Source organism: Pseudomonas sp. KU26590, assembly GCF_026153515.1.
GTDB lineage: Bacteria > Pseudomonadota > Gammaproteobacteria > Pseudomonadales > Pseudomonadaceae > Aquipseudomonas.
The window spans coordinates 4358348-4414577 of the sequence record NZ_CP110644.1 but is presented as its reverse complement, the minus strand read 5'-3'; the positions used below and the strand labels follow the sequence as shown (position 1 = coordinate 4414577).

The 56230-nt window shown below is 62.4% G+C and carries 56 protein-coding genes and 1 pseudogene (2 of these 57 cut by a window edge); 35 read left to right on the top strand and 22 right to left on the bottom strand.

Going from position 1 to position 56230, the window contains the following annotated elements; all coding sequences use genetic code 11:
• The 3 genes in view from OKW98_RS19665 to OKW98_RS19655 are tightly spaced (at most 15 nt apart) and all read right to left on the bottom strand, a layout consistent with a single transcriptional unit that may run on beyond the window.
• A protein-coding gene (locus OKW98_RS19665; protein WP_265386267.1) for a substrate-binding periplasmic protein crosses the window boundary here: on the bottom strand, positions 1 to 333 show its start. Its footprint begins 408 nt before the window's first position; only the first 333 of its 741 coding nucleotides appear in the window; its start codon is at positions 331 to 333; its stop codon lies off the left edge, out of view.
• Between the two features lie 15 nt (positions 334 to 348).
• The gene (locus tag OKW98_RS19660; protein ID WP_265386266.1) at positions 349 to 1707 is read right to left on the bottom strand and encodes a sensor domain-containing diguanylate cyclase; all 1359 of its coding nucleotides are present in this window, start codon (positions 1705 to 1707) and stop codon (positions 349 to 351) included.
• A 2-nt stretch (positions 1708 to 1709) separates the two neighbouring features.
• Positions 1710 to 2507: a substrate-binding periplasmic protein gene (locus OKW98_RS19655; RefSeq protein WP_265386265.1), complete on the bottom strand. Its 798-nt coding sequence runs from the start codon at positions 2505 to 2507 to the stop codon at positions 1710 to 1712.
• A 972-nt stretch (positions 2508 to 3479) separates the two neighbouring features.
• Between OKW98_RS19655 and cydP the strand changes: the two genes are divergently transcribed.
• From cydP to OKW98_RS19620, 7 genes and pseudogenes are all read left to right on the top strand, one after another.
• Positions 3480 to 3677 carry a cytochrome oxidase putative small subunit CydP gene (cydP, locus tag OKW98_RS19650; RefSeq protein ID WP_265386264.1) on the top strand — a complete coding sequence of 66 codons (198 nt, stop codon included), beginning with the start codon at positions 3480 to 3482 and terminating at the stop codon, positions 3675 to 3677.
• Positions 3674 to 5266: a cytochrome ubiquinol oxidase subunit I gene (locus OKW98_RS19645; RefSeq protein ID WP_265386263.1), complete on the top strand. Its 1593-nt coding sequence runs from the start codon at positions 3674 to 3676 to the stop codon at positions 5264 to 5266. The genes cydP and OKW98_RS19645 overlap by 4 nt, the downstream gene beginning before the upstream one ends.
• A 10-nt stretch (positions 5267 to 5276) precedes the next feature.
• Positions 5277 to 6419, top strand: a complete 1143-nt coding sequence (cydB, locus tag OKW98_RS19640; RefSeq protein WP_265386262.1) for a cytochrome d ubiquinol oxidase subunit II — start codon at positions 5277 to 5279, stop codon at positions 6417 to 6419.
• 25 nt (positions 6420 to 6444) lie between these two features.
• Positions 6445 to 6561, top strand: a complete 117-nt coding sequence (gene cydX / locus OKW98_RS19635) for a cytochrome bd-I oxidase subunit CydX (RefSeq protein WP_265386261.1) — start codon at positions 6445 to 6447, stop codon at positions 6559 to 6561.
• A gap of 52 nt (positions 6562 to 6613) precedes the next feature.
• Complete coding sequence (locus tag OKW98_RS19630) at positions 6614 to 6853, top strand: cyd operon YbgE family protein (RefSeq protein ID WP_265389786.1); 240 nt, start codon at positions 6614 to 6616, stop codon at positions 6851 to 6853.
• 306 nt (positions 6854 to 7159) lie between these two features.
• Positions 7160 to 7783, top strand: coding sequence for a glutathione S-transferase family protein (locus OKW98_RS19625; RefSeq protein ID WP_265386260.1), 624 nt, complete (start codon positions 7160 to 7162; stop codon positions 7781 to 7783).
• Positions 7784 to 7811: 28 nt separating this feature from the next.
• A pseudogene (locus OKW98_RS19620) lies at positions 7812 to 9419 on the top strand (pyridoxamine 5'-phosphate oxidase family protein); the annotation flags it as partial.
• Here the strand turns inward: OKW98_RS19620 and OKW98_RS27640 are convergent.
• On the bottom strand, positions 9321 to 9527 hold the full coding sequence (locus OKW98_RS27640; protein ID WP_416148522.1) for a ketosteroid isomerase family protein: 207 nt from the start codon (positions 9525 to 9527) through the stop codon (positions 9321 to 9323). The pseudogene OKW98_RS19620 and the gene OKW98_RS27640 overlap by 99 nt on opposite strands.
• On the opposite strand from OKW98_RS27640, the gene OKW98_RS27635 reads away from it, so the two are divergent.
• From OKW98_RS27635 to pstB, 7 genes are all read left to right on the top strand, one after another.
• Positions 9450 to 9869, top strand: a complete 420-nt coding sequence (locus tag OKW98_RS27635; RefSeq protein ID WP_416148520.1) for a flavin reductase family protein — start codon at positions 9450 to 9452, stop codon at positions 9867 to 9869. The two genes, OKW98_RS27640 and OKW98_RS27635, sit on opposite strands and share 78 nt — an antisense overlap.
• A 29-nt stretch (positions 9870 to 9898) precedes the next feature.
• Positions 9899 to 10102, top strand: coding sequence for a hypothetical protein (locus tag OKW98_RS19615; protein WP_265386258.1), 204 nt, complete (start codon positions 9899 to 9901; stop codon positions 10100 to 10102).
• A gap of 182 nt (positions 10103 to 10284) precedes the next feature.
• Positions 10285 to 11175: a class A beta-lactamase gene (bla, locus tag OKW98_RS19610; RefSeq protein ID WP_265386257.1), complete on the top strand. Its 891-nt coding sequence runs from the start codon at positions 10285 to 10287 to the stop codon at positions 11173 to 11175.
• Between the two features lie 416 nt (positions 11176 to 11591).
• A complete protein-coding gene (gene pstS / locus OKW98_RS19605; protein ID WP_265386256.1) occupies positions 11592 to 12611 on the top strand; it encodes a phosphate ABC transporter substrate-binding protein PstS in 1020 nt (339 codons plus the stop codon).
• A 70-nt stretch (positions 12612 to 12681) separates the two neighbouring features.
• Positions 12682 to 13677 carry a phosphate ABC transporter permease subunit PstC gene (gene pstC / locus OKW98_RS19600; protein ID WP_265386255.1) on the top strand — a complete coding sequence of 332 codons (996 nt, stop codon included), beginning with the start codon at positions 12682 to 12684 and terminating at the stop codon, positions 13675 to 13677.
• Entirely contained in the window at positions 13674 to 14552 is an 879-nt protein-coding gene (gene pstA / locus OKW98_RS19595; protein WP_265386254.1) for a phosphate ABC transporter permease PstA, read from the top strand. The genes pstC and pstA overlap by 4 nt, the downstream gene beginning before the upstream one ends.
• Positions 14552 to 15331, top strand: a complete 780-nt coding sequence (pstB, locus tag OKW98_RS19590; protein WP_133770749.1) for a phosphate ABC transporter ATP-binding protein PstB — start codon at positions 14552 to 14554, stop codon at positions 15329 to 15331. The genes pstA and pstB overlap by 1 nt, the downstream gene beginning before the upstream one ends.
• 175 nt (positions 15332 to 15506) lie before the next feature.
• Here the strand turns inward: pstB and OKW98_RS19585 are convergent, their stop codons facing one another.
• Complete coding sequence (locus tag OKW98_RS19585) at positions 15507 to 16430, bottom strand: LysR family transcriptional regulator (RefSeq protein ID WP_265386253.1); 924 nt, start codon at positions 16428 to 16430, stop codon at positions 15507 to 15509.
• Between the two features lie 458 nt (positions 16431 to 16888).
• On the opposite strand from OKW98_RS19585, the gene OKW98_RS19580 reads away from it, so the two are divergent.
• The 3 genes from OKW98_RS19580 to OKW98_RS19570 are packed head-to-tail and all read left to right on the top strand — an operon-like array spanning position 16889 to position 19767.
• A complete protein-coding gene (locus OKW98_RS19580; RefSeq protein WP_265386252.1) occupies positions 16889 to 17689 on the top strand; it encodes a glucose 1-dehydrogenase in 801 nt (266 codons plus the stop codon).
• Positions 17682 to 19532, top strand: coding sequence for a glycoside hydrolase family 15 protein (locus OKW98_RS19575; RefSeq protein WP_265386251.1), 1851 nt, complete (start codon positions 17682 to 17684; stop codon positions 19530 to 19532). Before OKW98_RS19580 ends, OKW98_RS19575 begins: the two co-directional genes overlap by 8 nt.
• 25 nt (positions 19533 to 19557) lie before the next feature.
• Entirely contained in the window at positions 19558 to 19767 is a 210-nt protein-coding gene (locus tag OKW98_RS19570; RefSeq protein WP_265386250.1) for a DUF2945 domain-containing protein, read from the top strand.
• A gap of 94 nt (positions 19768 to 19861) precedes the next feature.
• Here the strand turns inward: OKW98_RS19570 and OKW98_RS19565 are convergent, their stop codons facing one another.
• From OKW98_RS19565 to OKW98_RS19555, 3 genes are all read right to left on the bottom strand, one after another.
• Positions 19862 to 20923: an SDR family oxidoreductase gene (locus OKW98_RS19565; protein WP_265386249.1), complete on the bottom strand. Its 1062-nt coding sequence runs from the start codon at positions 20921 to 20923 to the stop codon at positions 19862 to 19864.
• 123 nt (positions 20924 to 21046) lie between these two features.
• Positions 21047 to 21529, bottom strand: a complete 483-nt coding sequence (locus OKW98_RS19560; protein WP_265386248.1) for a DUF2938 family protein — start codon at positions 21527 to 21529, stop codon at positions 21047 to 21049.
• 509 nt (positions 21530 to 22038) lie between these two features.
• The gene (locus tag OKW98_RS19555; protein WP_265386247.1) at positions 22039 to 22404 is read right to left on the bottom strand and encodes a hypothetical protein; all 366 of its coding nucleotides are present in this window, start codon (positions 22402 to 22404) and stop codon (positions 22039 to 22041) included.
• A gap of 278 nt (positions 22405 to 22682) precedes the next feature.
• Between OKW98_RS19555 and OKW98_RS19550 the strand changes: the two genes are divergently transcribed.
• A complete protein-coding gene (locus OKW98_RS19550; RefSeq protein ID WP_133770732.1) occupies positions 22683 to 22889 on the top strand; it encodes a hypothetical protein in 207 nt (68 codons plus the stop codon).
• A 13-nt stretch (positions 22890 to 22902) separates the two neighbouring features.
• Here OKW98_RS19550 and OKW98_RS19545 read toward each other — a convergent pair whose 3' ends face one another.
• Complete coding sequence (locus tag OKW98_RS19545; RefSeq protein ID WP_265386246.1) at positions 22903 to 23421, bottom strand: GNAT family N-acetyltransferase; 519 nt, start codon at positions 23419 to 23421, stop codon at positions 22903 to 22905.
• Positions 23422 to 23667: 246 nt separating this feature from the next.
• On the opposite strand from OKW98_RS19545, the gene OKW98_RS19540 reads away from it, so the two are divergent.
• Together OKW98_RS19540 and greB are read left to right on the top strand one after the other, a co-directional pair.
• Positions 23668 to 24651 carry a GlxA family transcriptional regulator gene (locus OKW98_RS19540; RefSeq protein WP_265389785.1) on the top strand — a complete coding sequence of 328 codons (984 nt, stop codon included), beginning with the start codon at positions 23668 to 23670 and terminating at the stop codon, positions 24649 to 24651.
• Between the two features lie 110 nt (positions 24652 to 24761).
• Complete coding sequence (greB, locus tag OKW98_RS19535; RefSeq protein ID WP_265389784.1) at positions 24762 to 25235, top strand: transcription elongation factor GreB; 474 nt, start codon at positions 24762 to 24764, stop codon at positions 25233 to 25235.
• A 79-nt stretch (positions 25236 to 25314) separates the two neighbouring features.
• On the opposite strand, the gene OKW98_RS19530 is transcribed toward greB, so the two are convergent.
• The gene (locus tag OKW98_RS19530; RefSeq protein ID WP_265386245.1) at positions 25315 to 27828 is read right to left on the bottom strand and encodes an ABC transporter permease; all 2514 of its coding nucleotides are present in this window, start codon (positions 27826 to 27828) and stop codon (positions 25315 to 25317) included.
• Positions 27828 to 28511: an ABC transporter ATP-binding protein gene (locus OKW98_RS19525; protein WP_265386244.1), complete on the bottom strand. Its 684-nt coding sequence runs from the start codon at positions 28509 to 28511 to the stop codon at positions 27828 to 27830. Before OKW98_RS19525 ends, OKW98_RS19530 begins: the two co-directional genes overlap by 1 nt.
• Before the next feature lie 10 nt (positions 28512 to 28521).
• Between OKW98_RS19525 and OKW98_RS19520 the strand changes: the two genes are divergently transcribed.
• The 4 genes from OKW98_RS19520 to OKW98_RS19505 all read left to right on the top strand — a co-directional run bounded on the left by OKW98_RS19520 (position 28522) and on the right by OKW98_RS19505 (position 31123).
• Positions 28522 to 29127 carry an arylesterase gene (locus OKW98_RS19520; protein ID WP_265386243.1) on the top strand — a complete coding sequence of 202 codons (606 nt, stop codon included), beginning with the start codon at positions 28522 to 28524 and terminating at the stop codon, positions 29125 to 29127.
• Between the two features lie 120 nt (positions 29128 to 29247).
• Positions 29248 to 29706 carry a thiol-disulfide oxidoreductase DCC family protein gene (locus OKW98_RS19515; protein ID WP_265386242.1) on the top strand — a complete coding sequence of 153 codons (459 nt, stop codon included), beginning with the start codon at positions 29248 to 29250 and terminating at the stop codon, positions 29704 to 29706.
• A gap of 71 nt (positions 29707 to 29777) precedes the next feature.
• On the top strand, positions 29778 to 30074 hold the full coding sequence (locus tag OKW98_RS19510; protein WP_122534553.1) for a hypothetical protein: 297 nt from the start codon (positions 29778 to 29780) through the stop codon (positions 30072 to 30074).
• A gap of 80 nt (positions 30075 to 30154) precedes the next feature.
• A complete protein-coding gene (locus OKW98_RS19505; RefSeq protein ID WP_265386241.1) occupies positions 30155 to 31123 on the top strand; it encodes a L,D-transpeptidase family protein in 969 nt (322 codons plus the stop codon).
• A gap of 175 nt (positions 31124 to 31298) precedes the next feature.
• Here OKW98_RS19505 and OKW98_RS19500 read toward each other — a convergent pair whose 3' ends face one another.
• Complete coding sequence (locus tag OKW98_RS19500) at positions 31299 to 31550, bottom strand: Lpp/OprI family alanine-zipper lipoprotein (RefSeq protein WP_003347084.1); 252 nt, start codon at positions 31548 to 31550, stop codon at positions 31299 to 31301.
• A gap of 630 nt (positions 31551 to 32180) precedes the next feature.
• On the opposite strand from OKW98_RS19500, the gene OKW98_RS19495 reads away from it, so the two are divergent.
• Positions 32181 to 32462, top strand: coding sequence for a GNAT family N-acetyltransferase (locus OKW98_RS19495; RefSeq protein ID WP_265386240.1), 282 nt, complete (start codon positions 32181 to 32183; stop codon positions 32460 to 32462).
• Positions 32463 to 32527: 65 nt separating this feature from the next.
• Here OKW98_RS19495 and OKW98_RS19490 read toward each other — a convergent pair whose 3' ends face one another.
• Entirely contained in the window at positions 32528 to 33604 is a 1077-nt protein-coding gene (locus tag OKW98_RS19490; protein ID WP_265386239.1) for a 3-deoxy-7-phosphoheptulonate synthase, read from the bottom strand.
• Positions 33605 to 33908: 304 nt separating this feature from the next.
• Here OKW98_RS19490 and OKW98_RS19485 point away from each other — a divergent pair, with 304 nt between their 5' ends.
• The 5 genes from OKW98_RS19485 to cysB all read left to right on the top strand — a co-directional run bounded on the left by OKW98_RS19485 (position 33909) and on the right by cysB (position 37908).
• Entirely contained in the window at positions 33909 to 34244 is a 336-nt protein-coding gene (locus OKW98_RS19485) for a thioredoxin (protein WP_265386238.1), read from the top strand.
• A 12-nt stretch (positions 34245 to 34256) separates the two neighbouring features.
• Positions 34257 to 35225 (top strand): putative 2-dehydropantoate 2-reductase, encoded by a 969-nt coding sequence (locus OKW98_RS19480; RefSeq protein ID WP_265386237.1) that lies wholly within the window; start codon positions 34257 to 34259, stop codon positions 35223 to 35225.
• Between the two features lie 46 nt (positions 35226 to 35271).
• Positions 35272 to 36192, top strand: coding sequence for a 5'-nucleotidase (locus tag OKW98_RS19475; protein WP_065988518.1), 921 nt, complete (start codon positions 35272 to 35274; stop codon positions 36190 to 36192).
• A 95-nt stretch (positions 36193 to 36287) separates the two neighbouring features.
• Complete coding sequence (locus OKW98_RS19470) at positions 36288 to 36782, top strand: universal stress protein (protein WP_265386236.1); 495 nt, start codon at positions 36288 to 36290, stop codon at positions 36780 to 36782.
• 151 nt (positions 36783 to 36933) lie between these two features.
• Positions 36934 to 37908, top strand: coding sequence for an HTH-type transcriptional regulator CysB (gene cysB / locus OKW98_RS19465; protein ID WP_265386235.1), 975 nt, complete (start codon positions 36934 to 36936; stop codon positions 37906 to 37908).
• Positions 37909 to 38032: 124 nt separating this feature from the next.
• Here the strand turns inward: cysB and OKW98_RS19460 are convergent, their stop codons facing one another.
• The 9 genes from OKW98_RS19460 to OKW98_RS19420 form a co-directional block, all read right to left on the bottom strand.
• A complete protein-coding gene (locus OKW98_RS19460) occupies positions 38033 to 38767 on the bottom strand; it encodes a phosphoadenylyl-sulfate reductase (protein WP_265386234.1) in 735 nt (244 codons plus the stop codon).
• Positions 38768 to 39239: 472 nt separating this feature from the next.
• Positions 39240 to 40583, bottom strand: coding sequence for an aminodeoxychorismate synthase component I (gene pabB / locus OKW98_RS19455; protein WP_265386233.1), 1344 nt, complete (start codon positions 40581 to 40583; stop codon positions 39240 to 39242).
• Positions 40584 to 40644: 61 nt separating this feature from the next.
• A complete protein-coding gene (locus OKW98_RS19450; RefSeq protein WP_265386232.1) occupies positions 40645 to 41706 on the bottom strand; it encodes an ABC transporter substrate-binding protein in 1062 nt (353 codons plus the stop codon).
• 17 nt (positions 41707 to 41723) lie between these two features.
• The gene (locus tag OKW98_RS19445; protein WP_265386231.1) at positions 41724 to 43835 is read right to left on the bottom strand and encodes a TonB-dependent receptor; all 2112 of its coding nucleotides are present in this window, start codon (positions 43833 to 43835) and stop codon (positions 41724 to 41726) included.
• Between the two features lie 8 nt (positions 43836 to 43843).
• The gene (locus tag OKW98_RS19440) at positions 43844 to 44608 is read right to left on the bottom strand and encodes an ABC transporter ATP-binding protein (protein WP_265386230.1); all 765 of its coding nucleotides are present in this window, start codon (positions 44606 to 44608) and stop codon (positions 43844 to 43846) included.
• Positions 44605 to 45624: a FecCD family ABC transporter permease gene (locus OKW98_RS19435; RefSeq protein ID WP_265386229.1), complete on the bottom strand. Its 1020-nt coding sequence runs from the start codon at positions 45622 to 45624 to the stop codon at positions 44605 to 44607. The genes OKW98_RS19440 and OKW98_RS19435 overlap by 4 nt, the downstream gene beginning before the upstream one ends.
• Before the next feature lie 963 nt (positions 45625 to 46587).
• Positions 46588 to 47556, bottom strand: coding sequence for an alpha-L-glutamate ligase-like protein (locus tag OKW98_RS19430; protein WP_265389783.1), 969 nt, complete (start codon positions 47554 to 47556; stop codon positions 46588 to 46590).
• The gene (locus OKW98_RS19425) at positions 47556 to 49106 is read right to left on the bottom strand and encodes an inactive transglutaminase family protein (protein ID WP_265386228.1); all 1551 of its coding nucleotides are present in this window, start codon (positions 49104 to 49106) and stop codon (positions 47556 to 47558) included. The genes OKW98_RS19430 and OKW98_RS19425 overlap by 1 nt, the downstream gene beginning before the upstream one ends.
• 4 nt (positions 49107 to 49110) lie before the next feature.
• The gene (locus OKW98_RS19420; protein WP_265389782.1) at positions 49111 to 49674 is read right to left on the bottom strand and encodes an ATP-dependent zinc protease; all 564 of its coding nucleotides are present in this window, start codon (positions 49672 to 49674) and stop codon (positions 49111 to 49113) included.
• A gap of 297 nt (positions 49675 to 49971) precedes the next feature.
• Here OKW98_RS19420 and OKW98_RS19415 point away from each other — a divergent pair, with 297 nt between their 5' ends.
• From OKW98_RS19415 to prpF, 5 genes are all read left to right on the top strand, one after another.
• Positions 49972 to 50679, top strand: coding sequence for a GntR family transcriptional regulator (locus OKW98_RS19415; RefSeq protein WP_265386227.1), 708 nt, complete (start codon positions 49972 to 49974; stop codon positions 50677 to 50679).
• Entirely contained in the window at positions 50676 to 51566 is an 891-nt protein-coding gene (gene prpB / locus OKW98_RS19410; RefSeq protein WP_265386226.1) for a methylisocitrate lyase, read from the top strand. The genes OKW98_RS19415 and prpB overlap by 4 nt, the downstream gene beginning before the upstream one ends.
• Before the next feature lie 166 nt (positions 51567 to 51732).
• Positions 51733 to 52860: a 2-methylcitrate synthase gene (gene prpC, locus OKW98_RS19405; protein WP_265386225.1), complete on the top strand. Its 1128-nt coding sequence runs from the start codon at positions 51733 to 51735 to the stop codon at positions 52858 to 52860.
• Positions 52861 to 52922: 62 nt separating this feature from the next.
• Positions 52923 to 55517, top strand: coding sequence for a Fe/S-dependent 2-methylisocitrate dehydratase AcnD (acnD, locus tag OKW98_RS19400; RefSeq protein ID WP_265386224.1), 2595 nt, complete (start codon positions 52923 to 52925; stop codon positions 55515 to 55517).
• A 51-nt stretch (positions 55518 to 55568) separates the two neighbouring features.
• Positions 55569 to 56230, top strand: the 5' portion of a protein-coding gene (gene prpF / locus OKW98_RS19395) for a 2-methylaconitate cis-trans isomerase PrpF (protein ID WP_265386223.1). Its footprint extends 520 nt past the window's final position; only the first 662 of its 1182 coding nucleotides appear in the window; it begins with the start codon at positions 55569 to 55571; its stop codon lies off the right edge, out of view.

Sequence of the window (56230 nt, the reverse complement as noted above, 5' to 3'; positions counted from 1 at the left end):
CGGCGTCACCTGTTCCAGCTCGCCGACCCATTTGAACAGCGCCTCGCGCGCGCTGCTGCGAATGATCGGGTAGATGAGCACGTTCGCTTCGAGCCGCGCGATGTCGTAGGCCCGCGCCCACGGGTAGAGCGCCATGTGGTAGTCGGTGATGCCGGCGTCGGCGAGGGTCATCTCGACGACTTCACTGGCGACCCCGACCACCTTGTCGCCCTCAAGCGCGCTGTAGGAGGAGTCTTCGGTCACCACTTGCAGCGTCGTGGCGTCTGCGCTCAGGCACACGAACAGCATCAGGAAAGTGACCAGAACACTGCGCTGACGGTGAATTTTTCCCATGGCATGCCTCTCGGTTCAGATTACACAGCGGTCCCGGCCCTGGCTTTTCGCCCGGTACAGCGCCCGGTCGGCACTCTGCAGCAGTTGATCGAAGTGCTCCATGTTCGCCGGGTCGAGCTCGGCCACGCCGATGCTCAAGGTCACGAAAGGCGAGACCGGTGAAGCGCTGTGTACCAGTTGTTGCCGGGCCAGCAGGCCGCGCAGGCGATCGGCCGAGGCCAGCGCCTGGTCCTCGTCCTGCCCTGGCAGCAGCACGGCGAACTCTTCGCCGCCGAGCCGCGCCACCAGTTCGCCGGAGCGCGAGAACAGGGCGCTCATGGCCAGCGCCACGTCGCGCAGGCATTGATCACCCCTGGCATGGCCGTAGGTGTCGTTGTAAAGCTTGAAAAAATCGATGTCGCACATCAGCACCGACAGCGGCTGGCGATGACGCAAGGCGCGGTTGAATTCCAGCTCCTTTAGCTCGTCGAAATGCCGGCGGTTGGCCAGGCCCGTGAGGGGATCGAAGCGGGTCAGGGCTTCCAGGCGCGTGTTGGCAGCCTTGAGCTGTGCAGTGCGCTGCTCGACCAGTTCGGCCAGTTGGTCGCGGCTGGCGGCCAGGGCGATTTCGTCGCGGGCCTGACGCTCAAGGTGCGCGGCCAGTTTGTCCTGCAGGTCATTGACGCCCGCTTCGAGCAGGTCGAGTTCGTCGCCGGCCTTGCCGCGCCGCTCCAGAGTCAGATGCGTCTTGAGGTTGAGCGGCGTCAGGTGTTCGAGGTGCCGGGCAATGCGCCGCACGTGCAGCGTTACCGAGCGGTTGAACATGCCCATGATCAGCCCGGCGAGCGCCAGGGACTGGATGATCTGGGTGAGCATGATGACCGCGACTTCTTTCCACAGGCGTTTCCACAGCAGGCTTTCGTCGCCTTCGATGGTCAGCTCGCCGACCACTTCGCTGGCGCCGGGGTAGGGCGCGATGGTCAGTTGCCGATGCAGCGCCGGGGCGCGGATCGAGCCGATGTGGCCGGGGTGCTGGCGTTCGAGGATTTCCGGGGCGCGACCGGGCCGCAGGATCTTCAGCTGGACCCGGCCCACCGGCGCCGCCGTGGCCACGCTGTCGATCTGCGTCTGCAGCGCCTGATCATCCATTTCCCACACGGCTTTGGACAGCGTGCCCTGGAACACCTGATCAATCAGCGTCAGCTCGGCGTTCATGTTCGCCAGATTGGTGTTCCAGGCGAACCAGGTGCGCACCAGCACCGTCGCCGCCGTGAACAGCACACAGAACGCCAGCGTCGCCAGCACCAGACGCCGCGCCAGCGAACCGGTGCGCTGTCCTGTGCGCGGGATCGGGCGGTTGTCGCCGGGCGGGTCGGAAGGCGTTTCGATCTGCATGCTCATTGCCACTTGCGCGCGATGGCGTCGTAGGTGCCGTTGGCGCGAAGGGTTTGCAGGCCTTTCTGAAACAGCTGAACCGTCGCGTCTGGCGTGCCGACGCTGAACGCCATGTTGAAGCCGCCGGCTTCTTCCAGCTCTTTGATGCGCAGGGATTGCACCAGTGTCCGGGTCGGGTCATCGCCGACCTGCCGGGCGAGGTAGTAAGCGTTGAGCTCGTCGGAAATCCACAAGTCGACGTGGCCGGTCTGCAGTTTCTGGTAATTGAATTCGTAGCGATTACTCGATTGCAGCTGATGGCCGATCACGAACTTGCGCGCCATCAGGTACTGCTCGCCGACGTCTTCATTGACCGTCGCGGTCTGCCAGTCCCGGGCATCGTCCAGATTCAGGAGGGAGACGGGATGGCTGGCGGACGAATACAGAAACCAGCGCGACGAGGCGATGGTGCCGACCCACTTGAACAGCCGCTCGCGCTCGGCGGTGCGTGTGATGGAGTAGATCAACACGTTGGGGGTGTGCAGCGCCAGGTCATAAGCCCTCGCCCAGGGCATGGACTGAATGGAGGCCTGCACATTGACCTCCTTCAACACCGCCTGAACCACCTCGGTGCTCATGCCGGTGAGCACGCCGTTGCGGGTCATGTTGTAGGGCGGGAGTTCCTCAGTGACAACATGGATCTCGACACGAGTTGCATCCGAGTTAATCGATTCAGCTCCCGATGCGCCCGAGCCCACGCACAGCAACAGCGCCGCACAGAGTGCACTGCCCAGTGGGTGAATGAGCGACTGGAGTTTCATCGATAACTACCTCATGGGTGCAAAAGCGACAGATTTGGGGCCGTGAACACTCCGGCGCAACCGTAACCGACTGCCTTGCACACCGGGATATCGGCTGAATAATCCGTCACTTGAGACGGCATGCTGACGAGCATCCTAACAGCATGGACAGACGATTCCGGGTTCGCCGGCGGCGGTGCACCACCTCTCGCAAACTCGCCGTCTTCCAGACTAAGCACATCGCGGGCCAACCCCCGATTTCCAGTGCCGGACTGGCCTCTTCCCGGCTAAAGCCGGTCCCACTAAAAAGCCGCGTGCAGCCAGTGGGACCGGCTTCAGCCGGGAATGGACGCGGAGCGTCCCCGGGATGCATACCCACGCAGAGCGTGGGTACGATCATGCAAAAAGCCGTGTGCAGTCAGTGGGACCGGCTTTAGCCGGGAATGGACGCGGAGCGTCCCGGGATGCATACCCACGCAGAGCGTGGGTACGATCATATTTGGTGGTGGCCAAACTGGCCTCTTCCCGGCTAAAGCCGGTCCTACCAGGGAAGCCTTTGATCTGCTTTTGATCTTCGTACACATAAGGTCCAGACACCGCCAGACGCGACTTGGGTGCAGGCCGAACGCAGACTACGCGTAGTGGGCCGAGCCGCATGGATGCGGCGAGAGCGCCGTCAGGACATGGATGTCCGTTCGGCGCGGGCCCACGGAGCGTCGTCGGAGTGAGGGAACCCTGACGAAGGAAGGGCCCAACCAGGAGCAAGCACCCTTGGTTACTTGGGGTGCTTTTCCAAGTAACTCGCCGAAGGCGAAACAGTCTGCCGTTAGGCAGACCCTCCCAGCCGCACCGCGAATCTCGCCGCTCTTTAAACGCCATAACTCAACACTGTGGCGTTCTGCCACATCCGACTAAGCGCGTTTAATTGACCTGGATCAAAGGTGCACGAAGGGCCTGTAGGAAAAATACCCCGCACCCCGACGAGTCTTCAACATGCCCGGTCCTTTCGATTTCCTCAAACACCCCCTGGCCAAAGACATCAGTCTGATCCTCCTGATCAAACTCATCCTGCTCATGGGCATCCGCAGCGTCTGGTTCGACGCCCCGGTCGAGGTCAAGGACGACGGAGTGCAAGCCGGCCTGCATGTACTGGGCGCCCCACCCGCATCCTCTGAGAAAAACCCAAAATGATATCGGAATCAGTCGTCGACCTCTCCCGGCTGCAGTTCGCGATGACCGCGCTGTACCACTTCCTGTTCGTCCCGCTGACCCTCGGCATGACCTTCCTGCTCGCCATCATGGAATCGGTCTACGTCATGACCGGCAAGCAAGTCTACAAAGACATGACACAGTTCTGGGGCAAGCTGTTCGGCATCAACTTCGCCCTCGGCGTCACCACCGGCCTGACCATGGAATTCCAGTTCGGCACCAACTGGGCGTACTACAGCCACTACGTCGGCGACATCTTCGGCGCGCCACTGGCCATCGAAGGCATGATGGCGTTCTTCCTCGAATCGACCTTCATCGGCCTGTTCTTCTTCGGCTGGGACCGCCTGACCCGCGTCCAGCACCTGGCGGTCACCTGGCTGGTGGCGATTGGCTCGAACCTGTCAGCGCTGTGGATCCTCATCGCCAACGGCTGGATGCAAAACCCGGTCGGCGCCGAGTTCAACTTCAACACCATGCGCATGGAACTCACCAGCTTCAGCGACCTGCTGTTCAACCCCGTCGCCCAGGTCAAGTTCGTCCACACCGTGGCGTCCGGCTACGTCACCGGCGCGATCTTCGTCCTGGCGATTTCCAGCTGGTATCTGCTCAAGGGCCGCGACATCGCCTTCGCCCGGCGTTCGTTCGCTATCGCCTCAGCATTCGGCATGGCCTCGATTCTGTCGGTGATCGTGCTGGGTGACGAATCCGGCTACGAGATCGGCGACGTGCAGAAAACCAAGCTCGCCGCCATCGAAGCCGAATGGGAAACCGAACCGGCACCGGCGGCGTTCACCTTGTTCGGTCTGCCCAACCAGGCCGAGCAGCGCACCGATTATGCCGTCAAGATTCCCTACGTGATGGGCCTCATCGCCACCCGCTCGGTGGATAAACAGGTCACCGGGATCAAGGACCTGGTCCGTGAACACGAAGGCCGCATCCGCAACGGCATGACCGCCTACGACTTGCTCGGCCAACTGCGTAGCGGCGACAAGAGCCCACAGACCCTCGACGCCTTTAATGCGGTGAAGAAAGACCTCGGCTACGGCCTCTTGCTGAAGAAGTACACCGACAAGGTCGTCGACGCCAACGAGCAGCAGATCAAACAGGCTGCGCTGGATTCGATCCCGCAGGTGGCGTCGATCTTCTGGACCTTCCGCGTAATGGTGCTCAGCGGGATGCTCATGCTGCTGTTGTTCGCCTGTGCCTTCTGGGCGTCGGCACGCAAGAACGAAACCCGCAAGCGCTGGCTGCTCAAGTGGGCGCTGTTCAGCCTGCCGCTGCCGTGGATCGCCACCCAAACCGGCTGGTGGGTCGCCGAGCACGGCCGTCAGCCCTGGTCCATCGGTGAAGTGCTGCCTGTGCACCTGTCGGCCTCGACCCTGTCGGCGGGAGATGTGCTCGGTTCGATTGTGGCGCTGGTCGGCTTCTACACCGTCCTGCTGATCATCGAGATGTACCTGATGATCAAGTTCGCCCGACTCGGCCCCAGCAGCCTGCACACCGGTCGCTATCACTTCGAGCAAGGCGCCCACGGCGACGCTGCCCACGCCAAACAACCGGCCCTGGCCTGAGGAATTCACGATGTTCGATTACGAGACACTGAAAATGATCTGGTGGGTGCTGGTCGGCGTGCTGCTGATCGGCTTCGCCCTCACCGATGGCTTCGACCTGGGCGCGGCAATGCTGATGCCCTACGTCGGGCGCAGCGACAGCGAGCGCCGCGTGGTCATCAACACCATCGCCCCGCACTGGGACGGCAATCAGGTCTGGCTGATCACGGCGGGCGGCGCGCTGTTCGCGGCGTGGCCGCTGGTGTATGCCGCTGCGTTTTCGGGTTTGTATTGGGCGCTGCTGCTGGTGCTGTTTGCCCTGTTCGTGCGGCCGGTGGGTTTCGACTACCGCAGCAAACTGGAAAACACCCGCTGGCGGCAGAGCTGGGACTGGGGCCTGTTCGTCGGTGGCGTGGTGCCGTCGCTGGTCTTCGGCGTGGCGTTCGGCAACCTGTTGCTGGGCGTGCCGTTTCAGTTCGACGACACCCTGCGCTCCAGCTATCACGGCAACTTCTGGCAGCTGTTGAGCCCGTTCGGCCTGCTGGCCGGCGTGGTCAGCCTGAGCATGCTCGGACTGCACGGCGGCAGCTGGCTGATGATGCGCACCGAAGGCGCCATTGCCCGACGCTCCCGCCGTGCGGCCCAGTGGCTGTCGCTGGTGTTTCTGCTGTCGTTCATCGGCGCCGGTGTGTGGCTGGTGTTCGGCGGCATTCAGGGCCTGGCGATCACCTCGGCGTTCGATGCCGGGGCTGCGCTCAACCCGCTGGCTAAAACCGTGACGGCCAGCAACCCCGGCTGGCTGGCCAATTATCAGCAGCACCCGCTGACCGTCATTGCGCCGCTGCTGGGGATTTTTGGTGGCTTGATGGCATTGCTCGGCGCCAGTGCGGGGCAGGGCAGAACGGCGTTCCTGGGCAGCAGCCTGGCCATCGTCGGCGCGTTGTGCACGGCAGGTTTTGCGCTGTTCCCGTTCGTCATGCCGTCGAGCCTGGACCTGGCGTCGAGCCTGACCCTGTGGGACGCCGTCTCCAGCCATAAAACCCTGATGATCATGCTGATTGCCGCGTCCATCTTCGTGCCGTTGATCCTCTGCTACACGCTTTGGTGCTACGCCAAGATGCGGGGCAAGGTCACCACCGCGCACATCGACCACAACCCTCACGGCCTTTACTGAGCCGTGCTCTAAAGGAGAAACGATCATGTGGTATTTCGCCTGGATTCTCGGCGTGTTGCTGGCCTGCAGCTTCGGCATCATCAACGCGCTGTGGCTGGAGGCCTCCGACGCCGCGGCGCTGGAGAGCGGCCGTGGCCGCTGAAGCGCTCAACGCACCGTTCAGGCACGCCATTGGCCGGGTGCTGTCCCTGCTGATGGCCGTGCCGCTGAGCCTGGTGCTGCTGATTCACCCGGCGTCGATGCTCGACGCCAACGGCCATTATTCCCACAGCCTGCTGATGCTGATCATGTGGGGCGTGGCCGGAGGATTCGTCCATGGTGTCGGTTTCGAGCTGCGGGCGAAGGCCTGGCGGGTGATGTTTCACCCGCTGCTGGCCTGGGCGCTAATGGCCTTGGGTTATGGAATGTGGCTGACGGCGCGTCAGTGGCTTTGAGCCCTTTGTGAGGTAGAGGCAACCTTGGCCGTCTCCCCTGGCCTGCTGTGCCCGATCAACGCGGCAATCGCGCGCAGCAGGCCGGGGGATATTTCTGAAGGTGCCTATAGCTGGTTCTCAGCGCAGCGCGCCGGCAATGCAACACGATTTCGCCCTCAGCATTTCATCCTCTGAAACAGTGGATTGCCGATTCTGGTCATTTCCCAATCCGGCGGTCAGGCCCACTATCGGTTTCACCAGCGCGGCCCTCCATTGCGGCACCGCCGCCCCACGCTGAGTTGATCCACCTGCCCAGGAGCCCACCCCATGACCGCCATCACGCTCTATCACTTTCCGCTGTCCGGCCACTCTCACCGCGCCGAGCTGATGTTGTCGCTGCTGGGCATCGACCCGAAGATCCAGTTTGTTGATCTGGCCAAGGGCGAGCAGAAGAAGCCGGAATTTCTGGCCATCAACGCCTTTGGCCAGGTGCCAGTGATTGATGACAACGGGGTCATCGTCGCTGATTCAACGGCGATCCTCGTGTACCTGGCGAAGAAGTACGACCCGTCGGGCCGCTGGTTGCCGAATGATCCCGAGGGCGCGGCGCAAGTACAGCGCTGGTTGTCTGCCGCGTCCGGCGCGATTTATCTGGGCCCGGCGCGGGCGCGTCTGATCACCGTGTTCGGCGCGGCCTTCGATCCGAAAGACACGATCCAGCGGGCCCACGACGCGCTGGGTGTCATTGATCAGCACCTGAGCGGCCGCGACTTTCTTGCCACCGATCACCCCACCATCGCCGATGTCGCCGCCTACAGCTATATCGCCCACGCGCCTGAAGGCAACGTCTCGCTGGACGAATACGTCAACGTGCAGGCATGGCTTTCGCGCATCGAGAACCTGCCGGGCTTCACGCCAATGCCGCGCACGGCAGCAGGTCTGGTCAAGTAATCATCCGGGATTCCAGGGAGTTCGCGCCATGAACGAGATTCGCACTGAAATACCCTCGCCATGGCATTCCGGCGAGCGCGCTCTGCAGGCCAACGTCGGCGTCGCAGAGCGCATGGAAACCTTGGGCAAGCGCGTCATTCGCGACTTCATGCCCGATCAGCACCGTGAGTTCTACGAGCATCTGCCGTACCTGATCATCGGCGCCGTGGACACCGAAGGCTGGCCTTGGGCGAGCCTGCTGGACGCCCAGTCGGGGTTTATCCATTCCCCCGATGCCTGGCGTCTGGACATCGCCCGACGCCCGGATGCCGAGGACCCGGCCGACGCAGGATTTGCGCCGGGCGCGGCGGTGGGCATGCTCGGCATCGACTTGCACACCCGCCGTCGCAACCGCCTCAACGGGCACATCAGCGACGTGCGGGACAACGGTTTTTCCGTGAGCGTCGAGCACTCGTACGGCAATTGCCCGCAGTACATTCAGCTGCGGGCGCTCAAGCAGGTGCCGCTTGCGTCGGCGGCGGAGCGTCCGGCAGCGCAGCCTCTGATCTCACTGGATCACGCCGCGATCGCCACCATTCGTGGCGCCGATACCTTCTTCGTCGCCAGCTATGTCGACCTTGAGGGTGCGCAGCCCCATCGTTCGGTGGACGTTTCCCACCGGGGCGGCCAGGCCGGCTTCGTGCGGGTGGACGGCGACGTGCTGACCATCCCGGATTTCGCCGGCAACCTGTTTTTCAACACGCTGGGTAACTTCCAGCTCAATCCCAAGGCGGGCCTGCTGTTCGTTGATTTCCAGACCGGCGAGCTGTTGCAGATGGCGGGCACGGTGACGCTGATCCTCGACGGGCCGGAAATCGCGGCGTTCCAGGGCGCCGAGCGACTCTGGCAGGTGCGGGTGGAGCAGGTGGTGCGTCGGCCGGCGGCGTTGCGCTCGCGATGGGAATTCCAGGGGTGGTCGCCGAACAGCCTGATGACCGGCGACTGGCAGCAGACCGCCGCCCGTTTACAGGCCGATGCCCTGCGCGATCAATGGCGGCCCATGCGGGTGACGCGGATCGAGGACGAAAGTGAAGGCATTCGTTCGTTCTATTTCGAGCCTGCCGACGGCGGCGGTTTGCCCGCGTTCAAGGCCGGTCAGCATTTGCCGCTGCGCCTGGCGCCTGAAGGCCGTACGCCGCCGCTGATTCGTACCTACAGCCTGTCCAGCGCGCCGTCCGACGGATTCTTGCGCATCAGCGTCAAGCGCGACGGACTGGCCTCGGCGTATTTGCATGATCAGGTGAAGGTCGGCGATCTGCTCCAGGCGCGGGCGCCCCAAGGCAGTTTCGTGGTGGACCCGCAGGAGCGCCGGCCGCTGGTGCTGCTGGGGGCGGGCATCGGCGTCACGCCCATGCTGTCGATGCTGCGAGAAGTGATCTACGAAGGCAAACGCGTGCGCGGAGGGCGGGCGACCTGGTTCATCCAGAGTGCACGTCGTCTGGCCGACCTGGCGTTTCGCGAAGAAGTGGACACACTCATTGCAAAGGCTGGCGATCAGTTAACCGCGATCCGCGTGCTGAGCCAGCCGGAAGCGTCGGCGCGTGTGGGTGAAGACTTTCACCTGACCGGTCGCATTGACCTGGATCTGCTCAAGGCGCTGCTGCCGTTCAACGACTACGATTTCTATGTGTGCGGCCCGGCCGCGTTTACCCAGGAAATCTACGATGGCCTGCGCGCCCTGCAGGTTCGCGATGAGCGCATTCATGCCGAAACGTTCGGCCCGTCCAGCCTCAAGCGCAGCGGTGATTCAACGGTGGTTGCCTTTGAGCAACCGCCCGCCGCCACTGAAGCGGTGCCGGTGCTGTTCGAACGCTCCGCCAAGCAAGCGCGCTGGCAACCCGCCGGTGGCAGTCTGCTGGAACTGGCCGAGAGCCGCGGACTGAACCCCGAATTCAGCTGTCGCGGCGGATCCTGTGGCACCTGCAAGACCCGGCTCATCAGTGGCCAGGTGCATTACCCGGTCCCGCCCGCTGAAATGCCGGCGCCGGACCACGTGCTGATCTGCTGCGCAGTCCCGGCTTCAGGGCCGTTGGTGCTCGATCTGTAACCATCCATGCGTGTGCGGGAGAGACGGCGATGAACCCATGGCCAGCGTTGGAGAAAGATGAAACCCCGATGCCCTATCAGGCAACCGAGCAGGAGATCTCCTGGTTATTGCCGCAGTCGCTGGCGTCCCTGGCCGGCGAGTTGGCGGCAAGCCATGAGCCCATCGACAATCCGGCGACCCTGCGGCTGTTCATGTGGGTGCGTTCGGTGTCGGGATTTGAGCGGCCGCGATAACCGCAACGGCAGGGCGAGCAGGAAGTTCGCCCTGGCAATGGTTGAAATGAGGCAGCGTCTGGTCGGATGATATGCGCCGGTTTACCCACCGTTCGCAGTGGCTCACCGGTGTCTCATCTCCCCCCGGGGTGAGTTGCCAGTCGCCGTGCGGCGCTCGTTGCCCCTTCACAAGGACGTTCATCTTGATCACCCGCAGAACCCTCCTCGGCGCATCGTTGCTGGCTGTGCCCTCATTATTGAGCCTTCCCTCACTGGCCGCCGAGCGTCGCTCCGGGGCGTCTTCCGACCCAGTCATTGAGCAGCAACTGGCCGACCTCGAACGTCGTCACGGCGGCCGGCTGGGGGTTGCCATTCTGGACACGGCCAGCCAGCGTCTGATCAGCCATCGCGGCGATGAGCGCTTTGCCCTGTGCAGCACCTTCAAATGCCTGGCTGCCGCCCATGTGTTGACGCGGGTCGATCAAAAGCAGGAAGACCTGTCGCGGCGTATCGTCTATTCCGCCGAGCAACTGGTAGCGTATTCACCCACCACCGAGCTGCACGTCGGCGGGCAAGGCCTGAGCGTCGGTTCGCTGTGCGAGGCGGCGATGACGCTGAGCGACAACACTGCGGCGAATTTGCTACTCGACAGCATGGGCGGTCCGAACGGTCTGACCGCCTGGTTGCGTTCGATGGGTGACACGCAAACCCGCCTCGACCGACGCGAGCCCGACCTGAATGAGAACCGGCCAGGGGACCCGCGCGACACCACCACGCCCGTCGCCATGCTGCAAACGCTGAACACCCTGGTGCTGGGCGACGAACTGACGCTGCCGTCCCGCGATCAGCTGACGGCGTGGCTGGTGAACAACCAGACCGGCGACAAGAAACTGCGCGCGGGTCTCCCCGGCAGCTGGCGCGTCGGCGATAAAACCGGTTCGGGGGCCAACAACGCCAGTCACGATGTGGCCGTTATCTGGCCCGGCGACCGGCCGCCCATTCTGCTCACGGCTTATTACACCGGCTCAAAAGCCAGCGGTGATCAGATCAATGCGCTGATGGCGGACATCGGGCGTTTGGCTGCAGCGATTTAGCCCGACATCAGCCATCGCGTCCCAGAGCAAGCGTGCTCGGTGGTAAAGACCCCAACCGCAAAGTCTCGACACACATTCCTTCGGAACGCATGCCTTGGGCGATGGCATTCAGGAGCTCCACACGCCTGCACGCCTCTAGGGCAGCGCCTGTGCCGTCAAAGAATTGCCACAAATGACGCCAGCCGGGGAGATATGTGGCGCATTGCTATTAAATTCCCTCCGCCTAGACAACTTCGGCCTCAGCCAATGAAACCGGGGGTTTCATTTTTACGCAATGTAGGAAAAGGCTGACAGACGCCTCCGTTTTTGCGCGCGGTCTCAAGACTGTCATCAAACAGAAATGTTTCCGGTTTTAAATCTGCCTCGGGTCGTCAACTGTGACCACACACACAAAATTCTCTTGTTGAGGTATTGCCGTGATTCTGCTGACTAAAAAACGCCTGTCGCTTCTGATGGCTTCGATGTGCCTGTCGGGTATGGCACACGCCGTTGATGTGACGGGCGCTGGTTCGAGTTTCGTATTCCCGGTTATCTCTCAGTGGTCGCAGGAATACAGCAAAACCGCTGACAACCGTATCAACTACCAGTCGATCGGTTCGGGCGGCGGTATCGCTCAGATCAAGGCGGCAACCGTAGATTTCGGCGCGTCCGACGCCCCGATGTCGGCTGATGACCTCAAGGCCGCTGGCCTGGGTCAGTTCCCAAGCGTGATCGGCGGTATCGTGCCGATCGTCAACCTGGAAGGGATCGAAGCCAACGGCGTGAAGCTGAGCGGCCAGGTTCTCGCCGACATCTTCCAGGGCAAAATCACCAAGTGGAACGATCCTGCGATCGTCGCACTGAACTCGGGCGTAAAACTGCCAGAAACCGCCATCACCGTGGTTCACCGTTCGGACGGCTCGGGCACTTCCTTCAACTTCACCAGCTACCTGACCAAAGTCAGCGACGCATGGAAATCGGGTCCAGGTACCGGCTCGGCCGTTCAATGGCCAGTGGGCGTGGGCGGCAAGGGTAACGAAGGTGTGTCTGCCTACGTAAAACAGATCAAGGGTTCGATCGGTTACGTCGAGTACTCCTACGCTACCCAGAACAAAATTGCTTACACCCAACTGCAGAACGCTGCGGGCGAGTTCATCAAGCCTGACGCCAAAGCCTTCGCCGCTGCTGCTGACACCGCTGATTGGGCCAACGCCAAAGACTTTAACCTGATCATGACCAACGCGCCGGGCAAGACGGCATGGCCGATCACCGCGACCACCTGGATCATCATGTACAAGGAACCGAAAAACGCCGAGAAGAGCAAGGCGGCTTTCGACTTCTTCAAATGGTCCCTGGAAAAAGGCCAGAGCTCCGCTGAAAAACTGGAATACGTACCTCTGCCTGCCTCGCTGGTCAGCAAGATCGAAGACTACTGGAAAACCGAGTTCAAAAAGTAACTCGACGTTATCCGGCTAACCCCTGTCACCGAGCGCTCGTTGACAGGGTTTCCTTGCGAGTGGACCTACCATGACTGAGAACACCCAATACATGTCCGCTGTGATTCCGGATGCAATATCCGAGAGCGATAAACGCGCGGCCCGCGATCACCGACACGACGCCTGGTTTCGGCGCACGATGCTGGGAGCGGCTCTGTTGGTGCTGCTGTTGCTGGCGAGTATCGCCGGCTCGACACTCTGGGGCGGTGCCCTGGCGTTCAAGACCTTTGGCTTCGAATTTCTGACCAGTACCGAATGGGACGTGGTCAACGGCAAGTTCGGCGCACTGGTGCCGATCTACGGCACTCTGGTGACCTCCTTTCTCGCGCTGCTGATCGCCGTTCCGGTGAGCTTCGGCATCGCGGTTTTTCTGACTGAAGTCGCACCGCCCTGGTTGCGCATGCCCATCGCTTCGGCGGTGGAACTGCTGGCGGGCATTCCTTCGATCATCTATGGCATGTGGGGCCTGTTCGTGTTCGGCCCGTTCATGGCGCAGTACATGGCCCCGTGGATCAACGACAACCTGGGTGCGCTGCCATTGATCGGCCCCGTGTTTCAGGGCCCGCCGCTGGGCATCGGCATGCTCACCGCCGGCATCGTGCTGGCGATCATGATTATCCCGTTCATCACCTCGGTCATGACCGAAGTGTTCCGCAGCGTACCCATTGCCCTTAAAGAGTCAGCGTACGCACTGGGCGGCACGACCTGGGAAGTGGTCTGGGACATCGTCCTGCCTTACACCCGCTCTGCGGTGGTCGGCGGTGTGTTCCTGGGGCTGGGCCGTGCGCTCGGTGAAACCATGGCGGTGACCTTCGTGTTGGGCAACGCCCACCAGTTCTCGGCATCGCTGATGATGCCGAGCAGCTCGATCGCCTCGGTGATCGCCAACGAGTTCAGCGAGGCCTACACCGACCTGCACCGTTCTGCGCTGATTGCCCTGGGCTTTCTGCTGTTCGTCGTTACCTTCATCGTGCTGGCGATCGCCCGTCTGATGCTCTCTCGTCTGTCGCGCAAGGAGGGTCTATGAGTAAGGCCGATAACGAAAACCTGTACCGCTCCCGCGCGATCAAGAACAAGATTGCGATGGTCCTCAGTTGCGCCGCAACGGCCTTTGGCCTGTTGTGGCTGGTGTGGATTCTGCTGACCACGATCGTCAACGGGTTCGAAGCGCTGAACCTGCGTCTGTTCACTGAAATGACCCCGCCACCGGGCTCATCGGGCGGTCTGGCGAACGCCTTTTACGGCAGCATCCTGATGTCCGGTATCGGCCTGCTGATCGGCACGCCGATTGGTTTGATGGCCGGTATCTGGCTGGCAGAGTTTGCCCGCAACACCAAGCTGGGCAACGCGGTGCGCTTCATCAACGACATTCTGCTGTCGGCGCCGTCGATCGTGCTCGGTCTGTTCGTGTACACCGCGGTGATCCTTCCCCTCAGCGCCGTGACTAACCACCAGGTCGGTTTTTCCGCCTTCGCCGGTGCCCTGGCACTCGCCCTGCTGGTGATCCCGGTGGTGGTGCGAACCACCGACGAAATGCTTCAGCTGCAACCCTCGACCATGCGCGAAGCCGCATTGGCGCTGGGTGTACCGCAATGGAAACTGACCTTGCAGATTGTCCTGCGTGCGGCCAAGGCCGGCGTAGTGACGGGCATCCTGTTGGCGCTGGCGCGCATCACCGGCGAAACCGCGCCGTTGCTGTTCACCGCCTTCGGCAACCAGTTCTGGAGCAGTGACCTCCTCAAACCGATCGCAAGCGTGCCTGTGGTGATTTTCCAGTACGCGATGAGTCCGTTCGATGACTGGCACTCCCTGGCCTGGGCCGGCGCCTTGATTATGACCATGTTTGTACTGGTTCTGAGCCTCAGTTCCCGTCTTCTCCTTTTGCGCAATAGGGCGTCCTGATGAACAACCTTTCCCTCGCCGACGAAAAAACCAAAATCCAGGTACGCGGTCTCGATTTCTTCTACGGCACTCAGCGCTCGCTGAAGTCGGTCGACATGATCATCCCCGAGAAGCGCATCACCGCGATCATCGGGCCGTCCGGCTGCGGCAAGTCAACGCTGCTGCGCGTGTTCAACCGCATTTACTCGATGTACCCGAAACAGGAAGCCAAAGGCGAAGTGATGCTCAACGGGGAGAACATTCTCGCCCCGGGCTACTCGATGAACCGCCTGCGCAGCAACGTCGGCATGGTGTTCCAGAAGCCGGTGCCGTTCCCGATGTCGATCTACGACAACATCGCCTACGCCGTGCGTCACCACGAGAAGCTCTCCCGTCGCGAGATGGAAGAGCGCGTCGAGCAGGCCCTGCGCGGCGCGGCGTTGTGGGATGAAGTCAAAGACAAGCTCAAGCAGAGCGCCCAGAGCCTGTCCGGTGGTCAGCAACAGCGTCTGTGCATCGCCCGCACCATCGCGCTGCGCCCGGAAGTGCTGCTGCTCGACGAACCGACTTCAGCCCTCGACCCGATCTCCACCGGTCGCATCGAACAGCTGATCACCGAGCTCAAAGAGCAGTTCACCGTGATCATCGTCACCCACAACATGCAACAGGCTGCGCGGTGCTCGGACTACACCGCGTTCATGTTCATGGGCGAACTGATCGAGCACGGCGACACCGACACCATCTTCACCAAGCCGTCCAAGACCCAGACCGAGGATTACATCACCGGTCGTTTTGGCTGATTGGGATATTGCTGGCGCTGCAAGAGGTTTTAGTGGGACCGGCTTTAGCCGGGAAAGCGTCGGGCGTCACACCGCAGATGTGTGGGTGTTCAAACCGGCCTCTTCCCGGCTGAAGCCGGTCCTACATTTGTGCGGTGGTTTGTAGGACCGGCTTTAGCCGGGAAGGCGTCAGGCGCTACGGAGCGACGCTGGTAGCGCCTGAATCCCCCATGAACGCTTCCAGCCGCTTGCGCAGCCAGCGTTCGGCGGGGTCGGTGTCCATGACGCTGAGCCAGACCATCGACAGCTCCAGATTCGGCGTCACGAACGGCAGCGGCTCGCCGCGCAGTCCGGTTCGGGCCATGGCCCGGGTCAGGTGATCCGGCAAGTTGCACAGCAGATCCGTCCCCTCCATCAACGCCGGCAACGTGCTGTATTGCGGCACCGACAGCACGGCGGTGCGTTTGCGTCCGATCGCCGCCAGCCACTCATCCGCGAAACTCGAAATGTTCGCCACGTGGGACACCACGACGTGGGGCCGCGTGCAGTATTCGTCCAGGGTAATCGGCTCAGGCGACGAGTCGGCCCGCACCACCATTGGCTGCACACTGCGCAGCAGTTTCCGCTTGGCGTTGGCCGGCAGCTCACGGGTCAGGCAGACGCCGACGGTGATGTCGCCCGACATGAGCAGCTCCGAGACATTCCAGAAATTGACCTGCTTGATCACCAGCACGATGCCCGGCGCTTCTTCACGGATCGCGCGCAGCATCGGCGGCAACAGGCTGTATTCGACGTCGTCGGACAGCCCGATGCGGAAGGTCATGTCGCTGCTGGCCGGATCGAACTCCCGCGTGAGGCTCAGGGCCACGGACATCGCGTCCAGCGCCGGCGACAGGTGACTGATGATCTCGTTGGCCCGCGCCGTGGGCTCCATCCGGTGACCGACGCGAATGAACAGCGGGTCATTGAACAGCGCCCGCAGTCGGTTGAGGGCAGCGCTAATGGTGGGTTGGCCGAGAAACAGCTTTTCGGCGGCGCGGGTCACGTTACGCTCCTGCATCAAGGTCTCGAACACCACCATCAGGTTGATGTCGGCCTTGCGCAGCTCATTGCGATTCATACATCGTCCCCATTGCCCGACATTCGTCACCCTGCTGTAGAGGTCTGCGACAGATGGACGCAGTTTATGGAGCGCGGTCGTTCGCCGTCCAGCCTTCCCGGCTAAAGCCAGTCCTACTGGGATACGCATGCTCTTGGTGGGACGGGCCGGACCGCGAATTGTAGGACCGGCTTCAGCCGGGAAGAGGCCAGTCTGTGCACCGTGGATTTTGCGGTATGGCTCCTGACGCCTTTCCGGCTAAAGCCATTCCTACAGGTGTATGCGTACATTTAGTAGGACCGGCTTCAGCCGGGAAGAGACAGTCCGGGCCGCCACGATTTTGCGGCGTGACTATTCAAACCTTGCCTGCCAACGCCAGAGCCCGCAGCGGTTTTGCCATCAGGCGAACCTTTCCCGATGAACTTCAGCAGAACCCCATGAGTCAGCATTAAAACGCTCACCATGAGGCTCCACATTCCATGCAGATTTCCTTGAAAGGCCAGGTCGCCCTCGTCACCGGCGCGAGTTCCGGACTGGGTGCCGGCGCGGCCAGAGGGCTGGCGGCGTCCGGCGCGGCAGTGGTGATCAACTACCACTCGCAACCCGAACCAGCGCAGAAGCTCGCGCAAGAAATCATTGATGCCGGCGGCCAGGCCATCGCCATTGGCGCCGACGTCTCCAACGAGCAGGACGTGGAAAAGCTGTTCGCCGAGACCCTCAAGGCGTTTGGCCGGCTGGACATCCTTGTCGCCAATTCCGGGCTGCAGAAGGATGCCGCCTTCGCCGACCTGACCCTCGAAGACTGGAACACTGTCATCAACGTCAATCTCACCGGGCAGTTCCTCTGCGCCCGCGCTGCGGTGCGGCAGTTCGCCAAGCAGGACATCCGCCCCGAGGTGTCACGCGCCCGGGGCAAGATCATTCACATGAGCTCGGTGCATCAGGTCATCCCGTGGGCCGGCCACGTCAATTACGCCGCCTCCAAAGGCGGCGTCGATCTGCTGATGCGCAGCATTGCCCAAGAGGTGGGCGAGCAACGCATCCGCGTCAACAGCATCGCGCCGGGGGCGATTCGCACGGCCATCAACACCAAAGCCACCAGCGGCGACGCCGAGAAGAAACTGCTGGAGCTGATCCCGTACGGCCGGGTGGGCGAGGCCGATGATGTGGCCAACGCCATCGTCTGGCTGGCCTCGGATGCCTCCGACTATGTGCATGGCACGACGCTGTTCATCGACGGTGGCATGAGCCTCTATCCGGAGTTCCGCAACAATGGCTGAACATACTGCGAATCCGGACGATCAGACCGAGCAAGAACCGCAGAACGCCATCGAAAACCACGGCATCATTGGCGACATGCGCAGTGCGGCGCTGGTGGCCGACACCGGCAGCATCGACTTCTGCTGCTGGCCCGACTTCGACAGCCCGAGCATCTTCACTGCGCTGCTGGACACCCCCGACGCGGGGATTTTCCAGCTGGCGCCGATCCTCCCGGACGCCCGCCGCCAGCAGCTGTACCTGCCGGAAACCAACGTGCTGATGACGCGCTGGATTGCCGAGGACGCGGTTGTTGAGGTCACCGACCTGATGCCCATCGCCTCGGAAGTCGACAACCTGCCGCGCCTGATTCGCCGCATCCATGTTCGTCACGGTCAAACAGCCGTGCGCATGCTCTGCCGGGTGCGCCACGATTACAGCCGTGCTGACACCACCGCGCAGATGGACGGTCTGGACATCCGTTTTGAGGCTGAAGGCCAGCCTGCCATGCGTCTGGCGGCGACCACCGAAATGACCCTAGAAGGCCAGGCGGCGGTGGCTGAGTTCGAGATGAAACAGGGCGATGTGGTCGAGTTCATGCTCGGCGGCGCTGACGATCCGCTGGTGAAGGCCACCAACTGCGACTGCGATTTGAAAACTACCGTCAACTACTGGCAGCACTGGAGCCGGCATTCCAATTACCGTGGGCGCTGGCGTGAAGTGGTCAACCGTTCGGCCCTGGCGCTCAAGCTGCTGACCTCGCGCAAGCATGGTGGCATCGTCGCTGCGGCGACCTTCGGCCTGCCGGAAGAAGAGGGCGGCGAGCGCAATTGGGACTACCGCTACACGTGGATTCGCGACGCATCTTTTACCGTCTATGCCTTCGTGCGCCTGGGGTACACCCAGGAAGCCAACGCCTTCATGCACTGGGTGCGCGAGCGCATGGGCGACTGCTGTGAAGACGCCAACAAGCTCGGCATTCTCTATGCGCTGGACGGCCGCGAGGAATTGCCCGAAGAAGAACTGGATCACCTCAGTGGCTACGGCGGCGCTTCACCCGTGCGAATCGGCAACGAGGCCTACAAGCAGACGCAGCTGGACATCTACGGCGAGCTGCTCGACGCGGTGTACCTGGCCAACAAATACGGTGAGGCCATTTCCCACGAGGGCTGGAAGCACGTCACCCGGCTGGTCAACGAGCTGTGCGAAACCTGGAACAGCAAGGACGTCGGAATCTGGGAAATGCGCGGCGCCGATCAGCATTTTCTGCATTCACGGCTAATGTGCTGGGTGGCATTGGACCGGGCCATACGCCTGTCGTTGAAACGCTCGCTGCCGGCACCGTTCGAGCGCTGGAACAAGGCGCGGCAGGCCATCCACGATGACATCTGGGAAAACTTCTGGGACGCCGATCTGGGCCATTTCGTCCAGCACAAGGGCAGCAAGAATCTGGACGCGTCCATGTTGCTGATGCCGCTGGTGCGCTTCGTCGGTGCCAGTGATCCCAAGTGGCTGAAGACCCTGGACGCGATCGAACGCACGCTGGTGCGCGACGGTATGGTGTTCCGCTATCGCAATGACGATGACCATCAGGACGGCCTTGAGGGTGAGGAAGGCGCGTTTGTTGCCTGTTCGTTCTGGTACGTCGAGTGCCTGGCACGCGCCGGGCGGGTGGAGCAGGCGCATCTGGAGTTCGAACAGCTACTGCGCTACGCCAACCCCCTGGGCCTGTATGCCGAGGAGTTCGACGCCCACGGCCACCACTTGGGTAACACGCCGCAAGCCCTCAGCCATCTGGCGCTGATCAGTGCGGCGAGTTTTCTGGATCGCAAGCTCGAAGGCAGCCAGACCCTCTGGCAGCCCTGAATTCCTGAATTCAAGGAGACACTCGATGGCTCATGCATTCAAGGTCGGTGACCACGTGCGCTGGAATTCCGAAGCCGGTCATGTGGTCGGCAAGGTGACGAAGGTGCACACCAAGGAAGTCGAGTTCATGGGCCGTCATCGCCATGCCTCGCCGGACGCGCCACAGTACGAGGTCAAGAGCGACAAGACCGGTCACCTGGCGATGCACAAGGAGGACGCGCTGGAAAAGGCGTGAGGCTCGATTCTTCAGGCTACAGAGCCTGCGCATACGAAAAACGCAGCGATGACGGTCATCATCGCTGCGTTTTTTTGTGGCCGGGTCAGCGCGGTTAAGGAATCAGGCGCTGTGCCCGCAACGTGTCGAACACGTCAAAGAACGCCTGGTCGCTGGCCTGAAATGCGTTAAAGCCCAAGGCTCGGCTTTTCGACATGTCGGTCACCACTTCAATGGGCCGGCCGAGGTCGGCGTCGGTGTGCCACGGCGAAATGAGGCGACCGATGTCGGCTTCTTTCAAACCGTGGGCGCGCACGAGTTCATCCCACGCCCCTTGATCGTTGGCCATCTGCTCTTCCAGCGGGGAAACCTTCTCCGGGAACGCGGCAGGGTGCACACCGAAGTACTCGGCGATCTGGCCCCACATCCATTTCCAGCGGAACACGTCGCCATTGGTGATGTTGAACGCCTGATCGGCCGCAGCTGGCGTTGTGGCCGCCCACAGTTGCTGTTTGGCCAGTTGCCGCGCGTCGGTCATGTCGGTGAGGCTGTCCCACTGTACCCGGGAGCCGGGGAACACGAACGGGCGGCCGGTCGCTTTGCAGATCGACGCGTACACCGCGAGGGTGGTGGCCATGTTCATGGCGTTGCCCACGGCGACGCCGGTGACGGTATGCGGACGGTGCACGCTCCAGGTGAAGCCGTCGCGCTTGGCAGCGGCAAACACTTCATCTTCCTGGGCGTAATAGAAATTCTCGATGTCGAGCCGACCCTGGGACTCGCGGAACGGCGTCTGCGGCAGGGTGCCTTTGCCGTAGGCTTCGAACGGGCCGAGGTAATGCTTCAAACCGGTGACCAGCGCGACGTGCTTGACGCTCTTCGCCGGGCTCACGGCGTCCAGAACGTTACGCACCATGGCGGCGTTGACGCGGATGTTTTCAGCTTCCGTGGCCTGACGCGACCAGGTGGTGAGAAAGATGTGGGTGGGTTTGAGGTCCGCGAGGGCCTGTCTGACCGATGCCGGGTCTTGCAGGTCGGCTGCGACGGGGATCACGCCAGGCGTCTGCGAAGGACTGCGGGAAAGGGCGGCCACTTGCCAACCGTTATCGAGTAACAGTTGGGTGGTTGCGCTGCCGACGATGCCGCTGGCGCCGACGACCAAGGCCGTTTGAGTCATGGGGATCTCCTGATTGATCGAGTGGAAAGGGCTTCATCACCATGCAGCCCTCAGGTTTCAGAACGGCAGCGGCGCGGATAGGTTCACCGCGATTGGCCGGGTGCGACCACACACCGCGCCTGATCACCCGACCAGCAGCGCCGTCCCATACATGCCAAAGGCAAAGACCACATGCCCGACCACGTTTTGCAGCCGCGCCACATTCGGCTTCGGTGCCTTGTTACAGGCGACCCCGACACCCATGCCGGGCTGCAGGATGAACCAGCCGGCGCCGACGGTGACCAGCCCGACAATCAGCGCCGGCAGGAAGGTCGGCGCGTGCGCCCACTGCACGCCCCAGATGAACAGCAGCGCGGCAGCGAACAGCACGCCGACGGTGTAATGCATCAACCAGCCAATCGCCAGCTCATTGGCGACGGGAGGGGAGTTGCCGATGCCATTTTGGTGTACGAACTGCCCTTTGGGCATCCCGGCAAACCAACGCCCGACGAGGTCCCAGGGCGGGGTTGGCAAACCCAGCAACCCCTTGAGCAACAACGCCCAGAGATCCAGCAGCGCCGTGGCGCCGATGCCGATGAGAAATGCCAGGTAGATGAAATTGAACATGTCCGTCCCTGCGTGCTTTCAGTGGTCGATGGGCGAGTAATGGCCGGACACGTTAGCAGTTTTGTCAGAGAAAGCGGTGGTGCAGACAATGCGGGTTCTAATGAATGAATGCGCCGCTTTTTGTAGGACCGGCTTCAGCCGGGAAGGGGCCTGCATGAACACCGCTGGATTTGCGGTGTGACGCCTACCGCCTTCCCGGCTAAAGCCGGTCCCACATTGAGGTTCACAGCCAGTCCCACTGAATGCACGCGATGCATTAGTGGGACCGGCTTCAGCCGGGAAGGGGCCTGCATGAACACCGCTGGATTTGCGGTGTGACGCCTGCCGCCTTCCCGGCTAAAGCCGGTCCCACATTGAGGTTCACAGCCAGTCCCACTGAATGCACGCGATGCATTAGTGGGACCGGCTTCAGCCGGGAAGGGGCCTGCATGAACACCGCTGGATTTGCGGTGTGACGCCTACCGCCTTCCCGGCTAAAGCCGGTCCCACATTAATGTCCGCGTGAGTGCTTACCAGCGGTCGTTGCCACGGCCCTGGTCGAAACCCCTGCGGTAGCCACCGTCGTAGTAACCGTGGGGCTGCGGTGGCGAGAAACGGCGGTATTCGACCCGCTCACGCACCGGCACATAGACAACCTGCTGGTACTGAGGCTGGTACTGAGGCTGATAACGCGGCGCATAGCGCGGTTGCGGGCGGTAATCCTGATAGCGATCGTGACGGTCGTTGTTCGACTGACTGATCACTGCGGCCAGTACGGCACCGACGGCGGCTCCGGCGATGACAGGCACAATCACGTTGCGTTCGCTGGCGGACGCGGCACCGGCGCTGGCGAGCAGACCGGACAGGATCAGGGCTTGGGTCATCTTGGAAATCATGGTGTCTCCCTTGGCGAAAGAGTGGGTTCGCCATGGACGTATCAAACACCGGATCCGTGTAAGCCCACGTCTAGGATTGGTAAAGGTTACGTAAACCCGGATCGATCCCCAAACGGCTCATCGCGCAGGTTTTGCCCTCGGTTTTTACCTCGCGGCGCAGACCATGATTGCGCCGAACCAGCGAAAACAACGACCGCCGATCAGATGGCCGCTTCACGCAGGAAACCTCCTGCGCCGCGTGTAATCAACTGGTTACGTATGTGAGGGTGAGGGGAAGTATGATGGTGACCGACGATCTGGTCCGGTGGAACAGCCACTGGCGGCTAAACGACCACACAGTGTTGTGCAGGACCTGCAAAGCCAGGCAGAGCGAAGCGGAACGGGAAGCGACCTTCGTGCATTTGCCCACCTGCGGCTATGCCCGCGAAGCGGCGCATCCCTGGGATGAACTAGACGCCAGTTGCGGCATGCAGACCGCTCACTAAATGGCGCCGTCCGTCACCCTGCCGCCACGGCCTTGAACATCAGGCTTGGCGACTGCCCCGGTACGTCATCCAGCTCGCCGCAGCGTTGCATGCCGATTTTTTCCAACACCCGGATTGATGCAGCGTGGGCCGGACGCACGTAGCCGTACACCTCTCCCAGCTCCAAGGTTGAAAACCCGAACGCCAGTGCCGCTTTGCCCATCTCCGTGGCAAACCCTCGGCCCCACGCCTCAACCGCAAACCGATAGCCCAGATTGACCCTCCGCACGCCTGAAAAATCATGAAGCCCGATGCCGCCGAAGCCGATGATGTGTTCGGGCGTCTCCTTGCGCGCGATTGCCCACCAGCCGTAACCGTGGGTCTGCCAGTGCTTGATCCAGTCTTCAAGCATGGCCGCTGCCTGGGCCTCGTCGGTCATCGGCCCGGACGGGTTGAACAACTGGGTTTGCGGGTCGCTGTAGATGGCGAACAGGCGGGCGAGATCATCAGGGTTCGGTGCGCGGTAGATCAGATGAGCGCTGCTCATGGGCATGGCGGGTGATCCTTGGAGGTGTCCACAGCCGATCGCTGCCGTTGACGCTCTGATCTACCAGTCGAAGGCGGTTTCGTCCACCCCGTTCAGCGCACGCATTGCGCACCCGGCCCGAACGCGCATCGCTTCGCCGTTCCGCTAGAATGGCGCCCATGCCGGTTCAGCCCCAGTGGACAATCGACAGCACCCCAGTCAGGACGCAAAAGCGAGGCGGCAGTGATCGAGCGGCGAGAGTTCAGCGCAGGCATGAAGGGCAAGAACCTTCGCTACGTGGATGAGAACAGGCGAAACGCCTTGGCCCAGACCCGAACCGGCTTCGTGCTGCTCGAGCACTTTTCGTTGCCGGCGTTCACCCAGGCCCTGGACACATTCGTCACGGCCAACCTCCTGCGCCCCGATCTGTTCACGTCGCGGACGTACGGCTTGCACGAGGGCGAAGTGATCAGTGATCTAGGGCTGGTGATCAGACCCGACGCGCGCCTAGATGTGTCGGCGCTGAAGGATCTGGACCTGCTGGTGATCTGTGGCGGTTATCGCACCGAGCTCAAGGCCGATGAGCCACTGGCGCACCTGCTGACCATGGCCGCCGAGCATGGCATTGCCCTCGCCGGGCTGTGGAATGGCGCCTGGTTCCTCGGCGCAGCCGGTCTGCTCGATGGCTACCGGTGCGCGATTCACCCCGAGCACCGCGCCGCCCTGGCGGAGATCTGCAAAGTCAGTGAGGTGACCAGCGAAGCCTTCGTCATCGACCGCGATCGCCTCACCGCCGCCAGCCCGGCCGGGGCGTTCCAGATGGCGCTGGAATGGATCAGGACGCTGCACGACAAGGCCCTGATCGAAGGCATCGAGGACATTCTGTCTTTCGAGGAATCGCGTTATCGGCGGATCAAGCCGAGCCGGCACATGACGGTCAGCGCGCCACTCAAGGAAGTGGTCAAGTTGATGGACGCCAACCTGGAGGAGCCCCTTGAGCTTGAGCAACTGGCGGAGTACGCGGGGCGCTCGCGGCGGCAGATCGAGCGGCTGTTCCAGGAACAACTCGGCACCACCCCGCAGCGCTATTACCTGGAATTGCGCATCACCGAGGCCCGGCGCCTGTTGCAGCACACCGAGCTGTCCCAAGTAGAAGTGCTGGTGGCCTGCGGGTTTGTCTCGCCGAGCCATTTCAGCAAATGCTACAGCGCGTACTTCGGCTACCGGCCCTCGAAAGAAAAGCGTCTGGTCAAATGAGTGCCGCGTTGATGTACCCACCTCCCAGCCCAACCCTGTAGGCTCCGCACAGATCCGATCAAACGAACACAGTCGGGCCAGCCCGGACAGAGACACCGTTAATGAGTGAAATCAGCACCAAAATAATCACCGTCGAGGGCCATGTAGCCCTGAAGAAGGAGCTCGACTACCTCTGGCGCGAGCACCGACCTGACATCACGCAAAAAGTGGCGTGGGCGGCTTCCCTGGGTGATCGCAGCGAGAACGCCGATTACCAGTACAACAAGAAGCTGCTGCGCGAGATCGACCGGCGGGTGCGCTACCTGCGCAAGCGCCTGGAAGACATGCGCGTGGTCGCCTATTCGCCGGAGCAGGAAGGCCGGGTGTTCTTCGGCGCGTGGGTCGAAGTCGAGGACGAAGAGGGCGAGAGCAAGCGTTTCCGCGTCGTCGGTTATGACGAAATCTACGGCCGCATGGACTACATCTCCATCGATTCGCCCATGGCCCGTGCGCTGCTGAAGAAGGAAGTCGGTGACGAAGTCTCGGTGCCGGTTCCGTCCGGCAGCAAGCAATGGTGGATCACTAAAATCGAATACCAGAAATAGCCACGGCTTTGCGGTCGCCGTTCTGGCTATTCGAGTGGACAGAGGACGGCGCAGGGCCGTCCTCCGTCATACCCCAACGCTACCCCTCGCGCAGCACTTGCAGGGGACTTGCGTTCAGCGCCCGCCGCGTACCAAACACGCCCGCGCCGCCCACCAGCAAGGCGCCGATCAGTGGCAGCACCAGCAGCCAGGCGTGGGGGTGCCACTGCAGGTTGAAGGCGTAGCGGTAGAGCGCAAAGCTCACCACTTCGCAGCCAATCGCCGCCAGCACACCGCTGACCGCCCCGAGCAGGCCGAACTCAATGCGACGGGCCTTGGTCAGCAACGCGCGGTTGGCGCCCAGTGCCCGCAGCAGCGCGCCCTGTCGAATCCGCTCATCCAGCGTCGCCTGCAAGCCGGAGAACAACACCGCCATCCCCGCCGCGAGCACGAACAGCAGCACGTACTGCACCGCCATCGTCACCTGATCGAGGATGCTGCGCAGTTGCTCCAGCAACGCTTCCACTTGCAGGATCGTCACGGCCGGGAAGGCGCGGGACAGCTCGACGATCTGCTGATCATTGCCCGGCGCCAGATAGAAGCTGGTCAGGTACGTGGCAGGCACGTCCTTGAGGGTGCCGGGCTGGAAGATCATGAAGAAGTTGGGCTGAAAGGTGTCCCAGTTAATGTCGCGCAGGCTGGTGATCTTGACCTCGCGGGTCAGACCGCCGATCACGAAACCGAGTGTGTCGCCCAGCTTCATGTTCAGGCTGTTGGCCAGTTTGGTTTCCACCGACACGCCCGGAACCTCGCCGTCGGCAGGCGGTTGATCGCTGGTCCACCACTGGCCGGCGGTGATGCTGTTGCCTTCGGGCAGCGTCGCCGCCCACGTCAGGTTGAGATCGCGCTGGGTGGCGTTTTCGCCACGGGAGTCCTTGGTGACGAACTTGCTCACCGGCTCCCCGTTGATGGTCATCAGACGCCCCGGAATCATCGGGTACAGCGGCGCGCTGTGGGTCGACAGGCGGCCCATGCGTTCAGCGAAGTTGTCTTTGTCGTTGGGCAGGATATTCAGCGCGAAGTAGTTTGGCGCATCCTTGGGCAGCTGGTTCTGCCAAGTGTCGAGCAGTTCGCCGCGCAGCAGCGCGATCAGTCCCATGGACAGCAGAATCAGACCGAATGCCAGGGACTGGCCGGCGGCGGCCATGGGATGGCGCAACAGCTGACCCAGGCCCAGACGCCACGGCAGCGATGCCCCGGCCAGCAAGCGGCGCAGGCTTTTCAGGGCCAGCAGCAACACGCCGCCGAGTATCAGCGCCGCGATCAGACCGCCGCCGAGCAGGGCGAAGGTCAGCACCAGGTCCAGACTCAAGCGCCACATGATCAGGCCCAGCGCGAACAGCGCCGCGCCATAGACCAGCCAGGTGCTGGCCGGAATCGGCAGCATGTCCCGACGCAACACCCGCAGCGGTGGCACGCGACCCAACGCTGCCAGCGGTGGCAGGGCGAAGCCGGCGAGGGCGACAAGTCCGGTGCCGATACCGGCGACGGCCGGCAGCCAGCCACCCGGTGGCACAGCCGCAGGCAACAGGTTTTCCAGCAGATGAAACAGGCCCAGTTGGGCAAACCAGCCGAGCAGGGCGCCCGCCGCGCTGGCCGCAACGCCGAGCATGGCCAGCTGCAAACCGAACAGCACCAGTGCTTCATTGCGCGACAGGCCCAGGCAACGGAGCAGCGCGCTGGCGTCGAACCGGCGCACCGCGAAACGCGCCGCCGACAAGGCAACTGCCACGCCGGCCAGCAGCACCGCGACCAGACTGGCCATGTTCAGGTAACGCTCGGCCTTGCCCAGTGCGCCGCCGATCTGCTGATTGCCATCCCGGGCGTCGTCGATTTTCTGATTCGGCGCCAGCCCGGGCTCAACGGCCTTGCGGTAGGCGGCGAGGTCCTGCGGCGTGCCGCGCCACAGATCCCGATAACTGACGCGGCTGCCTGGCTGGACGACCTTGGTGGCCTCAAGGTCGGCCATGTTGATCATCACCCGGGGCGTCAGGCTGTAGAAGTTGCCGGCGCGGTCGGGCTCGTAGGTCAGCACCCGGGTCAGCTTCAAGGTCTTGGAGCCGACGTCAATGCTGTCGCCGACTTTCAGGTTCAGCGCCACCAGAATCCGCGCTTCCGCCCAGGCCTCTCCGGCTTGGGGCTCACCGCCAACGGTTTCGGCTTCGTACGGGGCAGGGGCGCTTTTCAGCTCGCCGCGCAGTGGATACGCCCCATCGACGGCCTTGACGCTGGCCAGTTGAATGCCGTTATCGGTGGCCACCACGCTGGAGAAAATCACGATCTGCGAGTGATCCAGCTTCAGCGCCTTGCCGGCGTCGATCTGCGCAGGGGATGCCGGTGCGGAGCCGCCGAGGATCAGGTCGGCGCCGAGAAACTCGGTCGCTCGCAACAGCATGGCGCTGTTGAGGCGGGCGCCGAAATAGCCGATGGCCGTGCTGGCGGCAACCGCCACCACCAGCGCGAAGAACAGCACGCGCAGCTCGCCGGCGCGGGCATCGCGCGTGAGCTGGCGCGCCGCGAGGCTGAGCAGACGGGAAAAGGGCAGGCGTGCCATCAAGGCTCCATGGGGGCGACCAGTCGGCCACCTTCGAGACGAATCAGACGCCGGCAGCGGTGGGCCAGGCGCTCATCGTGGGTGACCAGCACCAGGGTGGTGTTGCGTTCCTGGTTCAGCTCGAACAGCAGATCGCTGATGCGCTCACCGGTGTGGCTGTCCAGGTTACCGGTGGGTTCGTCGGCGAACAGCACGTCCGGGTCGGCGGCAAAAGCACGGGCGATGGCAACCCGTTGTTGCTCGCCGCCCGACAGTTGCCGTGGCGTGTGGGTCAGGCGCTGACCCAGGCCAACGCGCTCCAGCAGATGCCTGGCCTGATCGCGGGCATCTTTGCGGCCTTCCAGCTCCATTGGCAGCATGACGTTTTCCAGCGCGTTCAGACTGTCGAGCAACTGGAATGACTGGAACACAAAGCCCACGTGTTCGGCGCGAACGCGGGCGCGCTGATCTTCGTCCAGCTCGCTGAGAGTGCGCCCCGACAGGACGACGGAACCGGCGCTGGGCAGGTCGAGGCCCGCCAGAAGACCAAGAAGGGTGGATTTGCCCGAGCCCGACGCGCCGACGATGGCCAGCGTGTCGCCCTTGTTTAGTTCCAGGGAGAGTTCGTGCAGGATGGTCAAGTCACCTTCGGTGCTTGGGACCACTTTGCTGAGGTTCCGAGCACTGAGAATACTTTCGCTCATGGAGAATCCGATGCGTGCGTGGTTTTTAAGTGCTGGCCTGGGTTTGCTGCTGATATCTCAAGGCGCGATGGCAGGCACGGTGCTGATCGTTGGCGATAGTATCAGCGCGGCTTTCGGCCTGGATACCCGGTTGGGTTGGGTCAGTCTGCTGGAACAGCGCCTGGCGAAGGAAGGCTTCAAGGAAAAAGTGATCAATGCGTCGGTCAGCGGCGACACCAGTGCCGGAGGCCAGGCGCGGCTGCCGACGCTGCTTGCCGAGCACAAACCGGATCTGGTGATCCTCGAACTGGGCGGTAATGATGGCCTGCGAGGCCAGCCGCCGGCGCAATTGCAACAAAACCTTACCGACATGGTTGAGCAATCCAAAGCGGCAGGGGCCAAGGTGCTCATTCTGGGGATGAAAATCCCGCCGAACTACGGTGAGCGTTACACAACGGCCTTCGCGGCGGTGTACCCGAAAGTCGCCGAAGCCACCGATGCCGCGCTGGTGCCGTTCATGCTGGAAGGTGTTGGCGGCAGGCCTGACATGACCCAGCAAGACGGCATCCACCCCAATGTGCCGGCTCAGCCGTACTTGCTGGATAACGTCTGGCCGGTGCTCAAGCCGTTGCTTTAGTCGCCGCCGTAAACATCAGGCCGATCAGGCAGGGCGTCAGCCAGTAGGTGCGAGTGACCGCTCATTGCCAGCAGATGGGTTTGCGCCTATGGTGGACCAAACCTATACAGGACCAAAAAGATGTACAAGAAAGAGAAGTGGCCACTCACGCTGTACTTCGACGGTGACTGCCCGCTTTGCGCGCGGGAGATCAAGCTTCTGCGTTCCCACGCTTCGGAGCATCTGTCCGCAGGCGCAACAACCCCGCGACTTCTGTTGGTCGACATGAGCGAAGAGGGCTTTGATGCACAGGCTCTCGGATTCACCCATGAGCAGATGCAGTCTGTGTTGCATGCCCGTTTCGACGATGGCACCTGGGTCACGGGACTGGACGCTACCCTGTGGAGCTGGCGCGCAGCCGGGCTGGGCGCCTGGGCTGCGCCGCTGTCGTGGCGGCCACTGAGGCCCTTGCTGAATCTCGGTTATCGGCTGTTCTGCCGCTTTCGTCCCCAGCTGGCGTGGTTACCTCATCCGGATGGCAGCCGCCGATGCCGCGACGGCAGCTGTACGGTTTCCAGACCCTCAGACCAAAACCGCTGATTTAAAGGCCTGCAGGCCTTTTCCGGACCGGGGCTTTCGGCTAATGTGGCGCCCCCGATCTGGAGCCCCCCATGCCGCGCCGTCCTGCCTGGTCCCTTTACGCCTATCAACTGATCGAGCCTGACGAACAGCTCGACCTGTTCGCGTGCCAGGAAATCCTTGTGCATCTGGTCGCCCGCCAGCTCGAACTGGCAGGCTCTGCCGACCGTACGCTGTGCGGCACCTTGCTGCCCGCCCAGCCACGCTGGTCGGAAGTCCAGCAGACGGTTTATCAGGATGAGCGGCTATGCCCGCTGTGCCGGGCGATCATCGACGCGCAACGGCGCGGCTGGCATCCGATCTGGCCGGAACTGGAGACCGGCGTTTAAGGGCGCGAGCACTCCCTGACGGGCAGGCGTGCGTGTACAATCGCGCACAATCAAGCCTTCGTTTACCAAGGATTCTCCGGATGTTGTCGCGCATTCCAGCTTTCGCCCGCTGTCTGTCGCTCGCTGCGCTGTGCGCGGCCGGCCCTGTCTCTGCCCTGGAGTTTCCGTTGCCGCCGCCTGGTGAGGACATCATTGGCCAGGTGCAGACCGTCACCGCCAAGTACGAAGACACCTTCGCCGACCTGGCCACCCGCTACGACCTGGGCTACCTGGAAATGATCGCCGCCAACCCTGGCGTCGATGCCTGGCTCCCGGGCGCAGGCACCCAGGTGGTGTTGCCAACGCGTTTCATCCTGCCGCCGGGCCCACGCGAAGGCATCGTCATCAACCTCGCCGAGTACCGTCTGTACTACTACCCGAAAGGCCGGGACGTGGTGTACACCTTCCCGCTGGGCATCGGCCGCGAGGGCTGGGGTTCGCCGGTTTCCACCACCAAGGTCACAGCCAAAACGCCTAATCCCACTTGGACGCCGCCTGCGTCGGTCAAGGCCGAGCACGCCGCTGACGGCGACATCCTGCCCAACGTGGTCCCGGCCGGGCCGGACAACCCGCTGGGCCCGTTCAAATTCGGCCTCGGTCTGCCGGGCTACCTGATCCACGGCTCGAACAAGAAGTTCGGCATCGGCATGCGCACCAGTCACGGCTGCTTCCGCATGTACAACAACAATGTGCTGGAGATGGCGGACATGGTGCCGATTGGCACCCCAGTGCGCATCATGAGCGAGCCGTACAAGTTTGGCGTCAGCGGCGGCAAGGTCTACCTCGAAGCCCACACGCCGCTGGACGAAAGTGGCAAGCCGTCGGTGGTCGACAAGCACACCGCCGTGATCAATGCACTGCTCAAGCGCGAAGACCTGGCCAACAGCCTGCGGATCAACTGGGATGAGGTGCGGGACGTGGTTGCTGCCGAAGACGGCATGCCGGTCGAAATCGCCGTGCCGACAACGCCGGCGCCCGTGGTGGGCGGCGCGCCGATGACGCTGCAGTAAGGCGGCGCTGCCAGCCAGGCGGTGCTGATGCCCGCCCATCCTGTGCCGAGTGCGCAGGGCGGGCGGGTTTTTTATTGCCTCGGGAATGCCACGTCTTCATCAGGCGGCGGCAAACTCCGGGCATTAAAAAGCCGACCCGTTAACGGGTCGGCTTATCAATAATCCCGAGGGATTATTACTTGCGGCTAGCCTTGTCCAACATACGCAGAGCGCGTTCGTTGGCTTCGTCAGCAGTTTGCTGAGCTTTTTGAGCTGCAGCCATAGCTTCGTCAGCCTTGCGATAAGCTTCATCGGCACGGGCTTGCGAACGAGCGGCTGCGTCTTCAGTTGCAGTCAGACGAGCTTCGGTTTCTTTGGATACGCTGCTGCAACCGGTAGCCAGAACTGCGGCCAGGGCCAGAGCAGAGAATTTCAGAACGTTGTTCATCGTGTTCCCCTTAAAGGACTTCTATCAAATGAGTCATCTCTCGAAGGTGAGAAAATGACCGGCGTACATCTTACTCATTGTTCGTAGTAAGTAAACGGAGCGAGCGCAAGATCAGCATAAAATTCTTGGGGTTGAACGTGTTCCATGCAAGTCCTCAGGCTTCTTCTTCGCACAGCAATGCCCCACGCGAAGGCGTCCGTCAGGTGACTCCGGTCCAGGCGACTTCGCAGTACCGGCGACCTTTTTGTATAGTCGATTATCGTGACAGGTGCATCCTTGCGGCCGGTTTACATGACCTTCAAGTGACTTCAGTCCGGCCGTTGCGTCTCAATGGACATGCGTCGGCGATAACAGGTTCCATGGGTTACCCCGCCAGATGTGCGGCAGCGTAATTAACAGTTGATTCACTTGAGCGTACTCGCTCGGGGCGCCTATATTTGCCTGTGCTCAAATTGTTTGAGAACAGCGATGCTCTTCGCGGTGTCCAAACGGCACAGGGTGGCGCAGTCAGCTCTATTGCAGGAGGCTCTATTGCACAAGCAATAGTTTTCATACTGCCTGTAGAGGTTCCTTCGCCGGGGAAATGTCGATAAGGTAAGGGTCCAATTCCAAGACCCGCGAGGAGTAGTGATGAGCGAGGCGTTGTCCATCCACCATGACGAGACCGGTCACCAGTTCGAAGTCAACATCGACGGCTACCGTGCCTATCTGACGTACATGGACCTGGGTAAAGAGACCCTGGATATCTACCGTACGTTTGTTCCCAACGAATTGCGCGGACGGGGGATAGCGGCAGCATTGACCAAGATGGCCCTCGACTACGCCGACGGGATCGGCTACACCGTGATTCCTTCGTGCTCCTACGTGGAGCGCTATATGGAGCGCCATCAGCGTCAGGCTGCCAAGATCTGACCGCAGCGCGCTTCACACAAGAAAACGCCGAGCATGTGCTCGGCGTTGTCGTTTCTGCGGGCAGATCAGTCGCGTTTGCGCTTGGGCAATACGTCCTTGAGCTTGGCGTGCATGCTGCGCAGGGTTTTTTCGGTGCTTTCCCAATCGATGCAGGCATCGGTAATCGACACGCCGTATTGCAGGTCGGCGAGGTCTTTGGGAATCGCCTGGCAGCCCCAGTTCAAGTGGCTCTCGACCATCAGGCCGATGATCGATTGGTTGCCTTCCAGAATCTGGTTGGCGACGTTTTCCATCACCAGCGGCTGCAGCGCCGGGTCCTTGTTGGAGTTGGCGTGGCTGCAATCGACCATGATGTTTGGCTTGATTTTCGCCTTGTTCAGCGATTGTTCACACAGGGCGACGCTCACCGAATCATAGTTGGGCTTGCCGTTGCCGCCGCGCAACACGACGTGGCCGTAGGCATTGCCCTTGGTAGTGACGATGGACACGCCACCTTCCTGGTTGATGCCCAGGAAGCGATGGGGGCTGGACACCGATTGCAAGGCGTTGATCGCCACGGTCAGGCCGCCGTCGGTGCCATTTTTGAAGCCCACTGCCGAGGACAGGCCCGAGGCCATTTCCCGGTGAGTCTGGGATTCAGTGGTGCGCGCCCCGATGGCCGACCAGCTGATCAGGTCTTGCAGGTACTGAGGCGAAATCGGGTCGAGCGCTTCGGTCGCGGTCGGCAGGCCTTTTTCGGCCAGGTCACGCAGCAATTGGCGGCCGATGTGCAAGCCGTCCTGAATCTTGAAGGAGTCGTCCAGGTACGGATCGTTGATCAGGCCTTTCCAGCCGACGGTGGTGCGTGGCTTCTCGAAATAGACGCGCATGACCAGATACAAGGTGTCGGACACCTCGGCCGCCAGCGCTTTGAGGCGATCGGCATATTCGTGGGCGGCCTTGAGGTCGTGGATCGAGCAGGGCCCGATCACGATGAACAGGCGGTGATCCTTGCCATCGAGGATATTGCGGATGACTTCGCGGCCCTGGCTGACCGTGGCCTGGGCGGCGGCGGTCAGGGGGATTTCGCGTTTCAGCTGATCCGGAGTGATCAGTGTCTCGTTGGAGGCAACGTTGAGGTCGTCAATCGGTAAATCAGCCATCGTGTTACTCATCAGGTCACGGATGCTGGCCGCCAGCGTCCCCGTGCGGCGGAGCCGAGCATAATTGAGCGCAACGGGGGAGCCGAACCTTAGCGCGTTAGCCGGTGGTTCGACAATGGGTAAACGTGGCTTTCGTCCAACAGTTGCGGCATTGTCTGACCTGTTTCGGGCTGCGCAACCGCACGATGGATATTCCCGGCCAACGCCGGTCCCACTGATAGACCGCGGTTCCCGGCTAAAGCCGGTGCCACTAAAGCAGGCGCCGGACATTCAGTCACTCGAACATCATTCAGAGGAGAAGCGCGTGGATCAATTGCAACTGACGGACTTCGACCTCGACCAGCAACTTCTCAACCTGCCCGGCGTCTCACTGCTGATTTTCAGCAGCCTGGGCTGCTCCAGTTGCCGTTGGGCCCGGCACCATTTGCCTGAGCAATCCTTGCCGCTGGACCGCCTGTGCTGGATCGATGCCGAAGAAAACGGCGGCGCGGTGGAGCGCTACGGCGTGTTCCATCTGCCGGCGATGTTTGTGGTGCGCGACGGCGCCTTCTTCGGGCCCCTGCGCACGCAGATGTCCGCCGATGCCATTGCCACGGGCCTGGCACACGCGCTGGCGACGCCGCCAGACGAACTACCCTGAAACGGAGTTTCCATGAGCGAAAGAGCAGCGAGCGAACGCGCAACTAAATCCCGGATCGGGATCATCGGCACTGGCGCAATCGGCGGCTTCTACGGCGTGATGCTGGCCCGGGCCGGCTTCGATGTGCATTTTCTGCTGCGCAGCGAATTCGATGCCGTCGCCCGCAACGGCTTGCGTGTGGACAGTCAGGTGCATGGCCCGTTGGTGCTGGAAAATGTCCAGGCCTACGCCTCAGCTGCCGACATGCCGCCCTGCGACTGGCTGCTGGTCGGCGCCAAGACCACCGGCAACGGCGGGGTGGCCTCCGCCATCGTTCAGGCCGCGGCGCCGGACGCCAAGGTTTTGCTCCTGCAAAACGGCTTGGGTGTCGAGCAAGAGCTGCGCGCAGCCTTACCTGATTCCCTTCATCTATTGGGCGGCCTGTGTTTTGTTTGTGTGCATCGCACAGGGCCAGGGCAGATCACCCATCAGGCCTTCGGCGCCGTGAATATCGGCTACCACAGCGGGCCGGCCGACGCGGCAGCGCGCGCGCACTGGGTCGAGCAGGGCGCTTCGCTGTTTCACCAGGCGGGCATTGACTCCGTGGCGATGGACAACCTCGACAAGGCGCGTTGGCAGAAACTGGTGTGGAACGTGCCCTACAACGGGCTTTCCGTGCTGCTCAACGCCAGCACCACACCGCTGATGGCCGACGCCGACGGTCGCGCGCTGATCCAGGGCCTGATGGCGGAAGTGGTGCAGGGCGCCGAAGCGTGCGGGCACGTGTTGCCGGAGGGCTACGCCGAGCAATTGCTCAAGGTCACTGGCCATATGCCGGATTACCGGCCGAGCATGTACCACGACTTCACCGAAAAACGCCCGCTGGAACTCGACGCCATCTATGCCCGCCCCCTCGCGGCTGCGCTGGCCGCCGGCTGCGACATGCCCAAGGTGCGCGCCCTGTATCACGCGCTGGCGTTTATTGATCGCGGTAATCGTTGACGGCCATTGCCGTGCGCTTGCCCACCTCCTGCTTTAAGGAAGACTGATGAGCACTGAGCTGAACGTTAAAACCCCGGGGAGCAAGCTGGTGCTGGCGATTTCCTCGCGGGCGCTGTTTGATCTGCGGGAAAGCCATGACGTCTATATGGCCAGCGGCGTCGCGGCCTATCGTCAGTACCAGATCGACCACGAGGATGAAATCCTCGAGCCCGGTGATGCGTTCCGCCTGGTGGAAAAACTGCTCAGCCTGAACGCCAGCCTGAACCAGTCCCGAGTGGAAGTGGTGCTGGTCTCGCGCAACAGCGCCGACACCGGCTTGCGCGTGTTCAATTCGATTCAGCATTACGGCCTGGACATTTCCCGTGCGGCGTTCGTCGGCGGGCGCAGTCCGTTTCCGTATCTGGCCGCTTTCGGCAGCCACCTGTTCCTGTCCACCCACGCCGAAGACGTGCGCAGCGCGCTGGATGCGGGCTTCGCCGCCGCGACCATTCTCTCCGGTGGCGCCCGCCGCGCGGCCAGTGCCGAGCTGCGCATCGCTTTCGACGGTGACGCCGTGCTGTTTTCCGATGAGTCCGAGCGTGTGTATCAGTCCGGTGGGCTCGAGGCGTTCCAGGCCAACGAGCGCGAGGCGGCGCGACGGCCATTGCCCGGCGGGCCGTTCAAACCCTTTCTCGCGGCATTGAACGCCTTGCAGCGCGAATTCCCCGAAGAGTCCTGCCCAATTCGCACGGCACTGGTCACTGCGCGCTCGGCGCCGGCTCACGAGCGGGTGATCCGGACGCTGCGCGAGTGGGACATCCGTCTGGATGAGTCGCTGTTTCTCGGCGGTCTGGACAAGTCGGCGTTTCTGGAGGCATTCGCTGCGGACGTGTTCTTCGACGATCAGCCGGGTCACTGTGAGCGGGCGCGCGAGGTCGTGGCGACCGGGCACGTGCCCCACGGCATCAGCAACGAGCTAAAACCCTGAAGCGTTAGACCGAAAAGCAGCAGTCGGGCCGCCTGAGTGCGCGGCGCGCTGCTACGCTGATTAAGTCGTCACTTCAAAGGCTGACCGGGGGTTCCATGATCCGCTCGATGCTCTACGCCACGGACCTCGGTGCTTATGCGCCGTATACGCTGCAGCACGCGCTGGTGCTGGCGCGGACCTTCGATGCCGAGCTGCATGTCGTGCATGTGGTGGAGCCGATGGGCGTGTTCGCCGAGTCCGTGCTGCAGAGTTACCTGGCCGCCGATGTGCTCAAAGAGCTGCACAGCGAGGGCGTCAATACGGTGATCGACGGCATTGAGGCGCGGGTGATGGCCAGTTTTCGTGAAGAACTGGGGGAGGGCCATGAGGACCTGGCGCTGATCCGCAGTGTTCGCGTGGTCCAGGGCGACCCCTCCAATGTGATACTCGATCAGGCGCGCCTGCTCAGCGTCGACCTGCTGGTGGTCGGCCGTCGCAGCCATGGCGGTGAGGGCGATACGCCGATTGGCCGAACGGCGGCGCGGGTCCTGCAACTGTCGGATGTGCCGGTGTACATGGTGCCGATGCTGCAGAGGCGTACACAACCGTGATCGCGTTCCGGGAATGTGCCAAGGGCGTTAAAAGCTGCGTGCCATTACCGGGTAAAAGTGATAAAAAGTTCTAGATTTGCCTTCCTGACCAATAATCCAGTTATATACCGTCGCTGATGCCCGTGGCGTCTTCCGGCTTTGAGGGATACATATGAAGCTTCAACAACTGCGCTACATCTGGGAAGTGGCGCACCACGACCTCAACGTTTCAGCGACGGCGCAAAGCCTCTACACCTCGCAGCCAGGCATCAGCAAGCAGATCCGCCTGCTGGAAGACGAATTGGGCGTCGAGGTTTTCGCCCGCAGCGGCAAGCACCTGACCCGCGTCACCCCGGCAGGCGAGCGCATCATCACCACGGCCGGCGAGATCCTGCGAAAAGTCGAAAGCATCAAACAGATTGCCCAGGAATTCTCCAACGAGAAAAAAGGCACGCTGTCCATCGCCACCACCCACACCCAGGCGCGTTATGCACTGCCGCCAGTGATCAGCAACTTCATCAAGCAGTACCCGGACGTCGCGCTGCACATGCATCAGGGCTCGCCGATGCAGATCGCGGAAATGGCGGCCGACGGCACGGTCGATTTCGCCATCGCCACGGAAGCGCTGGAACTGTTCGGCGATCTGGTGATGATGCCGTGCTACACCTGGAACCGCTGCGTGGTCGTTCCCCAGGGCCATCCGCTGACCAAAGTGCCGAAACTGACCCTGGAAGTTCTCGCCGAGTACCCGATCGTGACGTACGTGTTCGGTTTCACCGGTCGTTCCAAGCTCGACGAAGCATTTAGCCACCGTGGCCTGACGCCGAAAGTGGTGTTCACCGCCGCCGACGCTGACGTCATCAAGACCTACGTGAGACTGGGACTAGGCGTGGGTATCGTCGCGAAAATGGCTGTCGATCCGAAGCTGGACAGCGATCTGGTGGTGCTCGACGCCAGCGAACTGTTCGAAGCCAGCGTGACCAAAATCGGCTTCCGTCGCGGCACCTTCTTGCGCGGGTTCATGTGCGACTTCATCGAAAAATTCGCCCCGCACCTGACCCGCGACGTCATGGCCAAAGCCATTCAGTGCCACAACAAGCAGGAACTGGAAGAGCTGTTTGCCGGGGTTGAACTGCCGGAGCATTGACAGGCTGCGCATGCCAAACCTGTAGGAGCGCGCTTGCCCGCGATTGCGGTCTGTCAGTCACCTGGATGTGACCGGTGTATCGCATTCGCGGGCAAGCGCGCTCCTACATTGGGTCAGTGTCTGCTCAGGACTTCGCGATCATATTCCCGGCATGCAGCCCGCATTCCTTCTGCGTCGCTTCTTCCCACCACCAGCGGCCTTCGCGTTCGTGCTGATTCGGCAGGACAGGGCGCGTGCAGGGCTCGCAGCCGATGCTGATGAAGCCGCGCTCGTGCAGGCTGTTAAAGGGCAGTTCGAGCATGCGGATGTAGTTCCACACATCGGCGCTGCTCATCTGGGCCAGCGGGTTGAATTTGTACAGCGTGCGCTCCGGGGTCGAGAACGCACTGTCGATTTCCACCACGGCGACGTTGTTGCGCGTGCTCGGGCTCTGATCCCGACGCTGACCGGTGGCCCAGGCGCTGACGCCGGACAGCTTGCGGCGCAACGGCTCGATCTTGCGGATCCCGCAGCACTCGCCATGGCCGTCGCGGTAGAAACTGAACAGACCCTTTTCCTTGATCATCGGCTCCAGCTTTTCGCGGTCCGGGCTGACGATGTCGATGTCGATTTTGTACTGCTCGCGGACCTGATCGATAAACCGATAGGTCTCCGGGTGCAGCCGGCCGGTGTCCAGGCTGAACACTTTGACGTTCTTGTTGATTTTCCAGGCCATGTCCACCAGCACCACGTCTTCCGCGCCACTGAAGGAAATCCACAGGTCGTCGCCAAAGTGCTGAAAGGCGAATTTGAGGATGTCGGACGGGGATTTGTTGGCGAAGGTGGTGGCGATGTCGTCAACGTCGAAAGGATGGGTCATCAGGCGGCTTCCTAATCAGGGCTGGCGCTTAGGCGCTCGTAATGGCGCAGATGGTAACAAAAAACCTGGCCTTGTTTGCCCGAAAGCAATTGCGCGGAGAGGCACACGCGGCCGCGGCCATTGTCTGTAGGAGCCGGCTTGCTGGCGAACGCGTCAGCTCAGGCGGTGAGCGATTCAATGACCCACCCCATTCGCCAGCAAGCCGGCTCCTACGGATCACACACCCGGCGTTGACTCCCGACGGCTGCTTCCGTTGATTGGCGCTGGCATGATCTCACTGGGCTAACGCATCCCTCTGTAGGAGCCGGCTTGCTGGCGAACGCGTCGGCTCAGGAGGTGAAGTATTCAATGACCCACGCCATTCGCCAGCAAGCCGGCTCCTACGGATCTGCGTGTGGTCACGCCCCAACGGCCACCCAGCCCCATGGATTGGCGTGCGAGCGCGATCCATCATTGATCGGGAATCTGCCGATCACATCGCCTCAAGCGTCTGCATCAACACACGCACTTTGGTGAAGGTCTCCTGATATTCCGCCTCCCACTGCGAATCGGCGACGATACCACCGCCGCCCCAGCACGCCATCTGGCCGTCTTTTGCCAGCAGGCTGCGGATGGCGATGGAGCTGTCCATCTCGCCGCGCACGTCCAGGTACATCAACGAGCCGCAATACAGGGCACGACGGGTAGGCTCCAGTTCGTCCACGATCTGCATCGCGCGGATCTTCGGTGCGCCGGTGATCGAGCCGCCGGGAAAACTGCCGCCAATCAAGTCCAGCGCGTCCTTGCCGTCGGCCAGTTCGCCCGTCACCGCGCTGACCAAATGATGGACGTTGGGATAGCTCTCGAGACTGAACAGCTCCGGCACCTTCACCGAACCGATGCGGCAGGTCCGGCCCAGATCATTGCGCAGCAGGTCGACGATCATCAGGTTCTCGGCGCGGTCTTTGTCGCTGGCGAGCAATTCCTGAGCAAACGCGGCGTCCTCAATGGCATCCCGCCCGCGCGGCCGCGTTCCTTTTATGGGCCGGGTCTCGACCTGACGCTGACTGACTTTGACGAACCGCTCCGGCGACAGACTCAACACCGCATCGCCCTCTGCCAAGGCCAGATACCCGGCGAACGGCGTGGGGCAAGCGACTCGTAGCGCTTGATACGCCGCCCACGGATCACCGAGGTACTGCCCGCGAAAGCGTTGGGCGAAATTGACCTGATAGCAGTCACCGGCCTGAATGTAGGCGTGAATCCGCTCGATGGCCTGGCGGTACTGCTCGGCGTCGATGTCCGGCGCGAAGGGCGCTGTCAGCTTGAACGAGGCGTCCGGCTGCGCCACCGGTTGCTCGAACAGCGCGATCAACCGCTGGCGTTCGGCGTGATCAAGGGCAGGGTGAAACACCAACTGGCTGGTGTGCTCGTGGTGATCGCTGATCAGCGCCCAGCTATAGAGCCCCAGCCGCGCCGAGGGCAGGTGCAAATCGTCAATGGCCTGATCGGGCAGGGGTTCGAACAGGCGGCCGAGGTCGTATGCCAGATAACCGATCAATCCGCCGGCGAACGGCAGCGCGCAGTGCTCGGGCAGATCAGCTTCGCCGAGGCGGGCCAGTGATTCACGCAGGCGTTGAAGAAAGGCCTGACCGGATTCGTCCGTAACGGGCTGCAGGGTTTGCAGCGGCCAGGCGCTGAGCAGATCGAAGCGTCCACGGTCGGCCGTCGGGCGACCGCTGTCCAGCAGCACGGCGCCCGGGGCCAGGCGCACGCGGGCGAAGTAGCCGCTGGGGTCGGCGTGATAGGGCAGTGGGTGTACAGAGCAAGTTGGCATGCGAGGCGTGGATCAGTCAGTGCGCGAGGACGGCGATTGTAGTCTTCCCCAAGGTCGAGTCCTAGGGGGCAGTCGCTGGCGGCTCACCGTGCAACATTCTCTGGGCATCCTCCGGCGTCAGCGGGTAATCGAAGAACCGGCGGTAGAAGTCCATCGTCTGTGCCGCCATGTCCACGTCCCGGAACAAAGCAGGATGCAGCTGCTGCGCCGCCCACGCGACCTGAAGCGCCACCTCGGTGCCGTACCGATCCCACGGGAACACCCCGGCCGGATTGCGCAGGACCCGCCCGTTGCGCACGGCCTCAAGCTGGTTGAGCAGTTGCGGTTGGGCTGCCTGATCCAGCCGGCCTGCGTTCGCCGCGAGGATGACGACATCCGGCTGCCAGGCCAGCAACTGCTCAGCCGACACGATCTGCATATTGCCCTTGAGCCCCGTCGCGGCATTGCGGCCGCCGGCGATCTTGATCCAGTCATCGATCAAGGTGTCGGCGCCGTCCACTTTGAACGGATTGACCGACGCGATGTGCAGCACTTTCGGTCGCTGCTCCGGCGGGATACCCGCCACCACGCGATTGACCTCCGCCAATTGCTGATCCAGAAACCCGTTGTAGGCGAGGGCCCGCGTGCGTGGCTCAGCACCGCCAAGGGCCTCGGCCGTGTTGAGCATCGAGCGTTTCAGCCCGGCGAGGTCGGTGTAGCCCATCTGCATGACCGGCAGGCCGAGCTGTCGGTAGGCGACGGCCTGCCGATCGCCCAGGGCGGTGAACACCAGGTCGACGTGCTCGGCCAGCAAATTCTCGGCATTGAATGCCGTGCCTTCGATGGCCGTGGCCTGGTTGAGCGCCGGAAGGACCTTGAACATCCACGGCTGGCTTGCAGGATGGTTGACCGTCGCAACGATGCGCGCCCCGGCCCCCAGCGTCATCAGCAGCACGTGATGGGCGTACCAGGCGTCAGCGATGCGCGCGGGTTCGGTGGCAATGCTGACGGCTTGGCCGCCATCGTCCTGCACCTGCCTGGGTGTCAGCGCGCTGGCCTGAATGTTCTGGCCAGCGTCACCCGGGTCAGCCAGGGCGCTGGCGCTCAGGCCGGCGAGCAGCAAAGCGCTCAGCAAACGGCGCATGCCGCCCTGCCGCCTGTTCAAAGGTCCACCTGAATCGACGCCTGCACCATGCGCGGCGCGGCCGGTGTGGCGCTGGCTTGGCCGGCACCGGTGTAGCCGCTCAGCCCGCCGGGGACGATGTTGGTCCAGTAGTGCTCGTTGGCCAGGTTGGTGACTTCGAGGCGGTAGACCGTGTCGCGCTTCATCAGCCGGGTGCTGTAGCTGGCGCCGGTGTCGAAGGTTGTGTAGCTGCCCACCCAGTGATCGTTGCTGTCGTCGGTGGGGCGGGCGCTGGCGTAACGGGCGTTGAGGTTGACGGCGAGGCCCGGAATCGGGTCGATGCGGTATTCGGTCAGGAGGCTCGCAGTGACCCGCGACAGCCCGACGATGCGCGTGTCCTCCGTGCTGTCGTTGCCGGTGGACAGCAGCTTCGGGTCCAGCCAGGTGATGCCGCCGAACATCTTGAGATTCTGTGTCAGGTCACCGTCGGCGAGGAATTCCACCCCGCGATTGCGCTGATCACCCGCCACCGCATACAGGTTATCCGGCTGGGTGTAAGCGAAGGGGCGTTTGATCTGAAACGCCGCCAGCGAGAGGTTGACCCCGCGCGCCACCCATTTGCCGCCCAGCTCCCACATCCGGCTGCGATACGGCGACAGGATCGCCCCGGCGTTGCTGCTGCCGGCCGCCGCGCTGTCGCCCTGTTGCAGGCTGTCGGCGTAGGTCAGGTACAGCGTCAAGTCGTCCACTGGCTTGTACATCACGCTGCTCGCCGTGCTGATGCCCGAGTCCCGCGATGACGTGTGGACGCCTGCTTGAGAATAATTGTCGGCGGTCAGGCGACTCTGGCTGCCGCTGAGCATCAGGCTCCATTTCGGCGTGAACGTCAGGGTGTCGCCCAACACAAACGAGCGCTGGCGGGCGTTGGCGGAGTGATAGCGGTCGTTGAAATCGGGGAAGTCCGGCTCGTCGAAGCCCTCCGGATTGTTCAATGACGCGGTGCCCAGGGTTTTCGTACCACCGTTCACTGGGTTGTAGTTGTCCCAGTCAAAACCGGTGACGCCGACGGTCAGGTCGTGGCGAATGCCGGCGGTGTAGACGCTGCCATTGAGGTTGGCCAGGTAGCTGTTGATGGTGAAGCGGCTGGCGGTCGCGCTCGCCACCGAGCTGCGATACGTCCCGGCGTTGTTGATCAACGTGTTGGTCACGGCGGTGGATTCACGGTCGGCGATCTGCCGAAGCGCGCCAATGTCGAGTTTCCAGTTGCCGTCGAAGTCATGCTTGAAGTGGGCGCTGGCGGTGTCCGTGGTGTTGTTGTCGCCTGAATAATTTTGCCCCAGGTTGCTGCGGGTCGGGTCCGGCGCGTGGGGCAGCGTCACCCCTGAGGCGACGGCGAACTTGCCGGGCAAGCCCTTGGACAGGTAGTCGTAGTGGCTGAAATTGGTTTCGATGACGCTGTCATCACTGATCTGGAAATCCGTGGCGAGGCTGACCAGTTGCCGGCGCAAGGTGCTGCCGGGGGCATAACTGTGGCCCTGTTCGTCGGCCACGTTCAGGCGGTATTTGATCTTGCCGTCCGGGTCGAACGGGCCGCTCAGGTCAGCGGCCTTGAGCCAGGTCAGACCGGTGCCCATGCCAACGGTGACCCGATTGCGGGTGAAATCGGTCGGGCGTTTTGACAACAGGTTGAAGGTGCCGGCCGGATTCGCCGGGCCATACAGCGACCCCGACAGCCCGCTCAGCACTTCGACGCCGCCCAGTTGCTCCGCCGGGTAATCGGTGGTCGACACCACATTGAGGCCGTCCAGCCGGCTGTTCTGCACCACGCTGCCCTGCAGCCCCCGGGTTTGCGGCCTGGCGCCGTCGGCTTGCACGGAGGGCATGTAGCGGATGATGTCCTTGAAGCTTTTGAGCTGCTGGCTGTCGATCAGGTCCGACGACAGCACGCTGATGGAGTAGGGCGTGTCCAGCAGCCTGCGATCACCCATGGGGCCGAGGGTCGCTGACTTCTCCCGCGCCTGATCGGCAATCGACTGTTCGGCGCTGATGTCCAGCGGCGCCAGGGTCATTTCTTGCGCCAGACTGACTTGGGCAAAGCCGCCTAACAAAAGGGGCGCGAACGCCAGGCGCGATGAGAAGGATCGGATCATGGAAACACTCAGCAAGGAATAAAAAAGCGGTGGCGGCCGCTGTCGATCTGCTCGACGGCGACCTGGTAAAGACGCGCCATGAGGGCGCTGTCGATGACGTCATGGGGGATGCCGTCGGCGATGAGTCGGCCTTCGTGCAGGACCAGCACGCGATTGGCCGAAGCGAGGGCGTGTTCAGGGCGATGGGTGCTGGACAGAATGCTGATGCCTTCGGCGGCGAGGCGCTTGAGCAAGGCCAGCAGGCGCAACTGATGGCCGTAGTCGAGACCGGTGACCGGCTCGTCGAGAATGATGAGGTTGGCGCGCTGGACCATGGCTCGGGCGATCAGCACCAACTGGCGCTCGCCGCCGGACAGCTCGGTGTACGGCCGTTCACTCAAGTGAGAGATACCCAGGTCGGTCAGGGCCTGCTGCACAGAGGCCTTGTCGTCGCGGCTCGGTGCATGGCCCAGGCCCACGCTGGGCAATCGGCCTTGGCCGACGATGTGCGCGACGCTGAACGGAAAGCTCGGCACGTGGCTCTGCGGCACGTAGGCGATCTGCCGGGCGACGGCGCGCCGCTTCATCACGCGCATCGGTTGGCCGTCGAGCAATACCTCACCTGAGTGGGGCGTCAGCAACCCCAGTAGCAGCCTCATCAACGTGCTTTTTCCGGCGCCGTTGGCCCCCAGCAGGGCGATGTTGTCGCCGGCGGCAATGTCCAGCGAGACGTTATCGAGGATCAAGCGGTCGCCGATCCGATAGCTCAGTTGGCGGGCCTGCAAGCGCTTCATAGCCACCCCTTGCGCACGCGATGCAGTACCAGCACAAAGGCGATCGCGCCGAACAACTCGGTAATGATGCCGAGGGGGATTTCTCCCGCCGACATGCTGCGAGCGACGCCGTCGGCGGCCAGCAGGAATATCCCGCCCAGGCAGGCGCTGAGGGGCAGCAAGCGCGTATTGCCGGGGCCGACCAGTAACCGCGCCAGGTGTGGAATCAACAGGCCGATCCAGCCGACCATCCCCGCCAGGCTCACGGTGAGCGCGCAGATCAGCGTGGTCAGCACAATCAGGCCGCCTCGGATCTTCTCGACCGGCACGCCCAGGCTCAGTGCCTCGTCATCACTCAGGGAAAGCGCATCGATGGCGCGGCCGGTCAGGCACAGCAGAACGATGGCGATGGCGAGGATCGGGCCGATGATCCACAGCGCCTGCACGTCCACGGCGCTGAGGCTGCCGAGCAGCCAATAGACGATGCTCGGCAGCTGATCCACCGGATCGGCCATGTATTGAGCGATGGACAGCAGCGAGGTGAAGAGGGCGTTCGCGACAATGCCGCCGAGCACCAGCAGCAGAATCGAGGGGGACTCAAACATATGCGCAATGCCCAGACCGACCGCCACGGCGATGAGCCCGGTCACACAGGCAACCAGCGCAATGGCCAGGGGCGGCAGATGCCAAATGATCCCCAGCGCAGCGCCGAACGCACAACCGCTTAGCACCCCGAGCAAACCCGGCGACACCAGCGGATTGCGGAACACGCCCTGATACGCCGCGCCTGAGACCGAAAGCCCGGCGCCCACCAGCACGGCGGCGATTACCCGAGGCAGGCGCGACTCGATGATCAGGCTGTGAAGCAGGTCGTAGCGCTGCGCAGGCATGTCGCTGAGGCCGAGCATTGTTGCGATGAATGAGCAGAAGTCGTTGATTGAGAGTTGATAGCGACCCAATAACAGCGCAAAGACGGCCGTCACGATCAACGCCAACAGGCTGAGCAACAGAGGGGAATACAGCTTGGAAGGGAACATCTGTTACTCATTGTTTCGGTATGTAAAAAACTATACAGCGATAGGCGAGGGTTCTCTAGGGACGAGATGCCGCATGGGGTGAATCTTCATTTGGCAGGGGGTTGGGGGTGGCGAGTTTCGGCTTGGGTTTTGCGGTGTGACGCCTGACGTCTTCCCGGCTAAAGCCGGTCCCACAGTTGAGGTCCAGGCAGTCCCACAGTCGGCGTTCCACCCGTTTTCACTGACTGCGCGCGGTATCTAGTGGGACCGGCTTTAGCCGGGAAGGCGCCGGTGTGATCGCCATCAGATTTGCGGTGAAACGCCTGACGTCTTCCCGGCTAAAGCCGGTCCCACAGTCGAGGTCCAGGCAGTCCCACAGTCGGCGTTCCACCCGTTTCCACTGACTACGCGCGGTATCTAGTGGGACCGGCTTCAGCCGGGAAGGGGCCGGTATGATCGACATCAGATTTGCGGAGTGACGCCTGACGTCTTCCCGGCTAAAGCCGGTCCCACAGTCGAGGTCCAGGCAGTCCCTCAGTCGGCGTTCCACCCGGTTTCACTGACTGCACGCGGTATCTAGTGGGACCGGCTTCAGCCGGGAAGGGGCCGGTGTGATCGACATCAGATTTGCGGAGTGACGCCTGACGTCTTCCCGGCTAAAGCCGGTCCCACAGTCGAGGTCCAGGCAGTCCCTCAGTCGGCGTTCCACCCGGTTTCACTGACTGCACGCGGTATCTAGTGGGACCGGCTTCAGCCGGGAAGGGGCCGGTGTGATCGCCATCAGATTTGCGGAGTGACGCCTGACGTCTTCCCGGCTAAAGCCGGTCCCACAGTCGAGGTCCAGGCAGTCCCTCAGTCGGCGTTCCACCCGGTTTCACTGACTGCACGCGGTATCTAGTGGGACCGGCTTCAGCCGGGAAGGGGCCGGTGTGATCGCCATCAGTTTATCGGCGAACACTGATCAACCTGATCAATCGACAAAACTCAAACGTGCCCGAACAATCCCTGAGCAAACTTGACCCGCTCCTCCGGGCTCTCCTGAACACCTTCCGCCGCCAGCTCTTCCAGCCGCTTCTCCACGGCAACCGTGCGGTGAGTCAGCCCGCAGTCATTGGCGATCTGGATGTTGAGCCCTGGCCGCGCGTTGAGCTCGAGGATCAGCGGGCCGCGATCCTGGTCCAGCACCATGTCGACGCCGATATAACCCAGCCCGCACAGCTCGTAGCATTCGGCGGCGAGCTTCATGAAGCCGTCCCAGTTCGGCAGTTGCACCCCATCCACCGCATTGGTGGTGTCGGGGTGCTTGCTGATGATGTTGTTCAGCCAGGTGCCGCGCAGCGTCAAGCCGGTCGCCAGATCGACGCCGACACCGATGGCGCCCTGGTGCAGGTTGGCCTTGCCGCCGGACTGCCGGGTCGGCAGGCGCAGCATGGCCATCACCGGGTAACCCATCAGCACGATCACGCGGATGTCCGGGACGCCTTCGTAACTGATGCTCTTGAAGATCTGATCCGGCGTGACCCGGTATTCGATGAGCGCGCGGTCGCGGTGGCCGCCCAGGGAATACAGCCCGGTGAGGATGCTGGAAACCTGATGCTCGATTTCGTCGTGGCTGATGATGCGCCCGGACACCGTACGGAAGCGCTCTTCGAAGCGGTCGGCGATGACCAGAATGCCGTCGCCGCCCGCGCCCTTGGCCGGCTTGATGACGAAATCGCTGCGCCCGCCGATGATCGTGTCGAGCTTGTCGATTTCCTTTTCGGTGGAAATGACCCCGTACATCTCGGGCACGTGAATGCCCGCCGCGATGGCCCGCTCCTTGGTGATGATCTTGTCATCGACGATGGGGTAGAGGCTGCGCTTGTTGTACTTGAGCACGTAGTCGGCGTTGCGCCGGTTGATGCCCATGATCCCCTTGGCTTCCAGCGCCTTCCAGGTTTTCCACCAGCCGATCATTTATGGTGTTCCCGCTCGGCGTCTTCCTTGAGAAAGGCCTTGAAGCGGATCAGCTCGGTCAGCCGGTAACCGCGATAACGCCCCATCGCCAGCATGAAACCCACCAGGATCAGCAGGATGGCCGGAAAGGTGAACACAAAGTAGATGAACTCCGGAATGCTCATGATGATGTGCGCCAGGGACGCCGCGAACAGCGTGCCGATGGCGACCTTCATCGCATGGCCGCCGCCGCGTTCTTCCCAGGTGATCGACAGGCGTTCGATGGTCATGGTCAGAATCACCATCGGGAACAGCGCCACCGACAGCCCGCGCTCAAGCCCCAGCTTGTGGCTGAACAGGCTGATGGCGGCAATCAGCACCACCACGAAGGTCAGCACCACCGACAGCCTGGGCAGCATTTGCAGCTTTAGGTGTTCCAGATACGAGCGCAGGGAAAGGCCCAGCGCCGTGATGACGGTGAACAGCACGATGCCGAAGCCCAGCTGGGTCTCGCGGAACGCCAGCGCGATCAGCACCGGGGTGAAGGTCCCGAGCGTCTGCAGGCCTACAAGGTTACGCAGGATCAGGATCACCAGCACGCCGATCGGGATCATCACCATGATCATGAAAGTCTGCTGGGTTTGCAGCGGCAAGCTGTACAGCGAATATTCGAGGAAGTCGGCGTCGGTGCTTTCATCGGTCAGCTTGGCCAGACGAATCGCGTTCATCTCGCTGTTGTTCAGGCTGAAACTCACGGTGGCCTTCTTGCCACCCTCCACGGAGATCAGGTTGTCGTTGCCGATCCACCACAACAGGCGGTCCTGGGGCAGGCCCGCTTCACCGGTTTCCGGATTGAAATACAGCCAGTCCTTGCCATTGAAGCTGCGCAGCCACAGTTCGGGCGACTGCGGCTGGTCGGCGACCAAGCGGATGGTGTGGACTTTCTCCACCGGCACGTGGGCGATGGACAGCAGGGTTTCGGTGATCCGCGCCTTGTTCGCCACCGACGTATCGCCCGCCAGCAGCAGCTTGACGTTGTCGTCGCTCAGATTGTTGACACGTTTGATGGCTTCGCTGACGAAGGTTTCGACGTCGGCCGAGTGCTGTCGGATCGGCGCGAGCAGCGCGTCGGCGGCGATCTTTTCCGGCCCTTCCACGACGATGCTGTCGCGGAAGATCGGCCCTTTGATCTTGGCTTTTTCGCCGCTGTAGCGCTTGGTCAATACCAGCCGGTAGTACAGCGTCTGGTTGCCGTTGGCCCGACGCGCGGACCAGGTGACCTTGCGGTTGCCGTCGGCGCGGTTGACGTTCACGCCATAGTTGTTGGAGATGAAGCTTTCATTGAGGCTGATGTAGTCACGGGACAGCGGTGGCACATACATCTGCACCTTGACCGTGTCTTTCGGGTTGGCGACGAACTCGACCTTGGCGTCGATGTTCCACAGGTCGTCGGTTTCGTCTTCGGTCACCGGGATGCCGAGCACCAATATCTGATAGGCCGTGATTGCGATGCCCAGCGTGACGAGGGTTGCGATCAGGATCTTCAGATGGAGGGTAAGAGAGCGCATGTCGTTACTCTGCGGTTTGAGCATGGGTGACGCAGGCAGGCTTGCCCGCTGCGTATTTCAGGCCTGGATCGACCAGCGCGTCGAAGTGCTTGAGGGCTTCGGAGCCAATCAAAAGCGGGTATTGGAATGCGCTGCGGTCGGTCAAGTTCACTTCTATGGTGCGCAGCGCCGCGCCCATGCAGACATCCAGGCTGATGACCGGGCGGGCGGTGTATTTCTTGTCGTCATCGGCATCGATATCGCCCGCGCGCCGCTTGATCTTGCTGACCCGGGCCAGGGGGCGTTCGATGGGGTGTTCGTGGGCGTCGTCGATGGCCAGGTAAAAACGCACCCAGGATTCGCCATTGCGCTTGAAGCGTTTGATGTCGCGGGCGCTCAGGGAGGCGGTTTTGGCGCCGGTGTCCAGTTTGGCCGCGACTTGCAGGTCGATGTCGGCCAGCTCCGCGTATTCGTTCAGCCCGTACACGGTTTTTTCAGCGGCCATTGCGATGCCGGGCAGAAAAAAGCCGGGCAGAAAGATGCCTGGCAGGTACAGGGATAAGAGGAAGAGAAGAGGGTGGCGGCTCATAAGTCCAGGCGCGATGAAAAGGGAAAGAGCTGCTTTGACGTCGAAATGGGGATTTGGTTTGACCAAGGGCTGCCGTTCCTGCAAAAGCCGCCTGCTGCCCGCGTGGGCGATCTGAGGCGGCCGGCATTCTAGCATGAAGCTTTTATGGCGCGAGCGAAGGGCGGTGCGGATAGGTCCTCTCAGGCACTTCGTCAAAATGTGTCGCCATTAGATGATTGTCGACAATCAGCCATTTAGCTTTGACGTAAGTGGCTTCTTTCGCTAGATTTGCTGGAATTCAGTTAACAGGTGTCAACAATGTTGGATGCCGCAGAAATCTTGCCCGCTACGTCGGTCGATGCCGAGACGCTGTCCGAGAACGTGTTTCGCCGTATTCAGGCGGCTATCGTCAAGGGCGACATCGCCCCCGGCAGCAAGATCTCCGAGCCCGAGCTGGCGCGCACCTACGGCATCAGCCGCGGTCCGTTGCGCGAGGCCATTCACCGGCTCGAAGGCCAGCGCCTGTTGGTGCGCGTCCCCCACGTCGGCGCTCGCGTGGTCTCGCTGAGCCATGCCGAACTGGTCGAGCTCTACGAAATTCGCGAATCCCTCGAAGGCATGGCCTGTCGCCTGGCCGCCGAGCGCATGACGGTTGAAGAAGTCGACGAGCTGCGCCGCGTGCTGGAAACCCATGAACGCGACAGCGCCTTTCAGGCCGGCGTCGGCTATTACCAGCAGGAAGGCGACTTCGACTTTCATTACCGGATTATCCAGGGCGCGCGCAACAGCACGCTGACCCAGATGCTCTGCGATGACCTGTACCAACTGGTGCGCATGTACCGCATCCAGTTCTCGACGACGCCCAATCGTCCGCGCCAGGCGTTCGCCGAGCATCACCGTATTCTCGACGCCATCGCCGAGCGTGACGGTGAACTCGCCGAGCTATTGATGCGCCGCCACATTGCCGCGTCCAAACGCAACATTGAGCAGCGCTTTCAAGCTGCAACTGCCCGAGGTGAACAATGACCACAAGAACCACTCCCGGCCAACGCTTCCGTGACGCTGTCGCCAGTGAACATCCGCTGCAGGTAGTCGGCGCGATCAACGCCAACCACGCGCTGCTGGCGCAACGGGCCGGCTTCAAGGCCATTTACCTTTCCGGCGGCGGTGTTGCGGCGGGTTCCCTGGGCATGCCGGACCTTGGCATTACCGGCCTGGACGACGTGCTGACCGACGTGCGCCGCATCACCGATGTCTGCGACCTGCCGCTGCTGGTGGACGTCGACACCGGTTTCGGTGCGTCGGCGTTCAACGTGGCGCGCACGGTGAAGTCGATGATCAAGTTCGGTGCAGCGGCGATGCACATCGAAGACCAGGTCGGCGCCAAGCGCTGCGGTCACCGGCCCGGCAAGGAAATCGTCTCGCAGCAGGAGATGGTCGATCGGATCAAGGCGGCGGTGGATGCGCGAACCGACGACAGTTTCGTGATCATGGCGCGCACCGATGCGCTGGCGGTGGAAGGGCTGGAATCAGCACTGGATCGCGCCGCGGCGTGCATCGAAGCGGGCGCGGACATGGTCTTCCCGGAAGCGATCACCGAACTTGAGATGTACAAGCTGTTTGCCTCCCGGGTGAAGGCGCCGATCCTCGCCAACATCACCGAATTCGGCTCGACGCCACTGTTCACTACCGACGAGCTGAAGTCCGCTGAAGTGGCGCTGGTGCTGTATCCCCTGTCGGCTTTCCGGGCGATGAACAAGGCGGCGGAAAACGTCTACACCGCGATTCGTCGCGACGGCACGCAGAAGAATGTGGTCGACACCATGCAGACGCGCATGGAGTTGTACGAGCGCATCGACTACCACGCGTTCGAGCAGAAGCTTGATGCGCTGTTTGCGCAGAAGAAAGGCTGATCACGGCCCAGCGTAGGAGCGCGCTTGCCCGCGAAGGCATTTATTCAGCTGACCTTGTATTTGCTGACACGACGCCTTCGCGGGCAAGCGCGCTCCTACAGATAAAGCATCTTGCGTACTGAAAAGAATTGCCGATTCCCACACAACTACAAGACTGGAGACAGCAATGGCTGAAGCAAAAGTATTGAGCGGCGCAGGCCTGCGAGGCCAGGTGGCCGGGCAGACCGCGTTGTCCACCGTCGGCCAGGCCGGCGCCGGATTGACCTACCGCGGCTATGACGTGCGTGAACTCGCCGCCGACGCCCGATTCGAAGAAGTGGCCTACCTGCTGCTGTACGGCGAACTGCCGACCCAGGCGCAGCTCGATGGCTACCTGAAAAAACTCCAGGGCCTGCGTGACCTGCCCCAGGCCCTGAAAGAAGTGCTCGAGCGCATTCCCGCCGACACCCACCCCATGGACGTGATGCGCACCGGCTGCTCGATGCTCGGCAACCTCGAGCCCGAAGCCAGCTTCGCTCAACAGCTCGATTCCACCGACCGCCTGCTCGCCGCGTTCCCGGCGATCATGTGCTACTGGTACCGCTTCAGCCACGAAGGCAAGCGCATCGACTGCGTCACTGATGAGGTGTCCATCGCCGGGCACTTCCTCAAGCTGCTGCTGGACAAGGCGCCGAGCGAACTGCATCGCAAGGTCATGGACGTGTCGCTGATTCTCTACGCCGAGCACGAATTCAACGCCTCGACCTTTACCGCGCGAGTTTGCGCATCGACCCTGTCCGACCTGTTTTCCTGCATCACGGCGGCCATCGGCACTTTGCGCGGTCCCTTGCATGGCGGCGCCAATGAAGCGGCGATGGAGATGATCCAGAAATTCGCCTCCGCCGAAGAAGCGACGAAGGGCACTTTGGCGATGCTCGAACGCAAGGACAAGATCATGGGCTTCGGCCACGCGATCTATAAGGACAACGACCCGCGCAACGAGGTGATCAAGGGCTGGTCGAAAAAGCTCGCGGAGGAAGCGGGCGACACGGTGCTGTTCCCGGTCTCCGAAGCCATCGACAAGACCATGTGGGAGCAGAAGAAGCTGTTCCCCAACGCCGACTTCTACCACGCCTCGGCGTACCACTTCATGGGCATCCCGACCCAGCTGTTCACCCCGATCTTCGTCTGCTCGCGCCTGACCGGCTGGGCCTCCCACGTGTTCGAGCAGCGCGCCAACAACCGCATCATCCGACCGAGCGCCGAATACATCGGCGTCGAACAGCGCAAATTCGTGCCCATCGAACAGCGCTGATGGGGAAAGGAGAGTTCCACGGGGCTCTCCGCCCGTAACTTTTCCGTGATCGAGTCCTGACGATGAACACTGAATACCGCAAAGCCCTGCCCGGCACCGTGCTGGATTACTTCGACGCCCGCGCGGCGGTCGATGCGATCAAGCCCGGCGCCTACGCCACGCTGCCGTACACCTCCCGCGTGCTCGCTGAAAATTTGGTACGCCGTTGTCATCCGACGACGCTGACGGCCTCGTTGACGCAATTGATCGAACGCAAGCGGGACCTCGATTTCCCGTGGTTCCCGGCGCGGGTTGTCTGCCACGACATCCTCGGCCAGACCGCGCTGGTGGACCTCGCCGGCTTGCGCGACGCCATCGCCGACATGGGCGGCGACCCCGCGCAGGTCAATCCGGTGGTGCCGGTGCAGTTGATAGTCGACCACTCGCTGGCTGTCGAATGCGGGGGCTACGACCCGGATGCCTTCAGCAAGAACCGGGCGATTGAAGACCGTCGCAACGAAGACCGTTTCCACTTCATCAACTGGACCAAGCAGGCGTTCAAGAACGTCGAAGTGATCCCGCCGGGCAACGGCATCATGCATCAGATCAATCTGGAGCGAATGTCACCGGTGATCCAGACGCTGAACGGCGTCGCCTTCCCTGACACGCTGGTCGGCACTGACAGCCATACGCCTCACGTTGATGCGCTGGGCGTCGTTGCCATCGGCGTCGGTGGCCTGGAAGCCGAGAACGTCATGCTCGGCCGCGCCTCGTGGATGCGCCTGCCGGACATCATCGGCGTCGAGCTGTCGGGCCGTCCGCAACCGGGCATTACCGCCACCGACGTGGTGCTGGCGCTCACCGAATACCTGCGTCAGCAAAAGGTCGTCGGCGCATACCTGGAGTTCTACGGCGAGGGCGCCCGCGCGCTGACCCTCGGCGACCGCGCGACCATCTCGAACATGGCCCCCGAATACGGCGCGACCGCCGCCATGTTCAGTATCGATCAACAGACCATTGACTACCTCAGGCTCACCGGGCGCGAAGACCAGCAAGTGCAACTGGTCGAAACCTTCGCCCGCCACACCGGGCTGTGGGCCGACAGCCTGGTCACAGCTGAATATGAGCGCGTGTTGCGTTTCGACCTCTCCAGCGTGGTGCGCAACATGGCCGGGCCGTCCAACCCCCATGCGCGTGTAGCCACCGCCGATCTGGCGGCCAAAGGCATCGCAGCGGCGTGGGAGGAAATTCCGGGCCACATGCCGGACGGCGCGGTGATCATCGCCGCCATCACCAGTTGCACCAACACCAGCAACCCGCGCAACGTCATCGCCGCAGGTTTGCTGGCGCGCAACGCCAATCGCCTGGGCCTGACGCGCAAGCCGTGGGTCAAGTCGTCCCTGGCGCCGGGCTCGAAAACCGTCGCGCTGTACCTCGATGAAGCGGGTCTGACCGGCGAGCTGGAGCAACTGGGTTTCGGCATCGTCGGGTTCGCCTGCACCACCTGCAACGGCATGTCCGGCGCGCTGGATCCCGTGATCCAGCAGGAAATCATCGACCGCGACCTGTACGCCACGGCGGTGTTGTCGGGCAACCGCAACTTCGACGGGCGCATTCACCCCTACGCCAAACAGGCGTTTCTGGCCTCGCCGCCGCTGGTGGTGGCCTACGCCATCGCCGGAACGATCCGCTTCGATATCGAGAAAGATGTGCTGGGCCTCGGCCCCAATGGCGAAGAAATCCGCTTGAAAGACCTCTGGCCGAGCGACGCCGAGATCGACCAGGTGGTAAAGGCCTCGGTCAAGCCGGAGCAGTTCCGTCAGGTGTACATCCCGATGTTCGCCATCCACGAAGACACCGGCCCGAAAGTCGCGCCGCTGTACGACTGGCGCCCGATGAGCACCTACATTCGCCGCCCTCCGTATTGGGAAGGCGCCCTGGCCGGCGAAAGAACCCTCAAAGGCATGCGTCCGCTGGCGGTGCTGCCGGACAACATCACCACCGATCACCTGTCGCCGTCCAACGCGATCATGCTCGACAGCGCGGCCGGTGAATACCTGGAAAAAATGGGCCTGCCGGAAGAGGACTTCAACTCCTACGCCACCCATCGCGGCGATCACCTGACGGCCCAGCGTGCCACGTTCGCCAACCCGAAGCTGTTCAATGAAATGGTGGTGGAGAACGGCAAGGTCAAGCAGGGTTCCTACGCGCGGATCGAGCCGGAAGGCCAGGTCACGCGGATGTGGGAGGCCATCGAAACCTACATGGCGCGCAAGCAGCCGCTGATCATCATTGCCGGCGCCGATTACGGTCAGGGTTCGTCCCGGGACTGGGCCGCCAAGGGCGTGCGACTGGCGGGCGTCGAAGTCATCGTCGCCGAAGGTTTCGAGCGCATCCACCGTACCAATCTGGTGGGCATGGGCGTGCTGCCGCTGGAGTTCAAGCCGGGCACCAATCGCCTGACCCTGGGCATCGGTGGCAGTGAAACCTACGACGTGATCGGCCCGCGCACGCCGGGGGCCACGCTGACCCTGATCATCCAGCGCAAGAATGGCGAGCGGGTGGAGGTGCCGGTGACCTGCCGTCTCGACACGGGTGAGGAGGTGTTGATCTACGAGGCAGGCGGCGTGTTGCAACGCTTCGCCCAGGACTTCCTAGAATCCTCAGCCGTCGCCTGAGCCGCCGCGCGCGCTATGTGACGCGCGCCCTATATAAAGAAGGAGCAGTTCATGGCTTCCACAGCACAGATCAAGATTCCCGCGACGTATATGCGTGGTGGCACCAGCAAGGGCGTATTTTTCCTCCGGGACGACCTGCCCGAAGCCGCGCAAACCCCGGGCGCGGCCCGAGATGCCTTGCTGTTGCGGGTAATCGGCAGCCCCGACCCGTACGCCAAGCAGATTGATGGCATGGGCGGCGCGACGTCGAGCACCAGCAAAACGGTGATTCTGTCGAAAAGCGAGAAAGCCGATCACGACGTCGATTACCTGTTTGGCCAGGTGGCCATCGATAAGCCCTTCGTCGACTGGAGCGGCAATTGCGGCAACCTGTCGGCAGCGGTCGGCCCGTTTGCCATCAGCAACGGTCTGGTTGACCCGGCGCGCATTCCCCGCAACGGCGTGGCGGTGGTGCGGATCTGGCAGGCCAACATCGGCAAAACCATCATCGCCCACGTGCCGATCACCGACGGTGCGGTGCAGGAAACCGGCGATTTCGAGCTCGACGGCGTGACCTTTCCGGCGGCGGAAGTGCAACTGGAGTTCATGGACCCGGCCGCGGACGAGGAGGGCGCAGGCGGCTCGATGTTTCCCACCGGCAATCTGGTGGACGAGCTTGAAGTGCCGGGCGTCGGTACGTTCAAGGCGACGATGATCAATGCCGGCATCCCGAC

Coding starts and splice junctions, on each gene's coding strand:
- OKW98_RS19660 (WP_265386266.1), bottom strand. CDS start 1,707: ATGCAGATCGAAACGCCTTCCGACCCGCCCGGCGACAACCGCCCGATC.
- OKW98_RS19655 (WP_265386265.1), bottom strand. CDS start 2,507: ATGAAACTCCAGTCGCTCATTCACCCACTGGGCAGTGCACTCTGTGCG.
- cydP (WP_265386264.1), top strand. CDS start 3,480: ATGCCCGGTCCTTTCGATTTCCTCAAACACCCCCTGGCCAAAGACATC.
- OKW98_RS19645 (WP_265386263.1), top strand. CDS start 3,674: ATGATATCGGAATCAGTCGTCGACCTCTCCCGGCTGCAGTTCGCGATG.
- cydB (WP_265386262.1), top strand. CDS start 5,277: ATGTTCGATTACGAGACACTGAAAATGATCTGGTGGGTGCTGGTCGGC.
- cydX (WP_265386261.1), top strand. CDS start 6,445: ATGTGGTATTTCGCCTGGATTCTCGGCGTGTTGCTGGCCTGCAGCTTC.
- OKW98_RS19630 (WP_265389786.1), top strand. CDS start 6,614: ATGGCCGTGCCGCTGAGCCTGGTGCTGCTGATTCACCCGGCGTCGATG.
- OKW98_RS19625 (WP_265386260.1), top strand. CDS start 7,160: ATGACCGCCATCACGCTCTATCACTTTCCGCTGTCCGGCCACTCTCAC.
- OKW98_RS27640 (WP_416148522.1), bottom strand. CDS start 9,527: ATGAATGCGCTCATCGCGAACCTGCAGGGCGCGCAGGCCATCGTAGAT.
- OKW98_RS19615 (WP_265386258.1), top strand. CDS start 9,899: ATGAACCCATGGCCAGCGTTGGAGAAAGATGAAACCCCGATGCCCTAT.
- pstC (WP_265386255.1), top strand. CDS start 12,682: ATGACTGAGAACACCCAATACATGTCCGCTGTGATTCCGGATGCAATA.
- pstA (WP_265386254.1), top strand. CDS start 13,674: ATGAGTAAGGCCGATAACGAAAACCTGTACCGCTCCCGCGCGATCAAG.
- pstB (WP_133770749.1), top strand. CDS start 14,552: ATGAACAACCTTTCCCTCGCCGACGAAAAAACCAAAATCCAGGTACGC.
- OKW98_RS19585 (WP_265386253.1), bottom strand. CDS start 16,430: ATGAATCGCAATGAGCTGCGCAAGGCCGACATCAACCTGATGGTGGTG.
- OKW98_RS19580 (WP_265386252.1), top strand. CDS start 16,889: ATGCAGATTTCCTTGAAAGGCCAGGTCGCCCTCGTCACCGGCGCGAGT.
- OKW98_RS19575 (WP_265386251.1), top strand. CDS start 17,682: ATGGCTGAACATACTGCGAATCCGGACGATCAGACCGAGCAAGAACCG.
- OKW98_RS19570 (WP_265386250.1), top strand. CDS start 19,558: ATGGCTCATGCATTCAAGGTCGGTGACCACGTGCGCTGGAATTCCGAA.
- OKW98_RS19565 (WP_265386249.1), bottom strand. CDS start 20,923: ATGACTCAAACGGCCTTGGTCGTCGGCGCCAGCGGCATCGTCGGCAGC.
- OKW98_RS19560 (WP_265386248.1), bottom strand. CDS start 21,529: ATGTTCAATTTCATCTACCTGGCATTTCTCATCGGCATCGGCGCCACG.
- OKW98_RS19555 (WP_265386247.1), bottom strand. CDS start 22,404: ATGATTTCCAAGATGACCCAAGCCCTGATCCTGTCCGGTCTGCTCGCC.
- OKW98_RS19550 (WP_133770732.1), top strand. CDS start 22,683: ATGATGGTGACCGACGATCTGGTCCGGTGGAACAGCCACTGGCGGCTA.
- OKW98_RS19545 (WP_265386246.1), bottom strand. CDS start 23,421: ATGCCCATGAGCAGCGCTCATCTGATCTACCGCGCACCGAACCCTGAT.
- OKW98_RS19540 (WP_265389785.1), top strand. CDS start 23,668: ATGAAGGGCAAGAACCTTCGCTACGTGGATGAGAACAGGCGAAACGCC.
- OKW98_RS19530 (WP_265386245.1), bottom strand. CDS start 27,828: ATGGCACGCCTGCCCTTTTCCCGTCTGCTCAGCCTCGCGGCGCGCCAG.
- OKW98_RS19525 (WP_265386244.1), bottom strand. CDS start 28,511: ATGAGCGAAAGTATTCTCAGTGCTCGGAACCTCAGCAAAGTGGTCCCA.
- OKW98_RS19520 (WP_265386243.1), top strand. CDS start 28,522: ATGCGTGCGTGGTTTTTAAGTGCTGGCCTGGGTTTGCTGCTGATATCT.
- OKW98_RS19515 (WP_265386242.1), top strand. CDS start 29,248: ATGTACAAGAAAGAGAAGTGGCCACTCACGCTGTACTTCGACGGTGAC.
- OKW98_RS19510 (WP_122534553.1), top strand. CDS start 29,778: ATGCCGCGCCGTCCTGCCTGGTCCCTTTACGCCTATCAACTGATCGAG.
- OKW98_RS19505 (WP_265386241.1), top strand. CDS start 30,155: ATGTTGTCGCGCATTCCAGCTTTCGCCCGCTGTCTGTCGCTCGCTGCG.
- OKW98_RS19500 (WP_003347084.1), bottom strand. CDS start 31,550: ATGAACAACGTTCTGAAATTCTCTGCTCTGGCCCTGGCCGCAGTTCTG.
- OKW98_RS19495 (WP_265386240.1), top strand. CDS start 32,181: ATGAGCGAGGCGTTGTCCATCCACCATGACGAGACCGGTCACCAGTTC.
- OKW98_RS19490 (WP_265386239.1), bottom strand. CDS start 33,604: ATGGCTGATTTACCGATTGACGACCTCAACGTTGCCTCCAACGAGACA.
- OKW98_RS19480 (WP_265386237.1), top strand. CDS start 34,257: ATGAGCGAAAGAGCAGCGAGCGAACGCGCAACTAAATCCCGGATCGGG.
- OKW98_RS19475 (WP_065988518.1), top strand. CDS start 35,272: ATGAGCACTGAGCTGAACGTTAAAACCCCGGGGAGCAAGCTGGTGCTG.
- OKW98_RS19470 (WP_265386236.1), top strand. CDS start 36,288: ATGATCCGCTCGATGCTCTACGCCACGGACCTCGGTGCTTATGCGCCG.
- cysB (WP_265386235.1), top strand. CDS start 36,934: ATGAAGCTTCAACAACTGCGCTACATCTGGGAAGTGGCGCACCACGAC.
- OKW98_RS19460 (WP_265386234.1), bottom strand. CDS start 38,767: ATGACCCATCCTTTCGACGTTGACGACATCGCCACCACCTTCGCCAAC.
- pabB (WP_265386233.1), bottom strand. CDS start 40,583: ATGCCAACTTGCTCTGTACACCCACTGCCCTATCACGCCGACCCCAGC.
- OKW98_RS19450 (WP_265386232.1), bottom strand. CDS start 41,706: ATGCGCCGTTTGCTGAGCGCTTTGCTGCTCGCCGGCCTGAGCGCCAGC.
- OKW98_RS19445 (WP_265386231.1), bottom strand. CDS start 43,835: ATGATCCGATCCTTCTCATCGCGCCTGGCGTTCGCGCCCCTTTTGTTA.
- OKW98_RS19440 (WP_265386230.1), bottom strand. CDS start 44,608: ATGAAGCGCTTGCAGGCCCGCCAACTGAGCTATCGGATCGGCGACCGC.
- OKW98_RS19435 (WP_265386229.1), bottom strand. CDS start 45,624: ATGTTCCCTTCCAAGCTGTATTCCCCTCTGTTGCTCAGCCTGTTGGCG.
- OKW98_RS19425 (WP_265386228.1), bottom strand. CDS start 49,106: ATGCGCTCTCTTACCCTCCATCTGAAGATCCTGATCGCAACCCTCGTC.
- OKW98_RS19420 (WP_265389782.1), bottom strand. CDS start 49,674: ATGAGCCGCCACCCTCTTCTCTTCCTCTTATCCCTGTACCTGCCAGGC.
- OKW98_RS19415 (WP_265386227.1), top strand. CDS start 49,972: ATGTTGGATGCCGCAGAAATCTTGCCCGCTACGTCGGTCGATGCCGAG.
- prpB (WP_265386226.1), top strand. CDS start 50,676: ATGACCACAAGAACCACTCCCGGCCAACGCTTCCGTGACGCTGTCGCC.
- prpC (WP_265386225.1), top strand. CDS start 51,733: ATGGCTGAAGCAAAAGTATTGAGCGGCGCAGGCCTGCGAGGCCAGGTG.
- acnD (WP_265386224.1), top strand. CDS start 52,923: ATGAACACTGAATACCGCAAAGCCCTGCCCGGCACCGTGCTGGATTAC.